This is a genomic window from Selenomonas sp. oral taxon 920 (genome assembly GCF_001717585.1).
Taxonomy (GTDB): domain Bacteria; phylum Bacillota; class Negativicutes; order Selenomonadales; family Selenomonadaceae; genus Centipeda.
In genome coordinates this window covers 1,245,687-1,303,357 of sequence record NZ_CP017042.1, presented here as the reverse complement: position 1 = coordinate 1,303,357, position 57,671 = coordinate 1,245,687, and the positions used below count along the sequence as shown (strand labels likewise).

Sequence of the window (57,671 nt, the reverse complement as noted above, 5' to 3'; positions counted from 1 at the left end):
TCCCACTGCATGGAACCGGATGAAGCATATATTGATGTGGAGGCGGTGGATGGCCTTCTGCTCGCAACGCAGCATGATATTTCGTGGCGTGAAGATCTGTTCACGGGCTGGCACCTTTACGACACCTCGATGTGTATGGAGATGCAGCGGAATGACTTTCGTGTCGTTGTTCCCAACCAGGAGGAGGACTTTTGGTGTATCCACTGTCCGCGAGAGAAGCCTCTTGCACCGGAATACAAACGATATCAGAAAATATTTCTGCATGAATATGGTGCAGAACTGCATCCAGAGGTTTGAGCAAAACAGGTGGAAAGGAGGTTTTCGTCTATGCAGGAGCAGCCGCCGAAGGCTGAACATGCGGCAGAGGAAAAGATCAACTGGTTGAAGCTCGCAACGAAATTTTCTGCCGATGGTGATTTGAAGGGGATGCGTGCCTGTGCCCAAGAGGTTGATCGCCTCATGGCGGGAGATATCGATGCGACAGCGGTCAATGCCGAGGTGGCACTCTACAGCGGGCGTATCGACGAAGCAGAGGAACTCGCAGAGAAGGTACTGCGTGTTCAGCCGCGCCATCCCCGTGCACGCATGGTTTTAGCCGGGCTTGCGGCGCTGGAGTTTCGCCTGGATGATGAGATACCATTGCTCGCTGATCTGATTGAGGAGCTGAGCTACAAGGCGAAAATCCTCGGAGAAGAGGATCCTTCTTATTCCATCTACCATCAGATGATGAAGCGCGCACGCGGATGGCTTGCCGATGCACTGTACCTTGCGGGCGAGGCAAAGGGGGCTGCCCATGAACTCCTGATGTCCAGCCGTCTTGCGGATGAGGCGGATGAGGCGGCGGAGCTCTACAGCAAGTACCTCTTTATGCGGAACTATCGCTATCTCGGGGCAAGAGACGGACGGATCAAGGCGGAGCACTATGATGCACTGATGGATGTGCGTCCTTATGCGCATGAACACGTTCAGCGTTCGCCCCAAAAGAAGCTTCGCATTGGCTATATATCGCCGGATTTTCGAGAGCATTCGGTCGCATACTTTCTAACACCTCTGCTTCGTCATTTTAATGGGGAACGGTTCATGGTGTTCTGCTATGCAATGGGCAGAAGCGATGCTGTAACAGAACGATTTCGCACGCGTCGTGTGACATGGCGCGATCTGCGCGGGCGTCCTCCGCGGACGGCAGCGCGCCTTATTGTAGAAGATAAAATTGATATTTTAGTTGACTTGTCTGGGCATTCACAGGACAATGCATTGCCGATCATGGCATATCGTCCTGCTCCTGTTCAAGTTTCCGGCATTGGATATACGAATACGACAGGTCTGCGCACCATCGACTACTTTCTCTCCGATGAAGTCTGTATTCCCAAGGGAGATACAGCAGCAGAGGCAGGGTTTACGGAACAGATTCTGCGTCTGCCGCATTCCCACCTATGCTATGCACCGGAAACAATTCGAACTATGCCAGAGGCGGGCTATGAGCCCCCGATGCGGAAGAACGGCTATGTGACGTTTGGCAGCTTCAATAACTTTGCGAAGGTCACAGACGAGATGCTGCTGCTCTGGCGTGGGATTCTGGAGTCTGTCAGAGACTCAAAACTCATCATCAAGGGGAAGATAGCCAGCATTGACTCAGGTATTCATTTCGTCAAGAAACGGCTCTCCATGCTCAGCTATGATCTTGCGCGTGTGGAGTTCCGTCCGTACAGTCCGGACTATCTGGAGCAATATCGGGATATTGATATTGTGTTGGATTCCGCGCCCTACAATGGCGGGCTGACAACCTGCGAGGCTCTTTATATGGGGGTTCCTGTCATCTCTTTGCGCGGGCGGGCACATGGTTCTCGCTTTGGTGCGTCCATCCTGACAAATGCGGGGGTGCGTGAACTCATTGCGGAAAACGACATTAACTACGTACGTCGTGCCGTTCAGCTGGCAGAGGCACCGAAGCTGCTTGAGGCATATCATATGGGGCTGCGTGCGAATATGAAACGTTCACATTTGATGGATGTACAGGGGTATATGGAGGAATTGGAGTCTGGATACCAGGAGATCTGGGAAAAGTTTTGTGCATCAAAATCCTTTGTGTGACGAGGGATGAAGAAAGAAGGAAGGGGGGGAAGAGAATGGCCTTTGCCCATCTCCACGTGCATACGGAGTATAGTCTGCTGGATGGCGCGAGTCGGATCAAGGAACTCGTCCGGCGCACGAAGGAACTTGGGATGGATTCGGTCGCCATTACCGACCACGGCGTTATGTACGGTGCCGTACGATTTTATAAGGAGGCAAAGGCCCAGGGTATTCACCCCATCATCGGCTGTGAGGTCTATCTTGCGCCGGGGATGCGGCAGGAACGTGCCGAGGTGGACGGAACACGCTATTATCATCTGATCCTTCTCGCCGAGAACGATCACGGCTACCGCAATCTGGTTCAACTAATATCCCTCGCCAATATCGAGGGATATTATTATAAGCCGCGTATTGACAAGGAATTGCTGCGTCAATATCATGAGGGTATTATTGCGCTCTCTGCCTGTGTGGCAGGGGAGATACCGCAGTCAATTCTACGGGGGAATGTGCAGTGCGCTGATGAACTCGTTCGCGAATATGTGGAGATATTCGGACGGGAACATTTTTTTCTCGAAATACAGGATCATGGATTGCCCGAGGAAAAGACAGTCAACCGTGCGCTGCGCGATCTTGCCGAAAAACATGGCATAGGGCTGGCTGCAACGAATGATGTACACTATGTCTATGCGGACGACAGTGAGTTTCATGACATTCTGCTCTGTGTGCAGACGGGCAGAACAATCAATGATCCTGACCGAATGCGTTTCTCCGGTTCCGACTACTATCTGAAATCAGAGCAGGAGATGGCGGCACTTTTTGCAGACTATCCGGGGGCCATCGAGAATACGGCGAAGATCGCTGCACGCTGTCAGGTGGACTTTACCTTTGGTGAACTGCAGCTGCCGTTCTATCCCATCCCTGCGAGCTTTGAGAGTGATGATGCCTATCTGCGCGCCCTCTGTGAGGAGCGTATCCCTATGCGCTATCCGAATGCAGCAAATGAAATTCGAGAGCGCCTTTCCTATGAGCTTGGCGTCATTCACAACATGGGATATGCCAGTTACTTTCTCATCGTGTGGGACTTTATCAACTATGCGCGCGGGCACGGTGTTGAAGTCGGTCCCGGGCGCGGTTCGGCGGCGGGCAGTATTGTTGCTTATCTCCTTGGGATCACAAACATCGACCCCCTTCAATATGCACTTCTCTTTGAGCGTTTTCTCAACCCCGAGCGCGTATCCATGCCGGATATTGATATCGACTTTGACGATATCAATCGCGGGCGGGTTATTTCGTATGTCAAGGAACGTTACGGCGAAGATCATGTCGCACAGATTGCCACGTTCGGTACGATGGGAGCAAAGGGCGCAATCCGTGATGTCGGACGCGTACTGGAAATGCCATTCAGCGAAGTATCAGCTATCACAAAGCTTGTTCCGACCGAACTGAACATCACATTGGAGCGTGCGCTCAAAGAGTCGGCGGATTTGCGGCGTGTCTATGATGAGGACGAGAATGTCCGCAGAGTGATCGACCTCGCACGAAAGATTGAAGGGCTGCCGCGCAACACATCAATCCATGCGGCGGGTGTCGTGATTGCAAAAATGCCGCTGACGAGTCAAGTACCCGTATGGGTCTCAGAGGGCACGCTTGTCACGGAGTTCGACAAGGACGATGTGGAGGCGTTGGGGCTTCTCAAAATGGACTTTTTGGGACTGCGCACGCTGACCATTATTGCGGATACGGTCAATCATGTACGTGAGGTACATGGCATTGCAGTGGATGTTGACAGCATTCCTCTTGTGGATGGAAAAACATCACAAATGCTGTGTGACGGAGATACAGGAGCAGTATTTCAGATGGAATCAGCGGGCATGACAAACCTCGTCAAGGAGCTTCAGCCGAAGGGGTTTGTCGATCTGATTCCGACAGTGGCACTCTATCGGCCGGGTCCCTTGGGCAGCGGCATGGTGACGGACTTCATCGACGGACTGCATGGCAAGAAAGATGTTGTCTATATGCATCCATTGCTGGAGCCGATTCTGAAGGAGACGTTCGGCGTCGTGCTCTATCAGGAGCAGGTCATGCAGATTGTGCAGGTGCTTGCGGGGTTCAGCCTCGGTCAGGCGGATCTCCTGCGCCGTGCGATGGGGAAGAAGAAGCACGATCTTCTGATGGCGCAGAAGGAAATTTTTCTGCAGGGGTGTGCAAAAAACGGGCTCGAAGCATCACTTGCAAATCATATCTTCGATCTTCTGACGCATTTTGCGGACTATGGATTCAACAAGTCCCACAGTGCTGCCTATGGGCTGCTCGCATGGCAGACCGCATATCTTAAAGCCCACTATCCTGTGGAGTTTATGGCGGGCGTATTGACGAGCATCATGGACAAGACGGACAAGATTCCCGTCTATATTCAGCTCTGCCGCCGAATGGGGATCAAGATTCTGCCGCCGGACATCAATTCGAGTGCGGCGACGTTCGGCATCGAAAGCGGTGCAATCCGCTTCGGTCTTGCTGCGGTCCGCAACGTCGGCGAGAATGCGATCGTGAGCATGGAGCGCGTACGATCAGAGGGCGGAAAGTTCCGCTCGCTTGTGGACTTCTGTGCGCGTGTCGACCTGCGGACGGTCAACAAGCGGGCGATTGAGAGCCTCATCAAATGCGGTGCATTTGACAGCATCGGTACGGAGCGCAATCAACTGCTTGCCGCGCTCGATGCGGCGATACAGGACGCGGCACGGCGGCAGCGGGACATCCTGAGTGGACAGGGAGGTCTTTTTGGCGAAGAAACGATGGAAGAGGTTCAGCAGATACGCGTTTCGGAGGACATTCCACCGAGCACAGTGCGTGAGCGACTGTCGTGGGAGAAGGAGGCAACGGGGTTCTACATCACGGGGCACCCGCTGGATGACTTCAGCGAAACACTCTCTTCCCTGCTCTCCATCGGTGAGATTACGCATATTGTACGTAAGGAGCGGCAGCTTGTCCGTATCGGCGGAATTCTGACGAGCACGAAGCGTTTTACAACGAAGAAGGGCGACACCATGCTCTTCGCGGAACTTGAAGATTTCAGCGGTAAGATCGAGGTGACGTTATTTCCGCGTGTGTTCTATGCGCATGTGTCTGATCTGGAGCCGGACAGTATTATTGTCGTGCAGGGCCGCGTTGATATGACGGGCGAGGAGCCGAAGCTGCTTGCGGATGAGATCTGGCGGATGAGTGAATATCGTGCATCCTTCTATCTGATTCCCCCTGCAGATGCCGATCGGCGCACATTGTGGACGGCGATGCAGGAACTCTTTGCCGCGCACAGGGGAGAGCACCCTGTTTTCGTTCAGAGTGAGGGTCGCTGGCGAAAGCTCGAGCAACACTACTGGATTGACGGATCAGCTGCGGTACGGCAGGAACTCAGGGCGCTCATGGGGGAAAGTGCCGTCAAGGTACGATAGGGGGCGAAATGGAAGAACGATTGCAGAAGATTCTCAGCCATGCAGGTGTAGCGTCGCGTCGTGCGGCAGAAGAAATGATTCGCACGGGACGGGTTACGGTGGACGGTTCTGTCATTACGGAATTGGGATGTAAATTTGACGCGGCGTGTCATGTGATTGCTGTCGATGGTGTCCGTATAGAGCCTAATGAGCAGAAATTCTACATCCTGATCAACAAGCCGCGCGGATATCTCTCGACGGCACGCGATGATCGAGGGCGTGAAACGGTACTCGATCTCCTGCCCGATTTTCCTGCGCGGCTCTACCCTGTGGGGCGGCTCGATGTCGATACGGAGGGGCTTCTGCTCATTACAAACGATGGGGCTCTGACGCAGGAGCTGCTCCATCCGCGCTACGAGATCGACAAGGTCTATCACGCAGAGGTCATCGGAACAGTCGATGCAGCGGGGCTGGCTCAGCTGCGCTCCGGGATCCTCCTTGAGGACGGGATGACAGCGCCGGCGAGAGTTCGTGTCTTGCGGTGCGAAGAGGGGCGTACCGTAGTTGAGACCATCATCCATGAGGGACGCAATCGTCAGGTGCGGCGTATGTTTGCCGCGATCGGCTGTCATGTCTGCATACTGCGGCGTGTCCGTTTCGCGGGGTTGACACTGCGGGGGCTTGCCTCAGGCGCATTTCGCCATTTGACTGCGGAGGAGATTGATGAACTGCGAAGATGTGCAGGGGTGATGGATGGTGAATCAAATCGTAATTGTGGGCGCGGGACCTGCGGGGATGATGGCGGCAGCAGCTGCGGCAGAGTGCGGCGGAGGCGTTCTGCTCCTCGAAAAGATGCCGCGTGTCGGCTGCAAGATGATGATTACGGGAAAGGGGCGCTGCAACGTCACAAGCGCCGACGAGATTCCTGACATCATCAAGAATGTTGTAGGAAACGGAAAATTCCTCAACAGCAGCCTGCGTGCCTTTGACAATGCAGATGTGATGGCGTTCTTTGAGCGGCTTGGGGTTCCTCTGAAGACCGAGCGCGGCAACCGTGTCTTTCCTCGGAGTGACCGTGCCGCCCATGTGGTGGATGCCATCGTGCGCTACCTACGCGACCAAAAGGTAGAGATTCGTACGAATACATCTGTGAGCGAACTTCTCATCGAGGACAACAAAGTGGACGGCGTTCGCCTTGTGGACAATACAAAGATTGCTGCATCTGCTGTGATTCTCGCGACGGGCGGAGCCTCCTATCCTGCGACGGGATCGACAGGAGACGGCTACGCACTTGCGCGTGCGGCGGGGCATACGATTACCCCAATCTTTCCTGCGCTTGTTCCGCTCGTGACACAGGAAGCGTGGGTCAAGGATGTGCAGGGACTGTCGCTGCGGAACGTGTGTGCAAGTCTCTATTATGCGGGGAAGAAAGAGCAGGAGTTCTTTGGAGAGATGCTCTTTACACATTTTGGCGTAACGGGACCGATCATCCTTCAACTGAGCCGGCGTGCTTCCGAGCTGCTTATGTCAGGAGTGAAGGAGCTTTCGCTTCGTCTGAATTTGAAGCCTGCGCTGATGCATGAGAAATTGCGGGAGCGTGTGGATCGGGACTTTACGGCATACGAACAGAAGCAGCTTCATAACGGTATGATTGATCTTCTGCCCAAGCGGCTGATTGAACCCGTTCTTCGTGCAGCAGAGCTTTCACCCGAGCGCGTCGTCGGACAGATTTCGTCAAAGGAGCGGGAGCGACTCGTGCGTACATTACAGGCACTCCCGCTCACGATCATAGGGACACGTCCCATCGCCGAAGCGATTGTGACGGCGGGCGGTGTCGCGACGCGTGAGATCGACCCGCGTACGATGGAATCAAAACTTGTAAAGAATCTCTATTTCGTCGGCGAACTGGTTGATGTGGACGCATATACGGGCGGATATAATCTGCAGGCGGCATTTTCGATGGGGCACGCGGCGGGGTGTTACAGCGTATGGAATATGGAGGGGTAGTGAATGCCAGAAATACAGACAGTCGAACCTACGCGGAACGGATGGAGGGGAGCGGTTGAGATTCCGGGGGACAAGTCTATCTCACACCGCAGCGTCATGTTTGCGGGGGTAGCCAATACGCCCGTGCATATTCGAAACTTTCTCCACGCGGCGGACTGTCTCTCAACAGTCGGTGTGATGCGTGCGCTCGGTGTAAATATTGAATTTCGGAACGAAAACGAACTGATTGTTACAGGGAGAGGATTTCATGGACTGACAGAACCGCTGACCGTACTGGACGCGGGAAATTCGGGGACGACGCTGCGCCTGATGATGGGGCTGCTCGCGCCGCAGCCGTTTCTCTCGGTGTTTGCGGGAGATTCCTCGCTGACACGCCGCCCGATGGGACGCGTGCGTCAGCCGCTCTCTCAGATGGGGGCACGGATCTTCGGGCGCAGCGGGAACAACAACCTTCCGCTTACAATTGTACCGACGGAGGAGAAGCTCCACGGCATTCACTACGAAAGCCCTGTCGCGAGTGCGCAGGTTAAGTCGGCAATTCTTCTTGCGGGACTATATGCGGATGCACCAACCACCGTCACGGAACCGTACGTGTCGCGCGACCATACAGAGCAGATGCTTACGGGCTTCGGCGTACATATCGAGCGCACGGGAACGAGCGTTACTGTCTTCCCCGTGGAGGATGGCGGCTACTGTGCCCCCGATATGATCACAGTGCCGGGGGATATCAGTTCGGCAGCGTATTTCCTTGTTGCAGGCAGTATCATTGAGGGAAGTCGCCTGCTGCTCAGAAATATTGGCGTCAATCCGACGCGCACCGGCATTCTGGATGTGCTTACAGAGATGGGAGCACAGATCTCTGTGCAGAATGAGCACATGAGCGGCGGTGAGCGTGTTGCCGACCTTGCCGTTGAGGCTGCATCTCTGCATGGTGTATCTTTTGGCGCAGAGATTATGCCGCGCCTCATCGACGAGATTCCGATTATCGCCGTCGCCGCGCTCTTTGCCGAGGGCGATACCGTCATCACGGGCGCAGGCGAACTGCGCGTGAAGGAGACGGATCGTCTCCATGCGATTGCAACGGAGTTCCAAAAACTTGCCCCCGGCAGCATCGAGGAGCGCGAGGATGGGCTTATCATTCATGGGAAACCAGAGATGCAAAGGGCGCAGGTGAGCAGCTGCGGCGATCATCGCATGGCAATGTCGCTCGCTGTGCTTGGTGCGTCGGCAAATGGAGTTCTCATCGAGGAGCCGGACAGCGTGAATATTTCCTACCCAACATTCTTTTCTGAAATCGAGCGGCTGAGCTAGGAGGATTTGATATGAAGTGTGTGATTGCAATTGATGGGCCCGCCGGCGCGGGCAAGAGCACTGTTGCAAAGCTTGTGGCGGAAAAACTCGGCTATACCTATATCGACACGGGGGCGATGTATCGTGCTGTCGCGTGGAAAACACTGCAACATTCCAAGGAAGCGACGGACGAAGATATCCTTCGTGCTGTGCAGGATATTGATGTACAACTTACCTGTACGGAGAGCGGTACGCGCGTCACGGTTGACAATACGGATGTGACGCGTGAGATCCGCACGCCAGAGGTCACGCATATCGTCTCTCGTGTCGCTGCGCTTGGCCCTGTCCGCGAGAAGATGGTGGAGCTGCAGCGCGCGATGGCAGCGGACGGCGCAGTCGTCATGGATGGACGCGACATAGGTACGAACGTGCTTCCGAACGCCGACGTGAAGATCTTCCTTACGGCATCCGTCGAGGAACGTGCGCGCCGTCGCTATGACGAGATGAAGGAAAAGGGGTATGCGGTGGACTTCGATGAGCTGAAACAGGAGATTGCCGCACGTGACAAACAGGACAGCGAGCGTGCGATCTCCCCACTGCGTCAGGCAGAGGATGCCGTTCTGCTCGACTCGACCTCGCTCACCATTGATGAAGTTGCTGCACGCATCATGAAACTCTCGGAATAGGCGGTTACTATGTTGTACGGATTTCTGCAAATCGTCTTTCGGATCTTTTTCTACATCGTCTTTCGCACGCGCGTCTATGGGCGCGAGAACATCCCCGCAGAAGGCGCGGTAATTCTCGCTGCGAATCATGCGAGCAACATCGACCCGCCGCTCATGGCGAGCCTCATTGAGCGTCCTGTCAGCTATATGGCGAAGATCGAGCTGTTCGAGAACCCGATCTTCGGCGCGGCAATCCGCCGCTGCCATGCATTCCCCGTGAAGCGCGGCGAGTCCGATCGTGGGGCGATCAAGGCGGCGGTCACGGTACTGAAGGAGGGTCGTGTTCTGGGGCTGTTCCCTGAGGGCACGCGCAGCAAGACAGGACAGCTGCAAAAGGCGGAGGCAGGCGTCGCCCTGATCGCCGCTATGACGGGCGCTCCGATTGTACCCGTTGCCATCCTGAACACACACCGTATCTTCGCAAACGGCGGACTGCTCCCGCAGCTGCGCATTATGTACGGCGCGCCGATGTCCTTTCAGGGTGACCGCAAGAGCAAGGAGGCACTCGACATATTTTCCGCCGAAATCATGTCCCACATCGCACAGATGAAGGATGAACTCAGCAAGATGTAGCATACAGCCGTCCAAATCTCGTTCTTTGCAGCATTAGAACTGCTGGCAGAGTGCAGGATGGACGGCTTATTTTATCGCGGGCAGGCGTATGCAGGATATTTACAGAAAAAAGGAATATTATCAATCATAGAGAGGGGGATGTTCGTTGCAGGTATCGATATTGGCGAGCGGAAGCAAGGGGAATTCGGTTTACGTAGAATTGGACAACACGCGTCTCTTGATCGACGCCGGTATCAGTGCAGCGCGGATTACGAAGGGGCTGCGTGCGCGCGGCATAGAGCCGCAGAGCCTCGACGCAGTACTCGTCACACATGAGCACATCGACCATGTGCGTGGTCTGAAGATGCTCGCGAAGCAGTATCATCTGCCGATTCTTGCAACACGGGGGACACTCGCCGGCATTGACGGCGGTGCGGCGTTTGAAGAGGACATGCAGAGTATTTCAGACGTATTCACGATCGGTGATGTGACAGTACAGCCTTTTGAGATTTCGCACGATGCGGCAGAGCCATGCGGCTTTCGCATTGAGGGGTCACACTGCTGCACGATCGCGACCGATCTTGGCGTTGTGACCGATGCAGTGCAGGAGGCGATGGAGGGGGCGGATGTTCTCGTTCTTGAGGCGAATCATGATGCGGATCTCCTGCGCCGGGGGAGCTACCCGTGGCCGCTGAAGCGGCGCATTCTCTCGAATCGCGGACACCTTGCAAACAGGGATGCGGCATGGGCTCTCACGCGTATGAAGAAACGTCCGTGCAAGGTCTATCTGGCACATCTCTCGGAGGAGAACAACAGGCCCGCACTTGCATGCGATACGGTGCATGACATCCTTGCATCGCGCGGTGTGACGCTCGATATTGAGAGCTGTCTGCCGGAGGGCGGTGCAGAAATTATCATATAAAGGAGATGTCTTTATGAATATCCGAAGCAAAAAACGGAAGGGGATTGCCCTCGCTGCAGGGGCAGTTTTGGCTTCCTTTGTCATCTTTGGTGGCTGCTCGATGGGAACGGCCGCCGATAACTCAGTCAGCGCTATGAAGCCTGCGCAGACGGTTGACGTATCAGGGCTCTCGGAGGCGCGCAACACGCCCGTTGTCCGCGCGGCAAAGGCGGTAGGGCCTGCTGTTGTCGGCATTACGAACAAGGCGGTTGCACGTGACTGGTTCAACAATCCTGTCGAGACGGAGGGGGTCGGCTCCGGCGTGATCTTTCGCAGCGACGGCTACATCGTGACAAACAATCACGTGATTGACGGGGCGAAGGAGATCATTGTCTCCCTCTCCGACGGGCGCAGCCTCAAGGGGCAGCTCATCGGAAAGGATGAGTTCACAGACCTTGCCGTTGTGAAGATAGATGAACGCAATCTGCCGACGGCAGCCTTTGGCAACTCAGATACGGTCGTGGTCGGTGAGCCGGCAATTGCGATCGGCAATCCGCTTGGGCTCGAGTTTCAGGGAAGCGTCACAGTGGGGGTCATCAGTGCGCTGAACCGCACGCTCGATGTCAGCGACAAGCGCGTGAAGCTGCTGCAGACCGATGCAGCGATCAGCCCGGGAAATTCAGGCGGTGCGCTTGTGAACGCCGACGGCGAGGTCATCGGCATCAACAGTGCGAAGGTGTCGGCGGCTGCCGTCGAGGGCATGGGCTTTTCCATTCCGATCAATACGGTACAGACCATCGTAAATGAGCTGATCGAAAAGGGCTATGTAGCGCGTCCGTACCTCGGTGTCTCCGTCTTTGACCCGACAACGGCGGCACGCTATGGCTATCAGCTGAACATCGATAAGGGCGTCTACATCTTCCGCCTCTCGCTCGATGGTCCATGCGGAAAGGCAGGCTTCCAGCGCGGCGATATCATCCTCGAGATCGATGGTGAGGAGGTCAACAGCGTCGCGGATCTGCGCGCGAAGATTGCCTCGTACAAGGTCGGCGACAAGGTGACGGTCACCTATGACCGCAACGATACGAAGCGTAAGACGGAGGTCATGCTCGAAGAAATGCCGCAGGAGGATCGGTGAAGATCACAATCGTCTGCGCAGGAAAGATAAAGGAAAAGTACCTGCGTGAGGGGATTGCGGAGTATGAAAAGCGTCTGCGTCCCTATGCCGATTTGCGTACGATTGAGATTGGTGAGGAACGCATGAAGGACAAACCTTCGGCAGCGGAAAAGGCAGAGACCATCCGCCGCGAGGGGGAGCGCCTTTTGATGCAGGTGCCCCAGGATGCATATCTCATCGTCCTCGATGTGGGCGGTGCGGAGCTGTCCTCAGAGGAACTTGCAGCAAAGATTGACCGCCTTGCTGTTGAGGGCAAGAGTCATATCACCTTTCTCATCGGCGGTCCCTTCGGGCTGTCAGATGAGGTGCGTCGGTGTGCCGATCTTCGCCTTTCCTTCTCACACTTTACGTTCCCACATCAACTGATCCGTCTCTTTCTGATGGAGCAAATCTATCGTGCATTCAAAATCAGCAAGGGAGAACCATATCATTTGTAAATTAGGAGGTTCCTAGGTTTTTGCAGGAACCTCTTTTTTGTATTTGCAGTGCATATTGTATTCATGCCCATAATCCCTATACAAAACTCTGTGCTATATGCTATACTCAGTCACGTTCCGTTGAACAGTCATCGGGCAAACAGAGGGAGGAATTATAATGTCTGAAATGAAACAGTATGTTGATGATATTCTCGATCTGGTAGCAAAGCGTGATCCGGATCAAACACATTTCAAGAATACGGTCTCCGAGGTTCTGACCTCCGTTGTTCCGCTATTGGAGAAGCATCCCGAGTACAAGGCACACAAGATTCTGGAGTCTATGATCGAGCCTGACCGCATCATCACATTCCGTGTGCCGTGGGTGGACGATAAGGGCGAGATCCAGATCAACCGTGGATTTCGTGTGCAGATGTCGAGCACACTCGGTCCCTATAAGGGGGGCCTGCGCTTCCATCCGAGCGTGACACTCGACATTCTGAAGTTCCTCGCGTTCGAGCAGGTGTTCAAGAACGCACTGACGGGTCTGCCGATCGGCGGCGGAAAGGGCGGCTCGGACTTCGACCCGCACGGACGCAGCGACAACGAAGTCATGAAGTTCTGCCAAAGCTTTATGACGGAACTCTATCGCCATATCGGGCCGAACGTGGATGTTCCGGCGGGCGATATCGGTGTCGGCGGACGCGAGATCGGTTATCTCTTCGGGCAATACAAGCGCATCCGTGACTCGTATGATGCAGGCGTCCTGACGGGCAAGCGCACGGATTACTGGGGCAGTCTTGCGCGTACGGAGGCGACGGGCTACGGGCTTCTCTACTTCGTGCAGGATATGCTTGCGGCGAAGGGCATCGACCTCGCGGGTAAGACGATCGTCGTCTCGGGCGCAGGCAACGTCGCGATCTATGCGATCGAAAAGGCGCAGGAGTTCGGGGCAAAGGTCGTGACCTGCTCCGACTCGAACGGTTACATCTACGATCCCGACGGAATCGATCTCGCGGCGGTCAAGGATATCAAGGAGATTCGGCGTGCGCGCATCAAGGAGTATGCGGCGACGCACCCGCATGCCGAGTATCATGAAGGCTGCACTGGGGTCTGGTCGGTGAAGTGTGATATCGCACTCCCGTGCGCGACGCAGGGGGAGATTGATCTGGAGTCTGCAAAGCTGCTCGTTGCGAATGGCGTGCAGGCGGTCGGTGAGGGTGCAAATATGCCGTCGACGCTCGATGCGATTGCATACTTCCAGAGCCACAAGGTGCTCTTTGCACCGGCAAAGGCAGCAAATGCGGGCGGTGTTGCAACCTCCGCACTTGAGATGTCGCAGAACTCCGAACGTCGTCAGTGGACCTTTGAGAAGGTGGACAAGCGTCTTCGCAAGATCATGTCACATATCTACCGCGATGCGAAGAAGAATGCGGAGCTCTATGCAGATCCTGACGATCTCGTCGCGGGCGCGAACATCACGGCGTTTGTAAAGGTTGCGGATGTGATGCTCGCACACGGTCTGGTGTAATCGAATATCGTTTGAACATGGGCTGCTTCGGCAGCCTTTTTTCTTTGAACATCCGTGCAGAAACGCGGGAACTGTGCTATAATAGGCGGGATTTTACAGAGGAGGAGCATATTAACTGTGGATATTTCATTGATGGAGCTATTGAAGGTCGTCATTCTGGGCATTGTGGAGGGGCTGACGGAGTGGCTGCCCGTATCGAGTACGGGGCATATGATTCTCGTCGATGAGTTCATTCGTCTCGATGTCTCGACAGCATTTATGGATATGTTCCTCGTGGTGATCCAGCTCGGTGCGATTCTCGCTGTTGTGGTGCTGAACCTTGAAAAGCTCAACCCGTTTCTAAAGAGCAAGTCGGAGGCGGAGCGGCGTGAGACCTTTGACCTTTGGGGCAAGGTCATTGTTGCCTGCCTGCCCGCTGCCGTGATCGGGCTTGCATTCAATAAATATATGGAAGAGCATTTTATGAACGCACCTGTGGTCGCTGCAATGTTGATTCTCTACGGCGTGCTCTTCATTGTGGTCGAGCGCTGGAATAAGCGGCGTACGCCGCGCGTGGAAAACCTGATAAAGCTCGACTACCGCACAGCGTTCATCATCGGCATGTTTCAGGTACTCTCGCTTGTTCCGGGTACAAGCCGCTCAGGTGCAACGATTCTCGGCGGCATCATTTTTGGCGCGAGCCGTTATGTGGCAACGGAATTTACATTTTTCCTTGCGATTCCCGTTATGTTCGGCGCATCCTTTTTGAAACTCGTGAAATTCGGATGGAACTACACGGGGACGGAGCTCATGATCCTCGGCATCGGCATGGTGACGGCGTTCGTTGTGTCGATTCTCTCGATCCAATTCCTTCTGCGCTACATCAAGCGCAACGATTTTACGGCGTTCGGCTGGTATCGCATTGCGCTTGGCATCGTCGTGCTCGCCTATCTCTTCGCGGTCGGCGATCCGACGAAGGAGTAAGATATGAAAATCATTGCAGGACTCGGTAATCCAGGAGCAGAGTATGCCGCAACGAAGCACAATGTCGGCTTTATGCTCGTGGATGCACTTGCAGTGCGACTGAATGCACCCGTATGGAAGGAAGATTTTTTCTCCTCCGTGACGGAGGTGCGGATTGGCGGAGAAAAAGTATTCCTCGTAAAGCCGCTTACCTATATGAACAACAGCGGTGAGGCACTCGGCCCCATGCTTTCCTACTATAAACTCGATACAGAAGATCTGATCGTCGTGCATGACGATATGGACATCCCGTCGGGGACGGTGCGGATTCGTAAGAAGGGCGGCTCGGGAGGACACAACGGCATCAAGTCCATTCTTGCCCATGCGGGCAGTGAGGATTTTCCGCGCGTGCGCATTGGGATTGGCCGTCCGCCCGCAGGATGGACAGTTATCAACCATGTACTTGCGCCGTTTTCGTCGGAGGATGCGCCGAAAATTCGAGAGGCAATCGACTACCTCCTCCCTGCGGTGGAGTGTATCGTGACGGATGGTGTGGACCTTGCAATGAACAAGTACAATCCGCACAAGAAGAAAGAGAAACAAAAGGGGAGTCATGAAACCCAATCAGAAGGCGGCACGTCCGCATAGACACAGCGACGAGATCACGGCGGTCTACGCCGACAAGAACGGAAATATCCGTACGGCGGAGGGGATGTGTGCGCTCGGCCGCATCGGTGCGGAGAATGTTCCGCTTCGTCCCGACGATCTCATTCCACTGCCCGAGAGTGCCGATCTCATGTTTATGCCCGAACACACTGCTGTGGGACAGACGGCAGACGGAGTGGAGAAGCGCATTGCGGGGACGGCGATCGCTGCGATCCTGCCGCAAGGCTATACGCGCACGCATCTGCCCGCCTTTGTTCGTGCCGATGGTGCCGCACCGCTGCCGCTCTATGGCTATACTGCCGTTGTTTCGCATCGTGGGGAACTATGCGTTGCCGCCGTCTACACGGATGAGAATGAAAAGTGGGATCCTGCCAACTACAACGGCAAGGAATTGAAAAAGCTTGTGCGGCGTACGATGAAGGATCTCCCGAACAACCGTATTGTGGAACAGGTGGGCAGATGCTCGCTGAACTATCACTGCCTGACGGCACAGAATCTGTTTTATAGACGTTGGGAATGCGGTGTGCCGACGTCGCCCGTGTGCAATGCGAACTGTCTTGGCTGCATCTCGCTCCAGAGTTCGGAGTGCTGTCCCTCACCGCAGGAGCGCATTACATTTTCTCCAACGGCGGAGGAGATTGCCGAGGTCGGCATCTATCATCTCTCGCTTGCTCCCGACGGCATTATCAGCTTCGGGCAGGGATGTGAGGGCGAGCCGTCGCTTGCCGCCGACCGTATCGCCGAGGGGATCCGAAAGATTCGTGACGTCACCGCGCGCGGACAGATCAATATGAATTCGAACGCGGGTTTTCCCGAGGGGATAAAGAAAATCGTGGACGCAGGGCTGGATTCGCTGCGTGTCTCCATCATCAGTGCACGCGATGAAAGTTATAACGCGTATTACCGTGCAAGCTATCCGCTGGACAATGTAAAGGAGTCGCTGCGCTATGCGCTCGATCACGGTGTCTATGTGTCGCTGAACTTGCTCCACTTCCCGGGCTTTACAGACCGCGCGGAGGAACTGGCCGCGTGGCAGGAGTTCTTTCGTGCACTGCCCGTCCAGATGATTCAGATGCGGAATTTGAACATCGATCCGACGCTCTTTCTGCGGACAATGCCGGAGATGGCAGGCGAACCCGTTGGAACAAAGGTGTTTATGGATCAGCTGCACAGAGAGTTCACGCAGCTTGTGATCGGCAGTTTCAGCCACTATGTAAATAATTGACTTCTCGTGTAAGATCGGATAGAATGTCCCTGTGTATCGTTGATACACAGGGATTTCATATTATGAAAAAGAATTTTTCTTAGCGCTGGCTCTGGAATAGAATTGTATTTCAGAGGACGAGGAGAAGGTTGTCGAGCCGTCAGCGGATGCCTTCCGGCACGCTCTGTCGAGAGTCTGTGGTCAAATCATGGGGGTGACCTCGTGGACAAAGCTGCAGATGGAGCGAAATCCCTGAGCGATTTATTTATTATCGGTCAGGAGGTATTTTTATGTGTGGAATTGTTGGTTATGTCGGAGATCGTCAAGCAGCGGAGTTCCTGCTCGACGGTCTCTCGAAGCTGGAGTACCGCGGCTATGACTCAGCGGGGATCGCTGTCTACAACGACGGTGTGATTCGTGTGGAGAAGAGCGTGGGACGTCTTGCTGCGCTGCGTGACAAGATCAAGGGGAATGTGCCAGTCGGCAGCCTCGGCATCGGTCATACACGTTGGGCGACGCACGGGCGTCCGTCGGATGTCAACTCGCATCCGCATACGGACTGTCACGGTGACTTTGCCGTCGTGCACAACGGCATCATCGAGAACTATCTCTCGCTGAAGGAAGAGCTGATCGCAAAGGGGCATGTATTCAAATCCGAGACGGATACAGAGGTTGTTGTTCACCTCTTGGAAGAGGTCTACAGCGGGGATTTCGTCGCCGCTGTACGTGCGGTTCTGGAGCGGATTGAGGGCTCGTATGCGCTCACCTTTATGAGTCGCCGCCATCCCGATCTGCTGCTGTGCACAAAGCAGGACAACCCACTCATCATCGGACTTGGAGAGGGTGAAAACTTCATTGCATCGGATATTCCTGCGATCATCTCCAAGACGCGGCGCACCTATATTTTGGGTGATGGAGAGCTTGCCATCGTGCGCAAGGATACAGTCGAGGTAACAAACCATCTCGGTGCGCCCGTGCCGAAGAAGGTATTTGAGGTCACATGGAATGCCGAGGCAGCGGAGAAGGGCGGCTATGAGCACTTCATGCTGAAGGAGATCAACGAGCAGCCAAAGGCGGTGCGCGACACAATGAGTCAGCGCATTGCGGGCGACAGAAAGGCCGTCTCTTTTGAGGAGCTTGCATGGGATGCAGACTATCTGAACTCGTTCAACAAGATATATATCGTTGCCTGCGGCACGGCATACCACGCGGGACTTGTGGGCAAGTACTACATCGAGAAGCTGGCACGCGTTCTCGTTGAGGTGGATGTCGCCTCCGAGTTCCGCTATCGTGATCCGATCGTCGATGAGCACACACTTCTGATCGTGGTGTCGCAGTCGGGTGAGACGAGCGATACGCTCGCTGCGCTCAAGGAGTCAAAACGGCGCGGGGCAAAGACCCTTGCGATTACAAATGTGGTTGGTTCCTCCGTCGCACGTGAGGCAGATCAGGTCGCCTATACGTGGGCTGGCCCCGAGATCGCCGTCGCATCGACGAAGGCGTATACAACGCAGCTTGTCCTTTTCTTTATGCTCGCGCTCTATATGGCGGAGATCAAGGGAACGATTCCTGCGGAGCGCACGGCGAAACTCGTCGCGCAGCTGCATGAGATTCCGGCGCAGATCTCGGAGATTCTGTCCGATGTCGACCCGATCAAGACCTTTGCAAAGCAGTACGGCTTTAACGAAGATGTCTTCTACATTGGGCGCGGTCTGGACTACGCCGTCTCGCTTGAGGGGGCACTGAAACTCAAAGAGATTTCCTATATCCATGCGGAAGCGTATGCCGCAGGTGAGCTGAAGCACGGTACACTCGCACTGATTGTTGAGGGGGTTCCCGTCATCGCGCTTGCAACGCAACGCAGTGTATACGAAAAGACGCTTTCCAACATCAAGGAGGTCAAGGCGCGCGATGCGGTCGTCATCGGCATCGCGGCGCAGGGCGATACGGAACTCGAGAAATACGTCGATCATGTCATGCACGTCCCGGTGGCAGATGAGTTCATCATGCCGATTCTATCCGTCATTCCGCTGCAGCTGCTCGCCTACTATGCCGCGATCACGCGCGGCTGCGATGTGGACAAGCCGCGTAATCTCGCAAAATCTGTTACGGTCGAATAAATCAAATCATATCGAGAGCAGGGCTTCCACATGGGGCTTTGCTCTTTTTCTATGAAAAGACGTGACAAAGACCGCACAGTCTGCTATAACTATGTTCATTATGATCAATGAAACTGCAAGAATTAATATCAACAATATCCTTGAACGCGCAATTGACATCGGGCAGCGTATGCTTGTGACGGGGGCGGAGGTCAGCCGCGTGGAGCGCACGATCAACTTCATCTGCCGTGCCTACGGCGTGCGCCATGTGGACGTGATGGTCATTACGACCAGCATTGTTGTGACGCTGCGTGGGGAGGACATCGGCGTGCTTACGCAGATGCGCCGTGTGCCCGGGCAAAATTTCGACTTTCAGCGGCTCAAGGCTCTGAATCAGCTTTCACGCGAGATCTGCGCCCATCCCATGACCTCGGATGAAATCAAAAAACGCATTCGGGAGATCGACACGATGGAGGTGATCTCACTCAAGGCATCCCTGTTCTACTGGGCACTGATTGCTGCGAGTTTCTCTGCGTTCTTTGGCGGGCGTTTCGATGATGCCGTCTGTGCGGGCATCGTGGGCGTGCTCCTGCGTCTTCTGCAGCATCTGCTTGCGCAGACGAAGCTGAATCCATATTTTGGTCTCGTTCTGCTCAGCTTTGTCGGGGGAATGCTCGCGAACTCGTTCATGTATTTTGGTCTGGACATTCATCCCGCCGCAATCAACATGGGCAATATCATGCCTGTCATCCCGGGGCTTGCCCTCATGAACTCGATCCGTGATATGTTCAATCAGGAGACAATATCAGGGCTCATCAAGAGTGCAGAGGCATTCATCCTTAGCCTCCTCATTGCAACGGGGTTTGCATTCAGCGCGACGGGGACACTCATCGCCTTTGAGACGACGGGATGGGTCTATCTCCTGACCTCGTTTGTCGGCGGCTTTTGCTTTCATCTGCTCTGGCACGGCCACTTCAAGGACGCTGTCATGGGGGCGGTGGTCTGCATGGGCGCGTGGGGATTCACGATGCTCTTTGTGGCAATGGGATGGAACGAGTTTGCAGGCTACTTTGCGGGGGCGGTCTTTGCAACGATTGCTGCGGAAATTTTGGCGCGCATCTACAAATCGCCCGCGACGATCTTTCTCATCATCGGTGTGATTGCGATGGTGCCGGGCGGCTCGCTCTACCGCACGATGTTCTACGCCGTCGCTGCCGACTGGGAGAAATTTGGAACGCAGGGGATCAAGACGTTCCTCTATGCCGTTTCGATTGCAGCGGGGATCGTCATCGCAACGGCGATCTGGGAGACGGTCAAGGCATGGCTGATGAACCGCAAGAAGAAAGATGGTATATCCTGCACGGAGGAATGCTGCGAAGGAAAATCGTAAACAGGGGGATTTTATGGCAATGACACGGCGCACGCGGCTCTGGCTGACGATCTTTCTCGGCGTGATGACGGCAATTGCGCCGCTCTCGACGGATATGTATCTGCCGGCATTGCCCGAGGTGCAGACGGATTTTGGTGTCTCGACATCGCTCGTCCAGCTGACACTGACGATGACGACGCTCGGCATGGCACTCGGTCAGATTCTCGCAGGGCCTCTGAGCGATCTCCACGGGCGGCGGATTCCGCTCTTCATCGGGATGCTCGTGTTCATTGGTGCGACACTCGGCTGTGTACTTGCCGAGGATATTTATCTCTTCCTTTTCTTCCGCTTCTGCGCGGGCTTTGCGGGGGCGAGCGGCATTGTCATTGCGCGTGCGATTGCGCGCGATGTCTGCGAGGGGGCGGAGCTGACACGATTTTTCGCGATTCTCATGATGGTGAACGGCTTTGCGCCGATCATCGCACCTGTCATCGGCGGGCAGATCCTGCTCTTTGCCGATTGGCGCACGACCTTTGTGCTCCTCACGGTCATCGGCGTATTTCTTGCAGGTGCGACACTCATCTATCAGGAGACACTGCCGCGTGAGCAGCGCAGTGCGAACGTGACGGATTCATTGAAAAACTTCCCGACGCTTCTGCGCGATCGTTATTTTCTCGGGCACTGTCTCCTCCAATGCTTCGTGTTCGGGGCATTCTTCTCCTATCTCTCGGGTTCCTCATTCGTTTTTCAAAATATCTATGCCGTCTCGCCGCAGGGCTACAGCATGATCTTTGCCGTGATTGGCACGGGACTGCTGCTCGCCGGGGTTCTCCCCGCACGTCTTGCGGGGCGTGTACCGGATATCATCATGTTGAAATATGCGGTGTTCGTACCGCTGATTGGGAGTACGCTGCTGCTCGCAGGATTTTATTTCTCTGCACCGCTCGCCGTCATCGTCCTCCTGCTCTTTCTTACGGTTGTTCCGTTCTCTGTGATGGGGGCAGCGAGCTTTTCGCTTGCGCTTTCGCGGCAGGGAAAGAACGCCGGCAGTGCATCGGCACTCATTGGCTGCTTTTCCATGCTGCTCGGCGCGTGCATGATGCCCGTGGTTGGGATCGCGGGTGATCATACAGCGATTCCAATGGGGATTATTATGCTGACGGGGTACGGCCTTGGGACACTGGTCTTTTATACGATGATTGCGGCGGAGCATCCAATGATGCACTGACTTTCAGCTATCTTTCACCCCATTTTCCTATAATTTCCTTAGTACACAGCGGGGAGATGATATGATGCGCGTACTTCTGGCAGAAGATGATCTGCGCCTCGGCAAGCTCATCCAATATATGCTCGAACAGAATGATATCAGTGTTGAGTGGGTGACGGACGGCAGCGATATCTATGAGTATGCGACCTATACGGAGTATGACATCCTGATTCTGGACTGGATGATGCCGGGAGAAACAGGCGTGGATGCTTGTGCGCGGCTGCGCCGCAATGGTTATGACCGCGCCATCCTCATGCTGACCGCACGGGACTCGGTGGAGGATCGCGTGACGGGGCTGGATGCGGGGGCGGACGACTATCTGGTAAAGCCGTTCGAGTTCTCGGAGCTCCTTGCACGTCTGCGCGCCCTCGGGCGGCGCGCGACGCAGCGCATTCAGCATGAGGTGGATGAGATCGGTGGATTTAAGCTGAACCGCACGGCGAATATCCTTGAGAAGAACGGCAAGGTGATTCAGCTTTCGCCGCGCGAGTTCCAGCTTTTTGACCTCCTTGCGCAGAACATTGGCATTGTTGTGCCGCGTGACATCATCCTCGATCGCATCTGGGGGCTCGAGGCGGATGTCAGCTCCAACAACATTGACTCCTATATGAAAATGCTGCGCAAGAAGCTGGATGCTGCAGGAGCGGGGGCTGCGATCAAGACCATTCGCGGGGTCGGCTACAAGCTGGAGACACCGCATTGAACGAGCAGAACGTCTTTGGGCGCAGCCGTCTGCGGCTGATGCTGCGCTATGCTCTCGTTATGGGAGGACTGGTCATTGTCCTCCTCTTTGCCATGCACAAGACGATGGAGTGGGCGATCACATCCGAACAGGCGCGTGAGCTCTTGGATACGGCGGACAGTGTCGCAGCGTCGCAGGCATATGCTGTACTGCATGCGGGCATGGATATGGATGAGAACCAACTCTATCGCAGCACAAACGATCGCCTTTTCTACTACGTCTTTGACGATCGCGGGCGTCTCGTCAGCTTTTCACGTGCCTCGTTCCGCATCGAGTCCTTTATTTTGGACATTGTCGGTGTATGGGATGCGCCTGAGAGGGAGGTGCGCGTTTTTACGCAGACAAATGCATACGGCGCACAGACGAAAGTGATGATGACGGCACAGACGGTGTTCAGTCCACCTCTGCCGCTGCAGACCGTCTATGTCGGCAAGGACGTTACCGCCATGTATAACGGTATGGAGAAGGCGACCTCGGCGCTTGCAGCACTCGGCGTACTCGCGCTCATCTGTGCTGCCGGTGTCGGCTACGTCCTCTCGGGTGGTGCGATGAAGCCTGTACGTGAGGCATATGAAAAGCAGCGGCAGTTTGCTGCGGACGCCTCGCATGAGCTGCGTACTCCGCTTGCTGTCGTGCTCGCCTCGGCCGATCTCCTGCGCAGCGATCCTTCCATTACCTCGCCGTTCTTGAAGCAGGTCATTGAAGACGTGCGCGATGAGGTGAAGAAGATGACGAAGCTTGTCAGCGACCTCCTCACTGTGGCACGCACTGACGGGCGAGCAAACCAACTCAAACCCGTGCGTATGGATTTCGTCTCTGCCGTCCAACAGACGGTTCGTATCATGCGCCCCTTTGCTGAGAAGAAGGACATCGTGATTGATGAAGTGCTGCCGAAGCGTGCGGAGATCTACGCCGATGAACAGAAAATCCGTCAGTTGATTCTGATCCTCGTCGACAACGCGGTCAAGTATACGCCTGAGCGCGGGCGTATTACGATCTGTGTGGAACAGAAGGAAAAGGGGAGCATCCAGCTCTCCGTTGCAGACACGGGAATCGGCATTGCACCGGAACATCGCGATCGCATCTTTGATCGCTTCTACCGTGTGGACAAGGTGCGCTCGCGCCGCATGGGCGGCAATGGGCTGGGGCTCGCTATTGCACGGGAGATTGTCGAGGCACACGGGGGAACAATCGCGGTGGAGAGCGAGATTGATAAAGGAACGACCTTCTATGTGCAGCTGAAGGCGAGAATAAAGCATTCGTGAGAGGACGGAAATGACAGAGATTTTTTTTGAGCTTGATCATGTCACGCATGTCTACCAAAGCAGCGAGGGAGAGGGACATGAGGCACTGCGCGGTGTCACCCTCTCGATTGCAGCCGGGGAGTTTGTGGCGGTGCTCGGGGCGAACGGCTCGGGGAAGTCGACCCTTGCACGTCATCTGAACGGACTCCTCCTCCCGACTGAGGGGCATTGCCTCGTACGTGGATTCGATACGAAGGATGAGATGCACCGCTGGGACATCCGACAGGAGGTCAGCATGGTATTCCAGAATCCGGACAATCAGCTCATCGCGGCGGTTGTGGCAGATGATGTGGCATTCGGCCCTGAGAATCTCGGCGTGCCGCCCGCAGAGATCCGTGCGCGCGTGCAGAATGCACTCGCCCTTGTCGGCATGGAGGCATATGCACAGGCAGCCCCACATCTCCTCTCAGGCGGACAGAAGCAGCGCATTGCCATTGCAGGGGCGATTGCAATGCAGACACATTGTCTCGTCCTCGATGAACCGACGGCAATGCTCGATCCGCGCGGGAGAGCAGAGGTGCTGAGTGCTGTCGAGAAACTTCATGATGAGCAGGGGATGACCATCGTCTACATCACGCATTTTATGGAAGAGGCAATTGCGGCAGATCGCATTGTACTTATGGATGCGGGGCAGATCGTCATGGACGGAACACCGCGCGAGATCTTTGCGCAGCCGGAGCAGGTACGCGCACTAGGGTTGGATCTTCCTCTTGCAGCCGATCTTGCAGAGCGTCTGCGGAACGGTGGGTGGGATCTCCCGCAGGATATTGTAACGGATGAGGAGCTGCTGCATTGTCTATCGAGATAGAATCACTGTCCTACACCTACATGGAAAAAACGCCGCTCTCCCACACGGCTCTGCACGGTGTCACGCTGACGATTGCATCGGGCTCGTTTACGGCGATCGCGGGGGAAACGGGCGCCGGAAAGTCAACGCTCATGCAGCTGATCGGTGGACTCCTGATACCGACGGCAGGGCAGATTCTCGTGGACGGTGTCAGCCTCCACGGCAAAACGAAAAAGGAAAAGGAGGCGGCGCGGACGGCACGCTTCCGCATCGGCATGGTCTTTCAATATCCAGAACATCAGCTCTTCGAGGAGTCGGTGTATGAAGACATTGCCTTCGGTCCGCGCAATCAAGGATTGACGGATGCGGAAGTCGAGGCGCGTGTGCGCGAGGCGATGGAGCTCGTCCGCCTGCCTGAGAGCTACCGTGATCGTTCGCCATTTGCACTCTCGGGCGGAGAGCGCAGACGTGCGGCGATTGCAGGCGTGCTTGCGCTGGCACCGCGTTACCTCGTTCTCGATGAGCCGGCAGCGGGGCTCGACCCGCGCGGACGCGAGACGCTCCTATCCATGCTTACAATGCTTCACCGCGAGCGCGGCGTCAGTATTGTCCTCGTATCGCACAGTATGGAGGACATTCTGCGCGTCGCAGATCATATGGTGATCCTCGCGGGCGGACAGGTCATTGGAGAGGGCGCGCCGCACGTGCTGTTTCAGCGTGACGATCTTCTTGTGCGTGCTTCTCTTGCCGCACCGCATCTTCTGCGCCTTGGACAGAAGCTTACCGCGGCGGGCTACCTTGTAGGAAACTGCACAACGGTGGAGGATATGGCAGCAAAGATTTTAGAGGCAAGATAACGTCACAAAAAAACCGGACAGGATCGTCCGGTTTTTTTGTGACGTTATCTTGTGCGCATACGCGGCGGTGCAGATACACCCGAGGGGACAATCCCTGCCGCCCGATCCTTCTCACGCTCTTCCTCGAGGTAGTAAGTCGGATCGACACCGAGTTCATGGATGAAGTGGTAGAGATCGTTGCCCGTTGGAACGACCTGTATGGAGGAAGCGCCGTCCTTCTCCTCGGAGAGGTCGATCAGACTCCGTTCACTCAGCAGTTTGCCGTTGACATCAGCAAAGAGAATGATGATTGGCGTCGTTGTGCGGCCAAACTTGCTTTCCTTTACAACAGCGAAGCCAAACGTAGTCTTGAGCACAGCCCCCTCCGGATAGATGGCAACGTTGTTGAAGAAGAGGTCGAGCAGCTTCGGGTCGAACTGTCCCTTGTTGATATTATGCATGATGTTGTAGGCAATGTTCGGCATATACGCCTTCTTGTAGGGCCGCTCACTCGTCAATGCATCGTAGACATCGGCAATCGCCGCGATCTTCGCAAAGCGGTGCATCTCCTCGCCCTTAAGGCCGCGGGGATAGCCCGTGCCATCGATGTGCTCGTGATGTTGTCCCGCGATCGCCGCCAATATGCTCGATTTCGGGAGACCGTGCATCTTTAGGATGCGCCGCGCACCATCGGCAGGGTGCTTCTTCATGATGTCGAACTCGCTGTTGCTCAGACTTCGGTTTTTCGTGAGGATGTCCGTGTGCACGTCGATCTTACCGAGGTCGTGCAGGAGTCCGCCGAGCGTGATGAGGGACAGATCCTCCTTTGGCAGGTGACAGAGCATTCCCATCATTGCTGAGAGGACGGCGACGTTCACGCTGTGTGCAAAGGTATATGCATCGTGCGTACGAATGTCCGTGAGCTGAACAAGGTTTTCATGATTTTCAAAGAGATTGAAAACGATCGAATCGGTCACCTTTTGCAGCGCTGGTATATCGAGAGTTCCGTTTTCCTCAATGGACTGAAATGTATTGTAGACGGCATTGATTGCATTGACGCGCGTCTTCTCCTCAATCACGTCCGGTGGTGGTGGGAGCTTGTGGCGCGGATCCATGGAGGTTACTGTAACTGACTGGATGCCGAGCTGCTGCATGCGTCGAATATAGTCAATCGTAACCGGCTGCCCCTTGACGAGATAGCTTCCCCCCGCGGTATTGAACAGACTTTGCCCAAGTACCATGCCATCTTTTAGTTTCGAGACAGGAAGTCGTAGCATTTTTTCCCCCTTATCCGTTCGGTGTGTATCGCCGTATTCTGCCCGTGAGAGCAGTTCCCTAAGTGCGGTTGGATACAGAATCTACCTACGTATATAAGTGTTTTTAGTTTACATGAAATACCGTGTTTTGTAAAGAGTTATAGAGATATGTGCCGTTCCAACGGGCTTTGTATTTGCATGGAACTTTTGTTTTTGTTATACTGGGTACAATTTATCGGGAGAGGACGATATACGGATTGATACGGGAACAAGCATCACAGGCGAAGCAGGATCGTACATTTATCAAATATGCAGGGGCTGTATTTGCCTTTTCCTTTCTGCTTGTCTGTGCCATTTACTATGCGGGCAGCTATTTTATGTCCGGATCGCTGCGGACAGGGAATACATTTGCCAATTTGCCGGAGAACGATCTGGGTTATGTGCTCATTATGGGAGTGGATCGGAGGGAGGGGGATGTCGGACGCAGTGATACACTGATGCTGGCTGCCGTCGATGAGGAGCACGGGCGTGCTGCGCTGCTCTCGATACCGCGGGATACGCGTGTCAAGGTCGGCAGCTACGGCTATGACAAGATCAATCACGCCTATGCATTCGGCGGGCACGAGATGACGCTCGCCTCGGTCAGCCAACTCGTTGGTGTTCCTGTGACGCATTACATCATGATCGATACGTCGGCATTCGAGCGAATCGTAGATGCAGTCGGCGGCGTGGACATCGACGTGGAGAAACGGATGCACTATGAGGATCCGTGGGACGATAACGGCGGCCTCGTGATTGATCTCGCCCCCGGAGAGCAGCATATGGACGGTGCACATGCAATCCAATATGTGCGTTATCGCGACGGAGAGGGGGATATCGGCCGCATTGGACGCCAGCAACGCTTTATGCGTGCTCTTCTCGCGCAGTTCCTGTCTCCGCAGGTGCTTCCGCGTCTTGCCGCCGTGGTGGATGAGGTGCAGGCTGCCGTTGAGACAGATCTGACGACGCGGCAACTGCTGACACTCGCAAAACGGCTGAAGGATATCGAAGCAGCCGGCATGGATATGCAGATGGTTGCGGGAGCTCCGGCATATCTCGGGGACGTGAGCTATTGGATTCCAGATATCGTGGAGACACGCAAGGAACTGTTTGCAGGTGTGGGAAGGGATCTTCCTGCGCCGATGCAGGAGGCGGCAGAGCAGGATGCTGCCGTCTATCGAGCAGATACACCGGAGCGTCTGCGCGTGATGACGGAGACGGATGAGCGCGAACTGCTTCCCTCCGCCGAGAAACTCCTCGCTGAAGGGGAATCTGCCATCGAAGTGCAACGCGCGGAGCGTGGCATTGCGGAGAAGAATCCCGAAAAAAAGACGGGAGAGAAGAAAACGGAAGAAATTAAAGGCAGCCGTGCGGACAGGGCGGAGGACATCTCTGTCATGATTATCAACGCCAGTGGAATCGACGGTGCAGGTGCTGAGATCGCTGATACGCTGCGGGCAAAGGGGTTCCATATATCCAGTGTGGAGACGGGCAATGCCTCGGATCGACCAAAGACTGCCGTCATGACGGCAGATTCCCATGTCAAGCTGTTCTATGGGATGCCCTTTCCCTGTGTCATCATGCCTGTTGAGGGGACAGGAGAGCGGCAGGCGATTGTGATCATTGGGCGTGACTACCGTGCGCATGCCGTGCACGAGGATGGAGAAGAGTGACATGGGGAGTCTGAAAGTAATTGGATTAGAGAAGGCGTACGGCATACGTACGCTGTTTTCCAATGTAAACTTTGAAGTGCAGCGCGGGGACAAGGTAGGGCTCGTCGGTGCAAACGGCGCAGGCAAGACGACACTCATGCGGATTCTTCTCGGACATGAGGAGAATGACGGCGGTCAGATTGTGATGGATCGTGCCGATACGATCGGTTATGTTGAGCAGCAGGCAGATTTTTCCAACGATACATTGTACGAGGAACTGCGCAGTGCATTTTCAGATCTCATTGCGCTCCGCGCAGAGAAGGAGCGGATGGAGCGTGATATTGCAGCAGGGGCTGCCGGTGTGGAGGAACTCGCCGCATACGGAAATCTCGTGACGCGATTCGAAGCGATGGACGGATACGATTTCGAGAGCCGTATTCGCCGCGTTGCGTTCGGACTTGGCTTCTCCGAGGCAGAGCTCCAAAAGGATGTCCGGCATTTTTCGGGCGGACAGACCACGCGCATATGTCTCGCAAAGGCACTGCTGCGTGAGCCGGACTTCCTCTTTTTGGATGAGCCGACAAATCATCTCGATATCGGCATGATTGAGTGGCTCGAAAGATTTCTGCAGTCCTATCGCGGCGGCGTACTCCTGATATCGCACGACCGCTATTTCCTCGACCGCGTTGCGACGCGCATTTTGGAGCTCGATCACGCAGAGATTACGGCATACACGGGAAACTACACGCACTATATGCGGGTGAAGAATGATCGGCGTGCGGCACTGCAGAGTGCATATGAAAAGCAGCAGGCACAGATTAAGAAAACCGAGGAGTATATCAGCCGATACAAGGCGGGTATCAAGGCAAAGCAGGCACGCGGACGGCAGAGTCAGCTGAATCGGCTCGAACGAATTGTGCTGCCGCCGGAGGCGGCGCGCTTCAAATACTTCGCGTTTACCAAGCCGATGGAGTGTGCACAGCGCGTGGCGGAACTCGAGGATATTGCGTTCGCCTATCCGGGTGGTCAGCGTGTGCTTGACCGCATCTCCCTCCTTATCCGCAAGGGGGACGGCGTGGCACTGATCGGGGAGAACGGTGTCGGCAAGACGACCCTGCTGCAAATTCTCGTTGGGGAGCTCGAAGCGACGGGGCGTCTGAAAATCGGCAGCCGTGTCAAGATCGGCTATTTCTCCCAACAGCATGAGGGCCTGGATCCGAACAAGACGATACTGGATGAGATCTGCTATACGTTCGGTTTGGATGAGGAGACGGCACGCGGGTATCTTGGCGCGTTCCTCTTCCACGGTGACGATGTTCTGCGGCTCATCGGTGCACTCTCGGGCGGTGAGCAGGCGCGTGTGGCATTCCTCAAACTCATGCTGACGGATGCGAACTTTCTCGTACTGGACGAGCCGACGAACCATCTTGACATCCCTGCACGCGAGGCGGTGGAAGAGGCGTTGATGGCATTCCCCGGCACGTTTATCGCCGTGTCGCATGACCGCTATTTTCTCGACAAGACGGCAAACTGCACTCTTGAGCTAAAGGATGGCAGGATCACGGAGTACCTCGGTAACTACAGCTACTATCTGATGAAGAAGGAAGCCGAGGGAGAGGCGGCGGCAGCGGACGTGCCGTGCGCGGAAAAGAAGGCGCAGAATGCGCCTCCCGCACAGGAGAAAAAAGACCGCGTGGAAGTACCTGCTGCGCCGAAGTCTACCGTACACAGTGCCATCCCTGCCGCCCGCCGGCAGGAGATGATCGAGCGCACAGAGGCGGAAATCGCAATGGCAGAGGCGGAGCTGAAGGGGCTTGAGTACGAGATGAACCGCCCAGAGACACAGGCGGATCCGGAGCGTAGTCATGCGATTGCAGAGGCGTATGCAGCGAAGGAAATCGAGATCATGCAGCGTTATGAGAAGTGGCAGCAGCTGACGGAGGCGTGAGATGGAACTCCAACAAAACCTTGGGTTTCACACCGAGGAAGAAGAGCTGACAGGCGTTGTCGATCATGTCATCTTCTCTGCGGGCGACGGTGCATTCGCTGTCTTTCGCCTGCGTATGGAGCACGCGGGAAAATGCACGGCGACAACGAAGGGGGTCGCTCCATTGGTCGGGCAGGAGGTTCGTTTGACTGGGAGCTGGGTCACGCATCCGCGTTTTGGGCGGCAGTTTCAGGCGGCGCGTATGCGCGTCAGTGCTCCCACGAGTGCGGGCGGCATTGAGCGTTTTCTCGCATCGGGCACCATTGACGGGATTGGTCCCGCGATGGCGCGGCGCATCGTCGAGAAGTTCGGCGCGGAGGCACTTCTCATCATCGAGCGTGCGCCGAGCCGCCTCAAAGAAATTTCGGGCATCGGCCCGAAGACTGTGGAGAAGATAACCGCCTCCTATATGCGCCAGTCCGAGCTGCGCGACATCATGCTCTGGCTTGAGGAGCACGGTGTGAGCGGCACCTACGCGGCGCGTATTTTCAAGGCATACGGATCGCTTGCGGTCGAGGTGATGGAGAAAGCTCCCTATCGTCTCGCGCAGGAGATTGACGGGATCGGCTTCATCACAGCGGATACCATCGCCATTGCCGCAGGATGGGAAAAAAACTCCTTTCCGCGCATTGCCGCAGGACTTTCCTATGAGCTCACACAAATCTCCTCGGGCGGACACTGCTGCATTCCCGAATCCATGCTTGCGGAGCAGGCAGCAAAGCGTCTTGGCGTCACGCGCAGTGAGGTCATGGAGGTGCTCAGTCGTGAGGTGAAGATGAGCCGTCTCTATGCAGTGGACGAGATGGGGGAGCGTCTCATCTACGCACCGCAGCTCTACAAGGCGGAGGCGGAGACGGCGCGGTTGCTGCGGATGCTGCAGAGAAAGGCGGATCACATTCACATTCACGATACCACTGCCCTCGTTACGGCGTGGGAGGCGGAGCATCGTGTCAGTCTCGCTGCAACGCAGCGTGAGGCGGTCATTGCCGCGCTCGAACACGGCGTTCTCGTTCTGACGGGAGGCCCGGGTACGGGCAAGACGACTGTCGTGCGCAGCATGATCGACATCCTCGGGGCACAGGGGCTTGAGATCCTGCTTGCCGCCCCGACGGGACGCGCGGCAAAGCGTCTCGCGGAGGCGACAGGCTATCCCGCTGCGACTGTGCACCGTATGCTCGAAGCACAGGGCAGGGAGGACGGTGAGATGCGCTTTGCACGCGACGCAGAGACGCAGCTCGAGGCGGATGTCATCATTGTGGACGAGGTTTCCATGATGGACATCGTGCTCATGCAGCATCTCCTCACCGCCGTCCTCCCGGGGGCTCATCTCATCCTCGTCGGCGATGTGGATCAGCTCCCTGCCGTCGGTCCGGGATCTGTGCTCAAGGACATCCTGCGCTCGGGCGTCATTCCGAGCGTCCGTCTGACCGAGATCTTCCGTCAGAACAATACGGGCACGATCGTCCTCAATGCACACGCCATCAACTCCGGTCGTGTGCCCTCCTTCACGGAGGCGGATTTTTCATTCGTTACAGCAGTATCGAGCGAGGATGCTGCCGCGCAGATTGTTTCCATTTCCACACAGCTCATTCGCACAGGCACTGATCTCATGGATCTGCAGGTGCTCTCGCCCATGCGGCGCGAGGCATGCGGTGTGGATCTGCTCAACCGCAGCTTGCAGGCGGCACTGAATCCGCCTGCGGCAGACAAGGCGGAGGCAGTCGGATTTCGCCTCGGCGACAAAGTCATGCAGACACGCAACGACTATATGAAGAATGTGTTCAACGGCGACATCGGACACATTGTCCAAATCGATTCGGAGCACCTCGTTGTCGCATTTGCAGAGGATGTGGAGATTCCCTATACGCGGGACGAGTTCGGTGCACTCACCCTTGCCTATGCGATGAGTGTGCATAAAAGTCAAGGCAGTGAGTACGACATCATCATCCTACCGCTCGTGCGTGCCCATCACATTATGCTGCAGCGCAATCTCCTCTACACTGCCGTTACGCGTGCGAAGAAGGGAGTCATCCTCATCGGCGACCGCACGGCACTCTTTTCCGCCGTGAGCAACGATCGCACGCGCCGCCGCTATACACTGCTCGCAGAGCGGCTGGCGGAGAAAATCTAATCTTGCGTTGCTGTGCAAGCGGTTGATTTTTGCGGCTGAAAACAGTATAATGAGGAGAAATAAAGGAAGCATGGTATCTATGCTTCCTACATATCACCTTTTAAGAGGTCCTGTGAGGCCTTAAGGGAGTTTTCAATGAAACACACGACACCATCCGTCTATCCAATTTTAGAATGCAAAGCTTTCTTATGCCTTTCTTTTGGCATTGGAAAGCTTTTTTAGTGCGTGAAAGGGGATGCACATGAGTCAGGAGTTATCACTCAAGGGACGGGATGTTCTTGCGCTCGAAGATTTTTCGGCGGAGGAGATTCGTCTCGTTCTGAACACGGCACGCGAGATGAAGAACATTGTCGGCCGCGACATCAAGAAGGTGCCGGCACTCAGGGGAAAGGCGATCGTCACGCTGTTCTACGAGCCGAGCACGCGCACTCGTACGTCATTTGAGCTCGCAGGAAAGTACCTCGGCGCAGATGTCGTGAACATCACGGCAAGTGCGTCCAGTGTCGTGAAGGGGGAGAGCCTGCGCGACACGCTCTATACGATTGAGGCGATGGGTACGGACGCGATCGTCATGCGCCACAAGGCGGAGGGAGCTGCCGCATACGCTGCTGACGCTGTTTCTCCCGTGATTATCAATGCGGGCGACGGCGCACATGCACATCCCTCGCAGGGGCTTCTCAATCTCTATACCATCGAGGAGAACAAGGGGAAGCTTGCGGGACTGAAGGTCGCCATTCTCGGAGACGTGCTGCACAGCCGCGTCGCTCGCTCGGATATACAGGGCATGCGCAAGATGGGCATGGACGTGCATATCGCGGGGCCGCGTCCTCTCCTGCCTCGTTTTCTCCATGAGGAGGAAGGCATCACCATCCACGACCGCATCGAGGATGCGGTGGAGGGGGCAGATGTGATCGAGGTGCTGCGCATTCAGCTCGAACGTATGAAGGGCGGGCTGTTTCCGTCGACGCGCGAGTATGCGCGCATCTACGGGCTGAACGAGGAGCGTCTGGCACTTGCGAACAACGCACTCGTGCTTCATCCGGGTCCCATGAACAAGGGCTGGGAAATCTCGGAATCCGTCGCATACGGCGTACAGTCACGGATTCAGGAGGAAGTGAAAAACGGGGTTGCCATCCGCATGGCACTCTTCACATTGGTGCTGATGGGAGGGAAAGCCTGATGAGCGCATTGATTTTGAAGGGCGGTCGGGTGATTGACCCCGCCGCACAGCGAGATGAAATCTGTGATGTCCTCATTGAGAACGGTGTCATCCGTCAGGTAGGAAAAGATCTGAATGCAGACGGTGCCGAGATCTATGATGCCTCCGGAAAAATTGTCACTCCGGGGTTCATCGATATGCATACGCATCTCCGTGAGCCGGGGCAGGAGGCGAAGGAGGACTTTGCCTCCGGTTCGCGCGCAGGTGCAGCGGGTGGCTATACGACGATTGCAACGATGCCGAACACGCGTCCCGTGGTGGATGATGCGGCGCTTGTCACGAGCCTCATCAAACGCGCGGAGGACGTTGCCGTCATTCACATCCGCATCATCGGCGCGGTGACGAAGAATCAGGAGGGCAAGGAGCTCGCCGAGCTCGGTGACATGGTCGAAGCAGGTGCGGTTGCGTTCTCGGACGACGGTCATTATGATCCGTCGGCAAAGGTACTGCTCAGTGCCTACGACTACCTCATTCCGTTCGACAAGGCGATCATCAATCACGAGGAAGACACCTCCCTCGTTGAGGACGGTGCGATGAACGAGGGACATCGCAGTGCGATGCTCGGTATCAAGGGGCGTCCGATCGTGGCGGAGGACATTGCGGTTGCACGCGACATTATGCTCGCGGAGTACGCGGGCGCACATGTGCACGTCGCGCACATCAGCTCTGGGCGTGCCGTGCAGCTTGTCCGTGAGGCAAAGGTGCGCGGTGTGCGTGCGACAACGGAGGTCACACCGCATCATCTGACACTGACGGACGAATGTGTCGACCCACGCGACAGCTCGACAAAGGTAAATCCGCCGCTGCGCACGGCAAGGGATGTCGAGGCGATGGTTGCAGGGCTGCTCGACGGAACAATCGAGATGATCGTCACCGACCACTCGCCGCACGCACCCGAGGAGAAGGATCGTGAGTATATCTACGCCCCGAGTGGCTTCCCGGGACTTGAGACGGCACTCGGCGTGCTGATGACTGACCTCGTTCACACGGGCAAAGTCCCGCTCGCGACTCTGATCGAGCGAATGTCCTACGGTCCTGCGCGCGTGTTCAAGCTGAATGCGGGCACACTCGGTGAGGGTGCACCCGCCGATATCACGGTGATCGACCCCGAACTGCAATGGACGGTTGATGTGAACAAGTTCTATACGCGGGGCAGACATTCCCCGTTCAACGGACGGCAGCTCAAGGGGAAAGCGGTGCTTACCGTGGTCGATGGCAAAATTGTTATGAAGGATGGGGTCATAGTAGTATGAAAGGGAAACTGATACTGGAGGACGGTTCGGTCTACACGGGCGAATTGCTTCACAGTGATACAAAAGCTGTGGGTGAGGTCGTATTTACCACGACGATGACGGGATATCAGGAGAGCCTGACCGATCCGTCCTTCTGCGGGCAGATTCTCACGATGACGTATCCGCTGATCGGGAACTACGGTGCGGCGGCGAAGTTCATGCAGTCACGCAAGTCCTTTGTGCACGGCTTTGTCATCGGTGAACTCTGTGACGCACCGAACAACTGGCAATCTGAGGAGAGCTTGACGGACTTTCTGACCGAGCACGAGATTCCGTGCCTTTACAATGTGGACACACGCGCAATCACGCGTCACATCCGCTCTGCGGGTGCGATGAAGGGCGTAATCGTTCCCGCAGATCTAGCGGAGCGCGAGATCGCAGCATTGCAGACGGAGGAACTTCCGCGCAACGTCGTGGAGATCGTTACGACCCCCGAGATCTACACCCTTGAGACGGAAACGCCTGATGCACCGCATATCGTGGCAATGGATTTTGGTGTGAAGCGCAGTATTCTGCACAACATCAATCGGATCGGGGCAAAAGTCACAGTCGTGCCTGCGCAGACCAGTGCAGAAGAGGTGCTTGCACTGAACCCTGACGGAGTGTTCCTCTCGAACGGTCCCGGCGACCCGACGGATGTGCCGGAGATTGTCGAGGAAGTCCGTAAGCTCGCGGGAAAGAAGCCGATCTTCGGCATCTGCCTCGGACATCAGCTGCTCGCGCTTGCGTTTGGTGCGAAGACGTACAAGATGAAGTTCGGACATCGCGGCGGCAATCAGCCCGTTAAGAATCTCAAGATGGGCAAGGTGCACATCTCTGCACAGAACCACGGCTATGCCGTCGACCCTGCCTCGCTTTCGGGCACACCACTTGTTGTTACACATACAAATGTCAATGACGATACGATTGAGGGACTGCGTCATACGTCGCTGCCGATCTTCTCCGTGCAGTATCATCCGGAAGCTGCGCCGGGACCGGACGACAATATGTATCTCTTTGATGAGTTCTGGAATTTGATGAAGGGAGAGTGACGTATGCCGCGCAAGGAAAATTTGAAGAAGGTCATGGTCATCGGCTCCGGCCCTATCATCATCGGACAGGCTGCGGAGTTTGACTATGCGGGCTCGCAGGCGTGCCGCGCACTGCGAGAAGATGGTCTCGAGGTTGTGCTCGTCAACAGCAACCCCGCAACCATTATGACGGATACACACATCGCCGACCGTGTCTACATCGAGCCGCTGACGCCGGAATTTCTTGAGGAGATTATCGCCAAGGAGAAGCCCGATGGTCTCTTGGCAACGCTTGGCGGGCAGGCAGGACTAAACCTCGCCGTGCAGCTTGCCGAGAAGGGAGTTCTCGCACAGCACGGCGTGGAACTGCTCGGAACTTCGCTGGAAGCAATCGAGAAGGCGGAGGATCGTGAGCGATTCAAAGAGACGATGGAGAAACTCGGCGAACCAATTCCAGAGAGCACGATTGTCGAAGATGTTCATTCAGCTGTCGAATTTGCAAATACCATCGGATATCCTGTCATCGTACGTCCTGCGTATACAATGGGCGGTACAGGCGGTGGTATTGCCGAGAATGAGGAAGAGCTCATTGCAACCGTTATCAAGGGGCTTAACTACTCGATGATTGGGCAGGTACTCATCGAGCGCAGCGTTGCCGGATGGAAGGAAATCGAGTTTGAGGTCATCCGTGACGGCAATGACAACTGCATCACCGTTTGCAGCATGGAGAATTTTGATCCCGTCGGTGTTCATACAGGTGACAGTATTGTTGTTGCTCCTGCACAAACACTGACGGATCACGAGTATCAAATGCTCCGCAGCGCGAGCCTTCGCATCATTCGTGAGCTCGGCATTGAAGGGGGCTGCAACGCCCAGTATGCGCTCGATACGAAGAGCAATAAATACTATGTCATTGAGGTCAATCCCCGTGTCAGCCGCTCCTCGGCACTCGCGTCCAAGGCGACGGGCTATCCGATTGCAAAGGTATCCTCGAAAATTGCGATTGGCTACACGCTGGATGAGATTGTCAACTCGGTTACAAAGAAGACAAAGGCGTGCTTCGAGCCGACGATTGACTACTGCGTTGTGAAGTTCCCACGCTGGCCATTCGATAAATTCATCTACGCTGACCATACACTCGGCACACAGATGAAGGCAACAGGCGAGGTTATGTCGATTGACCGCAGCTTTGAAGGAGCAATTCTCAAAGCGGTGCGCTCACTTGAGATTGGGGTCAACCGTCTTCACATCGACCGCTTTGTCGAGTGGGACGATGAGCGTGTGGAAAAGCAGCTTGCCCTCGTCAATGACGAGCGCATCTTTGTCATTGCCGAAGCCCTGCGGCGCGGGAAGCTGACGGTCGATGCCATCTCGGACATCACGAAGGTGGACAAATGGTTTATCCACAAGCTCAAGCATATCACGGATGTGGAGAATCAGCTTGCCTCTGCTCCGCTCACACCGAAGCTGCTCGCAGCGGCAAAATGGGTCGGGCTTGCCGATGTCTCCATTGCCGAGCTGACGAAGAAGACACGCGATGAGATCCGTACGATGCGCCGTACGCACAACATTCTTCCGTGCTACAAGATGGTGGACACCTGTGCCGCCGAGTTCGAGGCGATGACGCCGTACTATTATTCCACGTTTCGTGGAACGGAGGACGAGGTCACGGTCTCTCATCGGAAAAAGGTGATCGTGCTCGGCTCCGGCCCCATCCGCATCGGGCAGGGGGTCGAGTTCGACTACTGCTCGGTGCACTCCGTCTGGGCCCTGCGCGAGATGGGCATTGAGGCGATTATCATCAACAACAACCCCGAGACGGTCAGCACGGACTTTGACATCTCCGACCGTCTTTATTTCGAGCCGCTGACGGTGGAGGATGTGCTCAACATCGTCGACAAGGAGAAGCCGGACGGTGTCATTGTCCAGTTCGGCGGACAGACCGCAATCAATCTCGCGGCGGAACTTGAACGTGCAGGACTTCGTGTCTACGGCACGTCCGTCAATGACATTGACCGCTCCGAGGATCGTGAGCGATTCGACGAGGTGCTGACGCAGACGGGGATTTCGCGCCCCGAGGGGATCAGCGTGACAAATCTCGAGGATGCTGTCGCAGGTGCGACGCGCATCGGCTACCCTGTCATGGTGCGTCCCTCTTACGTCCTTGGCGGGCGCGCGATGGAGATTGTCTATAACGAGGAAGAACTGCGCGACTATATGAGCCGTGCGGTCAAGGTCACGCCCGATCATCCCGTCCTTGTCGACCGCTATATGCAGGGAACCGAGGTCGAGGTCGATGCCATTTCCGATGGTGTGGATGTCGTCATCCCCGGAATTATGGAGCACATCGAGCGTGCCGGCGTCCACTCGGGCGACAGCATCGCAGTCTATCCGCCGCAGACGCTGCCCGCACGCGTGATCTACACCATTATCGACTATACAAAACGGCTTGCCGTCGCGCTCCATGTCAAGGGGCTGCTCAACATCCAGTTTGTTGTCGCACGCGATGAGGTCTTTATCATCGAGGTCAACCCGCGCTCGAGCCGTACCGTGCCGTTCCTGTCCAAGATCACGAACGTCAACATGGTCGGTCTCGCGACACAGGTCGCAATGGGGGCGACCCTAAAGGAACTCGGCTTCCATTCGGGGCTGATTCCGCCGCGTCCCTATGTTGCGGTCAAGGCTCCCGTTTTCTCGTTCGCAAAGATGACGGATGTCGACATTTCTCTTGGACCTGAGATGAAGTCAACGGGCGAGGTCATGGGCGTGGACTACCACTATGCACGGGCACTTTACAAGGCAATTGTCGGCTCTGGTCTCAACATCCCAACGAGGGGCTGCCTCCTCTTTACAGTAGCGAACAAGGACAAGGAGGAGCTTAAACAGCTCGCCAAGGCATTCTCCGAATTCAACTTCGATATTGTGGCGACGGAGGGAACGGCAAAGGCGATTGCCTCGCTCGGAATTGATGTGGAGGTGGTCGGCAAGGTGCATGAGCGCAGCTCGGACATCATTGAGATGATTAAGAGCGGCAGGATCAACATGGTCATCAATACACTGACACAGGGCAAGCACTCCGCCCGTGACGGCTTCAAGATCCGCCGCGCCACGGTGGAGCACGGCATTGCCTGTCTCACCTCACTTGATACGGCATGGGAGGTGCTGCGCGTGCTTGAGTTTATGCGCAATCGCCGTCTGGTCTATACACTCGCGATTCAGGATTATGTCGGCGGAGGGGATGATCTTGCCTAAGGTAATCGAGGAGGCACGGATTCTTTCCCACGAAGCACCGATTGCGGGTGTCGATATACTGACGCTCGCCGCTCCGCAAATTGCACAAACGGCCCTGCCGGGGCAGTTCGTGCAGATCTCCGTACCGGCGGACGGCGGATTTCTGCGCCGTCCGCTCGGCATTGCGGAGGTTTCGCGCACGGATGAGTGGATTCGCCTCATCTACCGTCAGGTGGGGCGTGGTACGGAGACTCTTGCAGGAGCGGCGGCGGGGTCAGATGTCTCCGTCCTCGGGCCTCTGGGACGCGGCTTCGATACCGCGCTGGACCACCCGCTCCTCGTCGGCGGAGGCATGGGACTCACCCCACTCCTATTTTTTGCGGCAGAGCATCCAAATGTCTCCGTTCTGATGGGGGGGCGCACAAAGGAAGAAGTTTTCTGGGCGGACATTTATCGCCCCCATGTGCGTGAATGCTTCATCACGACGGACGATGGTTCATATGGCACGCAGGGCTTTGTGACAACGCTCCTGCCGGAATTATTGAAAGGCGGAACGTATGACGGCGTTGCGGTCTGCGGACCTCCCGTTATGATGGAGCGCGTCGCCGGGATTGCGAGCGAATACGGGATTCCCTGCGAGGTTTCGCTTGAAAAGCGCATGGCATGCGGACTTGGCGCGTGCCTGTCATGCGCTGTGGACACGAAAAGCGGCCGACGTAAGGTCTGCAAGGACGGCCCTGTTTTCCCGGCGGGGGAGGTGTACTATGCCTCCTAGTACAGTAAACTATCCGTATGATGATCTCCTGCGCACGAATATCGCCGGCATTGAGATGAGAACCCCAGTCCTAACGGCATCGGGGACGTTCGGCTTCGGCGAGGAGTTTGCGGATTTTGTCGACCTCGCGCGTCTCGGCGGCGTCATGGTGAAGGGAACGACACTCACTCCACGGCGTGGGAACGAGGGCGTACGCATCGCAGAGACACCACAGGGGATGCTCAACTGCATCGGGCTCGAAAATCCCGGCGTGGAGCACTTCCTGACGGAAATCCTGCCGCGCATCCGACCGTACGGCATGAATGTCATCGTCAACATATCGGGAAGCTCCGTCGAGGACTATGCGGAAATTGCACGACGGCTCAATGTCGACGGCGTTGCCGCGCTCGAGATTAACATCTCCTGCCCGAACGTCAGGGAGGGCGGCATCGTCTTTGGCACAGACCCGCGTGCGGCGGCAGACGTCGTACGTGCGGTGGTGTCGGCGTCCGAAAAGCCCGTCATTGCAAAGCTCTCGCCTAATGTCACGAGCATTACGGAGATGGCACTTGCCGTCGAGGAGGCGGGGGCAGATGCAATCTCGCTCATCAACACGCTCATCGGAATGCAGATCGACATCCATTGCCGCCGTCCCGTCCTTGGCAACCGCACGGGAGGGCTCTCGGGTCCTGCTGTGAAGCCGGTTGCCGTGCGCATGGTTTGGGACGTGGCACACGTTGTTCACGTTCCCGTCATCGGGATGGGCGGGATTTCCTCGTGGGAGGATGCGGTTGAATTCTTCCTTGCGGGTGCATCTGCGATTGCGGTCGGCACGGCGAACTTCGTCGATCCCTCCGTTACCATGAAGATCTGTGACGGATTGGGACGCTATTTGCATGAGAATAAGCTTTGCAGCATCGAGGAGATTATTGCGAAGGCGTGGGAAAACAATTAAAATTTATAAAAGAATTTCTCATAAAAGGGATTTCCTGTTCGTAGGTATTCCGTTCACCCCATGTGGCACAAGGCCTTGGGTGGATTTTGACACCTGTGCCCCATATGTGGTATAATCTTCGCGTTGGTATGAGAAACCGAGACAATCGCGTCCATTCTATTTTGACTGGGCGAGGAAAGTCCGAGCTCCACAGGGCAGTGTGCTGGATAACGTCCAGCGAGGGTGACCTCAGGGACAGTGCCATAGAAATTTAAACCGCCGATCTGATCGGTAAGGGTGGAAAGGTGCGGTAAGAGCGCACCAGCGGCCGGGTGACCGGTCGGCTTGGGTAAACCCCACATGGAGCAAGACCAAATAGGGAAGGGCTAAGGCGGCCCGTCGACCTTCCGGGTAGTGTCGCTCGAGGCGTCTGGCAACAGGCGTCCCAGATAAATGATTGTCGCCGTCACAATGACGGAACAGAACTCGGCTTATTGGTTTCTCACAGCCAATGTTTTCGAAGCATTTTGATATACCGGCGGAATCCTCCGGTATCGTTGGAAGGAAGTGTTTGCTTGCGAAAGAAAATCAAGATTCTTGCATTATCCGCAATGCTTCTCTGCTCCGCAGCTGTTGCGAGTGCAGAGTCGTTCCAGCTAGGTGACCAGGGAACGGATGTGGCTGAGATCCAAGGACAGCTCTCCAGCTTTGGTTATGACGTTGTTGCAGACGGCGATTTTGGCCCTGCGACGGCGGAGGCAGTGAAGGAATTCCAGGCGGCGCAGGGGCTCGCAGTCGATGGGATGGTAGGTCCATCGACGTATCAGGCACTTCTTGGAAAATCGATGCCGCAGGTCAGCCGCGGTTCCAACTACATTGTACGCCGCGTCATCTCTGACTCGATGCAGTACATCGGGGTTCCGTACTCCTTCGGCGGTACGACACCGTCTGGCTTTGACTGCTCGGGATTTGTGCGCTATGTCTTTGCCAATGCGGGCATCTATCTCCCGCGTACGGCTGATGCACAGTACGATGTCGGCTATCCAGTCTCCTCCTCGGAGATGGTACCGGGCGATCTTGTGTTCTTCTCTACGTATGAATACGGACCGTCGCATGTGGGCATCTATCTCGGCGACGGCAATTTTATCAATGCCTCGTCCAGTCGTGGCGTCGCAATTGACAACCTGTACGGCGGCTACTGGGGTGCGTGCTATATTGGAGCGCGTCGCATTATGTGATATGCAAAATCTGGGAGGGGCATAGCCCCTCTTTTTTTATAGGAGTGTGTCATGTCCGATCTGTTCCTTTGCCTTCTCATTTTTCTCATGCTATACTATGTATTCGGTGATAAATTGTTTCCGCGATAACGATCTATATAATTAAGAAGCAAATGATTGCTTCGGGTTGCAATCTTATATGAATTTATGTAATATGGGGAGCGTATCGCCATGGATGATCAATGGTATTTAGCGGCGCTCTTGCAGTGTCGCCATATCGGCAGTGTTCGTATGCGCCGTCTTTGTGCTGCCGTTCCACGGGCACAGGAGATCTGGTCGATGTCTGCAGGAGCGCTTCGAGCCACGGGGATTCTTTCTGATGCGCTTGTAGAGGAGCTTGTACGGCATATTGCTGCACATCCCGATTTGCCCGAACGAATTGAGGCGGACTGCGCGCGGCAGGATGTCGCCGTTGTCACGATCGATGAAGCACTTTACCCGATTGTGCTGCGTGAAATCTTTGACCCACCGCTCGTTCTCTATTACCGTGGCATGCTCGTTTCGGATGCACGCCGGATCGGGATCGTCGGTGCACGTAAATTTACCGCCTATGGAGAAGCCGCAGCGATGGAGTTTGCCGAACGGCTGGCGGCGACAGGTGTCACCGTCGTCAGTGGAGCGGCGCGTGGTATTGATACACGTGCACACCGCGGAGCGCTGCGCAGCGGCAGGACGGTCGCGGTACTCGGCTGCGGTGTGGACATTGCCTACCCGCCCGAGAACCGCCGATTGCTCGTGCAGATCATCGAGACCGGCGGTGCCGTCATTTCGGAGTATGCCCCGGGAACACAGCCGCTGCCCGCATTTTTCCCTGCACGCAACCGCATCATCAGCGGACTCTCTGAGGGGACGTTGGTCGTTGAGGCGGCACGGCGCAGCGGTTCACTGATTACGGCAGAGATGTCGCTGAGTGAGGGACGGGATGTCTATGCGATTCCCGGCAGCATATACTCACCGCAGAGCAGCGGCTGCCATAATTTGATTCGCATGGGAGCGCGCTTGGTGGAGTCCCCGCAGGAAATCTTGGAGGAAATGCGTCTCGCCGAGCCTCCACGCCGTCCTGTACACGAACAGCTGACACCGGAAGAAACTCGTATTTATCAGGTATTGTCCTTTGACCATGCGCTCAGCATGGATGAGATCGTGGACAGTGTGCCGGAGCATATTACGGCAAATATCCCGCTGCTCCTGCTTCAAATGCAGCTCAAGGGAATTATTACAGAAAATGAAATGCACGCCTATCGCCGTGCTGAAAGGAACTGATGGATTGGCTACGCTGACATCTGCACCGAAAACGAAAACCTCTAAAGCGAAGAGCTCCAAAAATGCCAAAACCTCGGAAAAGAAATCATCACCTAAAATTCTTGTCATCGTTGAGTCTCCTGCAAAGGCAAAGACTATTGAGCGCCATCTTGGGAATAACTACATTGTAAGAGCTTCGATGGGGCATCTGCGCGACTTGCCGAAGAGTCAGTTCGGCATTGATGTCGAAAATGAATTTTCTCCAAAATACATCAATGTACGCGGCAAGGGCGATCTGATCCGTGCACTCAAAAAGGATGCCAAGAACGTGGATAAGATCTATCTCGCAAGCGATCCAGATCGTGAGGGAGAGGCGATTGCATGGCATCTCGCGTTCATCCTAGGCATTGATCCGGAAAAGGATTGCCGGATCGTCTTTCATGAGATCACGAAGCCCGCAATTGAGGAGGCGGTACAGCATCCGCGTCCCATTTATATGGAGCAGGTCGACGCACAGCAGGCGCGTCGTATGCTGGATCGCATTGTGGGGTACAAGTTGTCGCCGCTGCTCTGGCGAAAGGTGCGCAAGGGGCTGTCTGCTGGACGTGTACAGTCGGTGACGGTGCGCCTCATCTGCGATCGAGAGCGTGAGATCGACGCATTCCAGTCCGAGGAGTACTGGACAGTTGAGGCAAAGCTGAAAAAGGGAAAGAACACCTTTACGGCGGATGTCACACATGCCCACGGAAAGAAAATTGCACTGCACAGTGAGGCACAGACAAAGATACTGACCGATGATCTCGTACGGCAAAACTTTACGGTCAAGGAGGTAAGGCGCAGCGAACGACGCAAGAAGGCAGCGCCGCCTTTTACGACCAGCTCGCTTCAGCAGGATGCCGCCCGCAAGCTTGGCTTTACCTCCGGCCGCACAATGATGATTGCCCAGCAGCTCTACGAGGGGGTTGTACTGGGACGGCACGGTGCAACCGGTCTCATCACCTACATGAGAACGGACTCTACGCGCATTTCGAATCTTGCCGTCGATGAGGCGAGAAGCTATCTTAGTGAGGAGTACGGCAAAGAATATATCCCGCCGCGTCCGAATATCTATGCAATGGGAAAGAAAGCACAGGACGCACACGAGGCAATTCGACCGACGAGCATTCTGCGGATACCTGCGGAGTTGGAATCCTATCTGAACCGCGATCAGCTGCGCCTTTATACGCTCATCTGGCAGCGCTTTGCGGCGAGTCAGATGGCGGCCGCTGTCTATGACACGATTGCTGCACAGATTGCAGCGGGAGACTATCAGCTGCGCGCACACGGGTCAAAGCTGAGGTTCAAGGGCTATACCGCCGTCTATGTCGGCGCAGAGATTTCGAAGAAGGAGAAGGACACACTTCTGCCGGAACTCGAGACGGGTGACACACTTGCACTCGCTGAGCTGAAGCCGGAGCAGCATTTTACGGAGCCGCCGCCGCGCTACAACGACGCGTCGATTGTAAAGACACTGGAGGAGATGGGAATTGGCCGTCCGAGCACCTATGCGCCCATCATCGAGACGATACAGAAGCGTGGCTATGTCGAGCGCCGAGAAAAGCAGTTTCGTCCGACTGAACTCGGCTTCATCGTCACGGATCTTCTGGAGGAATACTTCAAGGACATTGTGGATGTAAAATTTACGGCAAATCTGGAAGGGGAACTTGACGAGGTCGCAGACGGCACGCTCGATAAGAACGATCTGCTCCGAAAATTCTATGATCCGTTCGAGGAGACACTGAAAAAGGCAGAGGATGTGATCGGTGAAGTGGAGGTGCCCGACGAGGTCACAGACATCCCATGCGATAAATGTGGACGCATGATGGTCGTCAAGCAGGGGCGTTTCGGAAAATTCCTCGCGTGCCCCGGTTTTCCGGACTGCCGAAACGCAAAGCCTCTTCTGCGTGACACGGGGGTTGCCTGTCCGAAATGCGGCGGCAAGATCGTCGAACGCAAGAGTCGGCGCGGGCGTGCATTCTTTGGCTGCGATCGCTATCCGGACTGTGACTATACAACATGGGATGAGCCGCAGAAGGAAAACTGCAAGGTATGCGGCTCCTTCATGCAGAAACATCGCTACCGCACGGGGCGCAGCATCCTCTACTGCAGCAACGAGGCCTGCAGTTCGCGTATTGGCAGTCCCATTGAAAAGGAGCTTGCACGGCAGAAGGAGCGTGCTCAGGCGAAAGAGTCCGGCGCGGAAAATACAGTGGAGAAGGGGAGATCGGTGAAGAAAACAACGCGCCGCAAGGGAACGCGTGCATGAAGAAGGTCATCGTTATTGGTGCGGGTCTTGCCGGAAGTGAAGCGGCATGGCAGGCGGCGGAACACGGCGCGCAGGTGACGCTTTTTGAAATGCGCCCCCTGCGCAGCACTCCCGCACATAAGACAGACGGCTTCGCCGAACTTGTGTGCAGCAATTCCCTGCGCGGTGCAGGCCTTGAAAATGCTGTAGGCGTACTCAAAGAGGAGATGCGCCGCATGCGCTCACTCATCATGCAGGCAGCCGACGCAACTGCTGTTCCTGCGGGCGGTGCTCTCGCTGTTGACCGTACCAAATTCAGCGACTATGTTACGGCGCGTATCAAGCAGCATTCGAATATCACGGTACAGCATGAAGAAATTACACAGATTCCCTCCACGGATGAGGCGATCGTCATCATCGCCTCGGGCCCGCTGACGGATGGAGCGCTCTCTGCTGAGATTGCCGCATTGCTTGGCAATGACTCCTTCTATTTCTACGATGCCGCCGCTCCTCTTGTAACTGCTTCAAGCATTGACATGATGCACGCATATCGTGCCTCTCGTTATGGGAAGGGGGATGCGGCATACATCAACTGTCCAATGAACGAGGAACAGTATGAGGCGTTTTATGCGGCACTCACCACGGCAGAGACGGCACAGGCACATGATTTTGAAAAGGAGATATTCTTCGAAGGCTGTATGCCCGTCGAGGTCATGGCGGCACGCGGCAAGGATACCCTTCTCTACGGTCCGCTCAAACCTGTCGGACTCGAACATCCGGAGACGGGCGTGCGCCCTTATGCCGTCGTTCAGCTGCGGCAAGACAATGCGGAGGGAACAATCTATAATATGGTCGGTTTCCAGACGCGGCTCAAATGGCCGGAGCAGCAGCGCGTGTTTCGGATGATTCCGGGGCTAACGAATGCAGAGTTCCTCCGCTATGGCGTAATGCACCGCAACAGCTTCATCAATGCACCGCGTCATCTGCGCTCGACCTTTCAGCTGCGCATCAATGAACGCCTCTTCTTTGCAGGGCAGATGACGGGGGTGGAGGGCTATGTTGAGTCTGCCGCATCCGGCCTGATGGCAGGCGTGAATGCGGCACGCCTTGCGGGCAATGGAGAACCGCTTGTCTTTCCATCCAAGACCTGTCATGGGGCACTCGCGCACTACATCACCTCCTGCGATCCGATGCATTTTCAGCCGATGAATATCAACTTCGGACTGCTTCCGCCGCTTGCGCATTTGCCTCGTCGTACGCGAAAGCCGGAGAAGAAGCGCTTACTCGCACAACGGGCCTTAGAAGAGTTGGATTGTTTTGGTCGAAGCATATGAAAGGACAATACAACGTATGACATTTCATGCAACTACCATTGTCGCTGTCAAAAAAGGAAATAAGGTTGCAATTGCGGGAGACGGGCAGGTAACCTTTGGCGAGCGTGCCATTATGAAAGCGAATGCACGCAAGGTCAGGCGCCTCTATCACGGAAAAATTCTCGCGGGATTTGCGGGATCGGTTGCAGATGCATTTACCTTGTTTGAGAAATTCGAGGTCAAGCTCGAATCCTACAGCGGAAACCTCCAGCGTGCAGCTGTCGAACTTGCGAAGGATTGGCGCACGGACAAGGTGCTCCGTAAGCTTGAGGCGCTCCTGCTCGTCGCAGATAAGGACGGCATTCTCATGATCTCAGGCAACGGCGAGGTCATTGAGCCGGACGGAGACTGCACCGCCATCGGCTCGGGCGGTTTCTTTGCACTCGCCGCAGCGCGTGCCCTCACTGCACACAGCACGATGGATGCGCCGGAAATCGCAAGGGAGTCGCTGTCGATTGCGGCGGACATCTGCGTCTATACGAATCATAATATTACGGTGGAGGTACTGGAATCATGAGTCAGATCGGAGTCAACGAACAGACGCCTCGTGAGATCGTTGCCGAGCTCGACAAATACATTGTAGGTCAGCGCGAGGCAAAGCGTTCCGTCGCAATCGCACTCCGCAACCGTTGGCGCAGCCGTCAGTTGGATGACGAGATGCGCGAGGATGTCGTACCAAAGAATATCTTGATGATCGGTTCAACTGGTGTCGGCAAGACTGAGATTGCACGCCGTCTTGCGCGTCTTGTCCGTGCCCCGTTCCTCAAAGTCGAGGCGACAAAGTTCACGGAGGTCGGTTATGTCGGACGAGACGTGGAGTCCATCGTACGTGATCTTGTCGAGACCTCCGTGCGCATGGTGCGTCAGCAGAAGATCGATGAGGTACAGGAAAAGGCGAAGGAGAATGCAGAGGAACGTCTGATTGATGTGTTTGTCCCTCCTGCAAAGAAAACATCCAATCCCCTCAGCAGTATTTTCTCCTCGAATACAGAGGAAAAGCAGGAGACTGAAGACCCACCGAAGTATCAGGCGGGGCGCGAGTGGGTACGAAAACGCCTGCACAAGGGGGAGCTCGAAAACGATGTGATCGAGATCGAAGTCGAGGAGTCTGCGCGCCCTGCGGGCAATATGTTTGCGGGATCGTCTCTCGAGGGAATGAGCGACAATCTCCAATCCATGATCGGAAAACTTGTACCGAAGCATCATAAGAAGCGTAAAGTTACGGTCGATCAGGCACGCAAGATCTTTACGGCAGAGGAGGCGGACAAGCTCGTCGATATGGATGTGGTTGCAGAGGAGGCAGTGTATACTGCCGAGTACAGCGGCATTGTATTCCTCGATGAGATTGACAAGGTAGCGGTCAGCAATGGGCGCAGTGCAGGCGCAGACATATCGCGTGAGGGCGTTCAGCGCGACATCCTGCCGATTGTCGAGGGCTCTACTGTTATGACGAAATACGGGCCGGTCAAGACAGATCACATCCTCTTCATTGCAGCAGGTGCATTCCATACAGCGAAGCCCTCCGATCTTATTCCCGAGCTGCAGGGCCGTTTCCCAATCCGTGTTGAACTCAAATCGCTCGTCAAGGAAGACTTTGAGCGTATCCTTACAGAGCCAAAGAATGCACTTATCAAGCAGTACAGCGCACTCCTCGGCGTGGAGGGAATCACCCTCCGCTTTGCGGACGATTCCATTGGGCGTCTCGCTGAACTTGCAGAGACCGTCAACGAGCAGACGGAGGACATCGGGGCGCGTCGTCTCTACACACTTCTTGAAAAACTTCTCGAAGAGCTCTCTTTTGATGCGCCGGATCTCGAGGAAAAGGATATCGTCATTGATCGTACTTATGTGGATCGCTGTCTCGCGGATATTGCGGGAGACCACGATGTCTCGCGCTTTATTCTGTAAAAAGCATAAAAAAGGCTGTTGTACGAAGTGTAGTGACCCCCAAAAGTTAGTTTTCCTAAGTCTAACTTTTGGGGGTCAGGTCATTTCTAGCTTCATGCAACAGCCCTGTCGTATTTACATACCTATTCTTTTGCACGCACATTTGTCTAGCCCCATTTTTCTTGTGTAAATCGAAAAGCAATAAAATATAAAGATTGACGTGATAGAGAAATCGAGTGAATTGCTACGCGCGAAAATTTTGGTATTGCAATAGAATCCCTTTGAATAGATTCCTCGATGTTTTTCTATTGCCTAAGTTTCACTTTTATGCGATAATTCATTGTGAGAGAATTTGCGGAGGTGAGCGGTACAATGGATGAACAGGGCGGTCTCTTTGAACGTACTGCATATCAGCCGCTCGCAGAGCGTGTTCGCCCGCATTCACTCGAAGACTTTGTCGGGCAGGAGCATCTCCTCGGTAAGGGCAAGGTGCTGCGCCGCTTGATCGAGAGTGACCATATCACCTCGATGATTTTCTGGGGACCGCCTGGAGTCGGCAAGACAACGCTTGCACAGATCATCGCCGCACGGACACAGGCGAGATTTATCAATTTCTCTGCGGTGACGAGCGGGATCAAGGACATCCGAACGGTCATGCACGAGGCGGAATGCCGCCGCATATACGGCGAGCGGATCATTGTCTTTGTCGATGAAATTCACCGATTCAACAAGGCACAGCAGGATGCCTTTCTGCCGTTTGTCGAAAAGGGGAGTATTGTGTTGATTGGGGCAACGACGGAGAATCCGTCCTTTGAGATCAACAGTGCTCTTCTGTCACGATGCCGTGTCTTTGTGCTTCAGGGATTGAACGCGGAGGACATTAAATGTCTGCTTCAGCATGCTCTTGCTTCGGAACGAGGGCTCCGCGATATGCACGTCCACATCTCCGACGAGGCGCTGACGGCTCTTGCCGCCTTTGCAAACGGGGATGCACGGAGTGCACTCTCCACGCTCGAAATGCTCGTTCTGAATGCGGAGGAACGCGCAGGTGAGATCTATGTGACGGAGGAAGATCTGGCGCAGTGCATCTCACGCAAATCGCTGCTCTACGATAAGAGCGGGGAGGAGCACTTCAATCTCATCTCCGCTCTCCATAAGTCCATGCGCAATTCTGATCCCGATGCGGCGGTCTACTGGCTTGCCCGCATGCTCGAGGCGGGCGAGGATCCCCTCTACGTTGCGCGGCGCGTGACACGCTTTGCGGCGGAAGATGTGGGGCTTGCCGACCCGCGGGCACTCGAACTCGCAGTTGCGGCCTATCAAGCATGCCACTACATTGGCTTTCCGGAGTGCAACGTCCATCTGACTGAGGCTGTAGTCTACCTATCTCTTGCGCCTAAATCGAATGCGATGGAAACTGCATACCTCGCCGCAGCAGCAGACGCCCGCATGATGCTCGCAGAACCGGTGCCGCTCGTCATTCGGAATGCCCCGACGAAACTCATGAAGGATCTCGACTACGGGAAGGGCTACCAATACGCACATGACGCGGAGGATCATATTACGAATATGCAGTGCATGCCGGACAATCTCGTCGGTAAAACATATTATCATCCGACCGAACAGGGGATGGAAGGACGCTTTCGGGAACGACTGGACTGGATTAAGGAATGGAAGAAAAACCATCCCTCGGAAACAATTTAGATAAATAAATAAAAATAACTAAAAATATCAGATAAATAATAAAGAATAGTACATCTGACGAATATTTTTCGTCACAAAGAGAAAGGAAGGAACTCCGGCATTGGATGGGAAGCTGAAATTATACGGGTTTAATAACCTCACTAAGGCGTTGAGCTTCAATATCTATGATATTTGCTATGCGAAATCGGCACGTGAACAGAGGGATTATATTAAGTACATTGATGAACAATACAATTCCGATCGACTCACGAAGATTCTCTCGCAGGTGACGGATATGATTGGCGCACGGATTCTCAACATTGCCAAGCAGGACTACGATCCGCAGGGAGCAAGCGTTACCATGCTGATCGCGGAGGAGGCGGCGGTTGTATCCGGCAGCAAGACCCCCGTATATGCAAAAGAGCCGATGCCGGAGACCATCCTCGCACATCTTGACAAGAGTCATGTGACTGTGCACACCTATCCGGAGTACCATCCTGATACAAGCATTGCAACCTTCCGCGTAGATATTGACGTGGCGACCTGTGGTGAGATCACGCCGCTGCAGACCCTTGACTACCTCATCAGTCAGTTTGACTCGGATATTATCACGATGGATTACCGCGTACGAGGGTTTACGCGCGATTTACAGGGGCGCAAGCTCTTTGTAGACAGCAAGATGACATCCATTCAGGAGTTTATCAAACAGGAAACGCTTGACGAGTACGATGCTGTAGACATCAACCTCTATCAGGCAAGTCTCTTCCATACGCGTATGCTGATCAAGGAACCGCAGCTGCAAAATTATCTCTTCAACACGGATGTCGATGAGATTCCGCCAAAGACACGGCTTCTCATCAGCACGAGTCTGCGCCGTGAGATGATCGAGATCTTCAGCGGAAGGAATGTGTATTAGCGTATCTGCTAATCACGACAGTATTTTGAGGGAGTGGTTCTATGCCCATGTTCAAAAAATCCCTCCTCATTCTGCTTGTTCTTGCCCTTTCTGCCCTCGGCGGCACAATGTACGGTTACTACACGGAGCAGAGCACAATCTCTCTCGACGCTGGAACAAACGACCTTGCCGAAACGAAGCGCGTCATTACCGTATATGTGACGGGGGAGGTAAAGAAGCCAGGGCTCGTCACTCTGACGGAGGGGCAGCGCGTTGCCGATGCTGTGAATGCCGTAGGCGGTGTGATCGAAACAGCAGACGTTGACCGCATCAATATGGCAGCATTCCTAGAGGATGGGATGCAGGTTCGTGTACCGGAGCGCGTGGGAGGATTTTCCGAAGGCTCAAAACCAGCGGTATCCGGGAAAAATGCAGAGGGGCTGATCAATCTCAATACAGCGAGTGAAAAGGAACTTCAGGAACTGCCAGGTATCGGGCCTGCCATGTCCGCCCGCATCATCGAATATCGTGAGGCAAATGGCGATTTCCAAAATATTGAGGACATCAAAAAGGTGCGCGGCATTGGCAATGCCAAATTTGAAAAACTGAAAGATAAGGTGACCATATGAAAACGGGGCAGTATCAGCTCTCATTTCTCAGCGGTCTCCTTTTTTCGTTTGCGCTAGGTTGTACATGCAGTGTGTGGATGCACATCTCGTTTACGGAGTCTCTCCCATATTTGATTTTATTCCTGCTTCTATTTCTCCTTGCCTCCGGCATTCTGCTTCTGAAACACAATGAGAGAACATGGATTCCTTTTGTAGGGCTTTTTTTCATGTTGGGAATGCTTCGTTTTGCCGCAGCATATGAAATTCCCGTGCAGGATATTTCACGTTCGGTGGGAGAGCACGTTCGTGTTGTGGGAACGATTGCAGATGCACCGAGAATCCGAACGGATGTAGATGGCACACGGCATATCCGTTATACAGTGCATGCGCGTGAATTAATACAGGGGCATGAGGAACGCACGGCGCGTGGGAAATTCTATGTCTATACGAAGTATAAAGACATGGAGGAGAATTCTGTCGGAAAGATCGGCGATATGCTTACGGCAGAGGGGAAAATACGCCGCCCGCAGAGCTATCAAAACCCGGGACAGCTGGATACGCGATTTCTGCTGCGTGCAGATGGGATTACGGCAGCACTCTTTGCAAAAAAAGATGACATCCACATCGAAAAAAATACAGAGATATCTCTTGTACAAGCATTTATGGATTGGGCTGCAAATGTGCGCGCACATTATTTTGAGGGGATGGCAGAAGTCATGCCGCGCAGTGATGCTGCAGCTATCTTTGCCATGCTCTTCGGCGGCTACGAGGGGATACGCCCAGAGCTTCTTGAGGCGTTTACGATTACAGGAATTGTACATATTCTCTCGGTTTCCGGCTCTCACATCAGTCTCCTGGCAGCGGTCATTGCATGGGTTGCCCTCTTTCTGCACTTGCCGCGTTGGCTGTCGGCCACGGCGGTCATTTTTGCGATTGTTGTCTATGTCATCCTCGCGGGGCTCGTAGCCCCTGCTATACGCTCAGGCATCATGGGGGGCGTTGCCTTTCTGGGGCTGATTCTTGGGCGAGAGCGAGATGCCCAATATTTGCTCGTACTGACAGGGCTTCTGATGCTGCTCGTCTCGCCGCTCCTCCTCTTCCATATCAGTTTTCAGCTCTCCTTTCTTGCAACGGCGGGGCTTCTCTTTCTGGCCCCCATTCTGCGTGAATGGATGGAGCGCCTGCCGCGTGTCATTGCAGCGAGTTTCTCTATTACCATGGGGGCACAGCTGGCAACATTGCCGGTTCTTGCATGGCATTTCAATCAGATTTCACTCTCGTCCCTGCTCTCCAATCTCCTTGTTGTACCTCTCGTCGATCTCATTATCATCCTAGGTCTTGCAGGCGGCATTGCGGCGTTTCTTGTTCCCGTGTTCGGGAACATTATCTTTTCCGTTGACAGTCTCCTGCTTGGAGTCACATTTGAGATGACACGTGCGATGGCAGCGCTCCCGCTCTCTCAGATCTGGCTGCCCTCCCTTGGAATTTTATCAGGACTTTTCTACTATATTGTTCTTTCTATTCTGTTTTTGCCGAAAGTATATCGCAAAAAAGTAGGAATATTTATTTATCGTTTTCGCTTTAATATCATAATTATTTCTTCTTTTTTATTTATTGCTCTATTTTCTTGGCAGGTGCTGCGCACAGATGAAATGGAGGTGCATTTTATTGATGTCGGGCAGGGGGATGCAGCCCTCGTTGTAACGCCGCACGGCCATGCCATGCTCTTTGATACGGGGGGAACGCGGGACGGAGACTTCGATGTTGGGGCACGCGTCGATTTGCCGTATCTGCGCCACTATGGAATTCACGAAGTGGACTATATCTTTCTCTCACATGCTCACGAGGATCACGCGGCGGGTGCGGGTGCGATCCTCTCACATATGCCTGTCAAGCATGTCTATACCGCCGATGAGGGAACTGCCGCCTACGCGAGAAGCATGCGGCTCGGTGACGGCAGCCCTCTACTGAGGAAAATGAGCAGAGCGGAGGCAGGACAGTCCATTATACTGGACGGGGTGACAGTGGATATTCTCTATGCGCCCTCCTATGACAGCGTGGATCATACAACGGGAAATGAGGTCTCAAACGTCTATCGCGTACGTTATGGAAATGCCAGCTTTCTCTTTACGGGAGATCTTGTGAAGGAACACGAGGAAAAAATACTTTCCCAAAAAACGGAGCTCCATACGACTGTGCTCAAGGTTCCGCATCACGGTTCGGATACATCCAGCTGTGAGGCCTTCGCGCGAGAAATAAGACCGCTCTACGCCGTTTACTGTGTGGGCGCGGATAACACCTTTGGGCATCCGCGCCCCGCCGTTGTCGAACGATACGAGCGGATCGGCGCAAAAACTCTGCGAACGGATATAGATGGTGCCATTGTATTTCGTACGGACGGGGAACACCTGTCGGTCAGCACCTTTGCCGAGGGGAAATTTTTATGGAACTGATTGTACTCCGCAAGCTGGATGTGCGGATATTTCGTGAGATGGAGCGCCGTCTAGAACTTGTGTCGGAGCAGCTGATCTATGTCGGGGATGCCTTTGGTCTGGATATCGATGGAGCATCGGCAGCAGGCCTGTTCCATCTGGTTCAATCATCGTCAGCGCCAAGTGGCTGAGGGCGCTGTGTGTCGTCCCAGCGCCGAAGTATATTCCAAAGAAGAACTTCGTGCCGAACCACGATATATACGAAAAAATAAATACTTGCTTTTTGCAAAAAAAATTGATAGAATACATATCGTTGTCGGGATGTGGCACAGTTTGGTAGCGCGCATCGTTCGGGACGATGAGGCCGCAGGTTCGAATCCTGTCATCCCGACCATTTATTCGACGCATAAAGACCAGCCGATGGGCGGGTCTTTTTCTGTTTTTGAACGATTGTGAGGAATTCTATGATATCTGAAGAAAAGCGCTGTGCAGAGGATTTGATTGCATTCATAGAACGAACGACATCACCTTATCATGCGGCTGGGCGGGAGCATGACATACTGTGCGGCTATCGTACGTTCGAGGATGGAATCCGAGCGGGTCAGGATTACTATGTATCTCTCTTCAACACGGGAGCTGTTATCGTTTCGATTGGAAAAAATCCGCGTGGCGCACTTCGTATGGCGTGTGCTCATACAGACTTTCCTTGTTTGCGCGTGAAGCCCAATCCTGTGCTCACAGAACATGGGTACGGGAAGCTGAACGCCGAGGTCTATGGCGGGATGATCCGGAACACGTGGATGGATCGCCCGCTGTCGCTTGCGGGAGCAGTTGCTCTGCGCAGTGATGATGTGCTTGCCCCAAAGCTCTGTCTCGTGGATTTTCAACGTCCGCTCATGATTGTCCCAAATCTCGCCATTCACATGAACCGCAAGGTGAATGAAGGAGTCGAACTGAAACCGCAGAAGGATCTCTTGCCGCTCTTTTTCCAAAGCGATGGCGGTGATACTGATGATACGAAGAAATTGCTCATGCTGCTCTCTGAGGAACTGAATGTTCGGGCGGAGGACATCCTCTCTTACGATTTGAACGCCTATCCATGTGAGCGTGGATGCCTGCTGGGCTGCGGTGATGTTTTCCTCTCAGCGCCGCGCCTCGATAATCTCTCGTCGGTAAAGGCATGCCTTGACGCAATTCATAACTGGGATGGTGACGACGGCATCCGCGTGGTCGCGCTCTTTGACAATGAGGAGGTTGGAAGCCGTACAAAGCAGGGAGCGGGTTCGACGGCGCTCTCCCTGATACTTGAGCGCGTTTATTCTGCGCTCGGCTTTGATCGAGAGGAATACCTTGCGAAGGTTCTTGATGGTTTCTGTCTTTCGGTGGATGTCGCTCATGCCCTGCATCCGAATTCGCCAGAAAAGGCAGACCCGACAAATCAGCCCGTCCTCGGCGGCGGTACTGTCCTGAAGGTTGCCGCGAATCAATCCTACGCCGGTGATCCGGAATCCTTTGCCGTCATTGCAGGGCTTTGTGAGGAGAAGGGCATTCCCTATCAGGTCTTTACAAATCATTCGGATGCTGCGGGTGGGGCAACGCTCGGATCCATCCTCTCCACACAGATTCCCATGCGTACAATGGATATTGGTGTGCCTCTTTTGGGAATGCACTCTGCGCGTGAGACAATGGGAACATGTGACCAGTTTTCACTGACGCAGCTGCTTACGTCTTTTTTCTCCGTCTGAGAGACATTCACGCAGAAGCATGCTATAATAATGCAATTGGACAGAAAGAGGGGATTTCTTGCGCGCTGTTGTCACACGAGTCAGAGAAGCATCCGTTCAGATCGAAGGACGACTACACGGTCAAATACAGACAGGCTATCTTATATTGCTTGGGATTGCTCCCGCGGACACGACAGAAGATGCTGTACATATGGCAGAGAAAATTATCCATCTGCGCGTCTTCTCGGATGATGCCGGCAAGATGAACCGTGCGCTTGCCGAGGTGGGGGGCGAAGTCCTTGTGATCTCACAGTTTACGCTCTTTGCCGACCTCAAAAAGAGGAGACCGGGGGTTTCGAAAGCCGCTAAGCCGGAGCACGCCATTCCTCTGTATGAGGAATTTATGGCACAGCTCGAAATGCGTCATGTACACGTTGAGCGAGGGGAATTTGGGGCAGATATGCAGGTCTTTTCCGTCAATGACGGCCCCGTGACTCTGATCTTTGATACGACCGAGGTATAGGATGAATATGGATTTACTCAGAAAATATGCCGCTCTCGTGATTCGTGTGGGCGTCAACCTGCAGAAGAATCAGCCGCTCGTTATCCATGCGCCAATCACCTGCGCAGACTTTGTGCATGCGCTTGCATCGGAGGCATATGATGCCGGCGCCTATGACGTTGCTGTCAATTGGAATGACGAGGAGTTTGCACACATTCGCTTTCAAAAGGCCCATGCGGAACGATTTCGCGAGTTCCCTGCATGGCGTAAGCTCTTCTATGACGATCACGCGGAACAGGGGGCCGCATTTATCTCGATTGCAGCCTCGGATCCCGATCTCTATTCGGACATCGATCTGAAGCGTCTCACGGAGGCAAGCCAGACAGCTGGAAAAGCCCTCATGGACTATCGTGCACGCTTGATGAGCAACAAGAATACATGGTGTGTTGTTTCCGTACCTACAAATGCATGGGCTCGCAAAGTGTTTCCGGATTATACGGAAAGGGAGGCCGTGGAGCACCTCTGGGCGCAGATTCTGAGCGCGGTTCGCGTTACCGCCGAGGGGGACCCGATCGCAGCATGGCAGAGGCATATTGCACGCCTGCAGAAGATTACGGAAGTTCTCAATGTGCACGCGTTTTCGGAACTGCACTATCAAAATGGATTGGGCACGGATCTTCGCATCGAACTGCCAAAGGGACATATCTGGATGGGCGGTGCGGAGATATCGGCGGCGGGAACGGTATTTGCTGCAAATCTCCCGACGGAGGAGGTATATACCCTGCCGAAGCGAGACGGCGTGAACGGTACGGTTGTCGCCTCGAAGCCTCTCCATTACAACGGCAATCTGATCAGCGGATTCACACTTCGCTTTGATGCGGGAAAGGTTGTGGAGTACAAGGCAAAGCAGGGGGAGGAGCATTTGAGGGAACTGCTCCATATGGATGAG

45 protein-coding genes, 1 tRNA gene, 1 other RNA gene and 1 pseudogene (2 of these 48 cut by a window edge) are annotated in these 57,671 nt (G+C 55.0%); 47 read left to right on the top strand and 1 reads right to left on the bottom strand.

Annotated features, from left to right (window positions below; genetic code table 11):
* The 22 genes and pseudogenes from BCS37_RS06065 to BCS37_RS05960 all read left to right on the top strand — a co-directional run.
* A protein-coding gene (locus BCS37_RS06065; RefSeq protein ID WP_083205812.1) for a glycosyltransferase family protein crosses the window boundary here: on the top strand, window positions 1–297 show its 3' portion. It extends 390 nt beyond the left edge of the window; 297 of the gene's 687 nt are visible here — the last part of the coding sequence; its start codon lies beyond the left edge, outside the window; the stop codon is at window positions 295–297.
* Between the two features lie 30 nt (window positions 298–327).
* Window positions 328–2,091 carry an O-linked N-acetylglucosamine transferase, SPINDLY family protein gene (locus BCS37_RS06060; protein ID WP_069180621.1) on the top strand — a complete coding sequence of 588 codons (1,764 nt, stop codon included), beginning with the start codon at window positions 328–330 and terminating at the stop codon, window positions 2,089–2,091.
* Between the two features lie 35 nt (window positions 2,092–2,126).
* Window positions 2,127–5,519 (top strand): DNA polymerase III subunit alpha, encoded by a 3,393-nt coding sequence (locus BCS37_RS06055; RefSeq protein ID WP_069180620.1) that lies wholly within the window; start codon window positions 2,127–2,129, stop codon window positions 5,517–5,519.
* Between the two features lie 8 nt (window positions 5,520–5,527).
* A pseudogene (locus tag BCS37_RS06050) lies at window positions 5,528–6,148 on the top strand (pseudouridine synthase); the annotation flags it as partial.
* A gap of 103 nt (window positions 6,149–6,251) precedes the next feature.
* Window positions 6,252–7,505: an NAD(P)/FAD-dependent oxidoreductase gene (locus tag BCS37_RS06045; RefSeq protein ID WP_442983856.1), complete on the top strand. Its 1,254-nt coding sequence runs from the start codon at window positions 6,252–6,254 to the stop codon at window positions 7,503–7,505.
* 3 nt (window positions 7,506–7,508) lie between these two features.
* A complete protein-coding gene (aroA, locus tag BCS37_RS06040; RefSeq protein ID WP_069180619.1) occupies window positions 7,509–8,816 on the top strand; it encodes a 3-phosphoshikimate 1-carboxyvinyltransferase in 1,308 nt (435 codons plus the stop codon).
* An 11-nt stretch (window positions 8,817–8,827) separates the two neighbouring features.
* Window positions 8,828–9,481: a (d)CMP kinase gene (gene cmk / locus BCS37_RS06035; RefSeq protein ID WP_069180618.1), complete on the top strand. Its 654-nt coding sequence runs from the start codon at window positions 8,828–8,830 to the stop codon at window positions 9,479–9,481.
* A 9-nt stretch (window positions 9,482–9,490) separates the two neighbouring features.
* Window positions 9,491–10,093 (top strand): lysophospholipid acyltransferase family protein, encoded by a 603-nt coding sequence (locus BCS37_RS06030; protein WP_069180617.1) that lies wholly within the window; start codon window positions 9,491–9,493, stop codon window positions 10,091–10,093.
* A gap of 145 nt (window positions 10,094–10,238) precedes the next feature.
* Window positions 10,239–10,994: an MBL fold metallo-hydrolase gene (locus tag BCS37_RS06025; RefSeq protein ID WP_069180616.1), complete on the top strand. Its 756-nt coding sequence runs from the start codon at window positions 10,239–10,241 to the stop codon at window positions 10,992–10,994.
* A 13-nt stretch (window positions 10,995–11,007) separates the two neighbouring features.
* A complete protein-coding gene (locus BCS37_RS06020; RefSeq protein WP_069180615.1) occupies window positions 11,008–12,111 on the top strand; it encodes a S1C family serine protease in 1,104 nt (367 codons plus the stop codon).
* A complete protein-coding gene (gene rlmH / locus BCS37_RS06015) occupies window positions 12,108–12,587 on the top strand; it encodes a 23S rRNA (pseudouridine(1915)-N(3))-methyltransferase RlmH (RefSeq protein WP_069180614.1) in 480 nt (159 codons plus the stop codon). Before BCS37_RS06020 ends, rlmH begins: the two co-directional genes overlap by 4 nt.
* A gap of 157 nt (window positions 12,588–12,744) precedes the next feature.
* Window positions 12,745–14,094, top strand: a complete 1,350-nt coding sequence (gdhA, locus tag BCS37_RS06010; RefSeq protein ID WP_069180613.1) for an NADP-specific glutamate dehydrogenase — start codon at window positions 12,745–12,747, stop codon at window positions 14,092–14,094.
* Between the two features lie 132 nt (window positions 14,095–14,226).
* Window positions 14,227–15,057 (top strand): undecaprenyl-diphosphate phosphatase, encoded by an 831-nt coding sequence (locus BCS37_RS06005; protein ID WP_069180612.1) that lies wholly within the window; start codon window positions 14,227–14,229, stop codon window positions 15,055–15,057.
* 3 nt (window positions 15,058–15,060) lie between these two features.
* Complete coding sequence (gene pth, locus BCS37_RS06000) at window positions 15,061–15,684, top strand: aminoacyl-tRNA hydrolase (RefSeq protein ID WP_069180611.1); 624 nt, start codon at window positions 15,061–15,063, stop codon at window positions 15,682–15,684.
* Complete coding sequence (locus BCS37_RS05995) at window positions 15,650–16,927, top strand: radical SAM protein (RefSeq protein WP_069180610.1); 1,278 nt, start codon at window positions 15,650–15,652, stop codon at window positions 16,925–16,927. The genes pth and BCS37_RS05995 overlap by 35 nt, the downstream gene beginning before the upstream one ends.
* Before the next feature lie 269 nt (window positions 16,928–17,196).
* Window positions 17,197–19,026, top strand: coding sequence for a glutamine--fructose-6-phosphate transaminase (isomerizing) (gene glmS, locus BCS37_RS05990; RefSeq protein WP_069180609.1), 1,830 nt, complete (start codon window positions 17,197–17,199; stop codon window positions 19,024–19,026).
* Between the two features lie 91 nt (window positions 19,027–19,117).
* A complete protein-coding gene (locus BCS37_RS05985; protein WP_069180608.1) occupies window positions 19,118–20,395 on the top strand; it encodes a threonine/serine ThrE exporter family protein in 1,278 nt (425 codons plus the stop codon).
* A 13-nt stretch (window positions 20,396–20,408) separates the two neighbouring features.
* On the top strand, window positions 20,409–21,602 hold the full coding sequence (locus BCS37_RS05980; RefSeq protein WP_069180607.1) for a multidrug effflux MFS transporter: 1,194 nt from the start codon (window positions 20,409–20,411) through the stop codon (window positions 21,600–21,602).
* 64 nt (window positions 21,603–21,666) lie between these two features.
* Complete coding sequence (locus tag BCS37_RS05975; RefSeq protein ID WP_069180606.1) at window positions 21,667–22,344, top strand: response regulator transcription factor; 678 nt, start codon at window positions 21,667–21,669, stop codon at window positions 22,342–22,344.
* Window positions 22,341–23,648 (top strand): sensor histidine kinase, encoded by a 1,308-nt coding sequence (locus BCS37_RS05970; RefSeq protein ID WP_069180605.1) that lies wholly within the window; start codon window positions 22,341–22,343, stop codon window positions 23,646–23,648. The genes BCS37_RS05975 and BCS37_RS05970 overlap by 4 nt, the downstream gene beginning before the upstream one ends.
* A 10-nt stretch (window positions 23,649–23,658) precedes the next feature.
* Window positions 23,659–24,495 (top strand): energy-coupling factor transporter ATPase, encoded by an 837-nt coding sequence (locus tag BCS37_RS05965; protein ID WP_069180604.1) that lies wholly within the window; start codon window positions 23,659–23,661, stop codon window positions 24,493–24,495.
* A complete protein-coding gene (locus BCS37_RS05960) occupies window positions 24,480–25,331 on the top strand; it encodes an energy-coupling factor transporter ATPase (protein WP_069180603.1) in 852 nt (283 codons plus the stop codon). The genes BCS37_RS05965 and BCS37_RS05960 overlap by 16 nt, the downstream gene beginning before the upstream one ends.
* Window positions 25,332–25,375: 44 nt before the next feature.
* On the opposite strand, the gene BCS37_RS05955 is transcribed toward BCS37_RS05960, so the two are convergent.
* Window positions 25,376–26,587: an HD-GYP domain-containing protein gene (locus BCS37_RS05955; protein ID WP_069180602.1), complete on the bottom strand. Its 1,212-nt coding sequence runs from the start codon at window positions 26,585–26,587 to the stop codon at window positions 25,376–25,378.
* Between the two features lie 227 nt (window positions 26,588–26,814).
* On the opposite strand from BCS37_RS05955, the gene BCS37_RS05950 reads away from it, so the two are divergent.
* The 25 genes from BCS37_RS05950 to BCS37_RS05830 form a co-directional block, all read left to right on the top strand.
* Window positions 26,815–28,278, top strand: coding sequence for an LCP family protein (locus BCS37_RS05950; protein WP_069181561.1), 1,464 nt, complete (start codon window positions 26,815–26,817; stop codon window positions 28,276–28,278).
* Window position 28,279: 1 nt separating this feature from the next.
* A complete protein-coding gene (locus tag BCS37_RS05945) occupies window positions 28,280–30,205 on the top strand; it encodes an ABC-F family ATP-binding cassette domain-containing protein (RefSeq protein WP_069180601.1) in 1,926 nt (641 codons plus the stop codon).
* A 1-nt stretch (window position 30,206) separates the two neighbouring features.
* A complete protein-coding gene (gene recD2, locus BCS37_RS05940) occupies window positions 30,207–32,375 on the top strand; it encodes an SF1B family DNA helicase RecD2 (protein ID WP_069180600.1) in 2,169 nt (722 codons plus the stop codon).
* Window positions 32,376–32,610: 235 nt separating this feature from the next.
* Window positions 32,611–33,555: an aspartate carbamoyltransferase catalytic subunit gene (locus BCS37_RS05935; RefSeq protein ID WP_069180599.1), complete on the top strand. Its 945-nt coding sequence runs from the start codon at window positions 32,611–32,613 to the stop codon at window positions 33,553–33,555.
* A complete protein-coding gene (locus BCS37_RS05930; RefSeq protein WP_069180598.1) occupies window positions 33,555–34,847 on the top strand; it encodes a dihydroorotase in 1,293 nt (430 codons plus the stop codon). Before BCS37_RS05935 ends, BCS37_RS05930 begins: the two co-directional genes overlap by 1 nt.
* Window positions 34,844–35,917 (top strand): glutamine-hydrolyzing carbamoyl-phosphate synthase small subunit, encoded by a 1,074-nt coding sequence (carA, locus tag BCS37_RS05925; RefSeq protein ID WP_069180597.1) that lies wholly within the window; start codon window positions 34,844–34,846, stop codon window positions 35,915–35,917. The genes BCS37_RS05930 and carA overlap by 4 nt, the downstream gene beginning before the upstream one ends.
* A 3-nt stretch (window positions 35,918–35,920) precedes the next feature.
* Window positions 35,921–39,148 carry a carbamoyl-phosphate synthase large subunit gene (gene carB, locus BCS37_RS05920; protein WP_069180596.1) on the top strand — a complete coding sequence of 1,076 codons (3,228 nt, stop codon included), beginning with the start codon at window positions 35,921–35,923 and terminating at the stop codon, window positions 39,146–39,148.
* Complete coding sequence (locus tag BCS37_RS05915) at window positions 39,120–39,902, top strand: dihydroorotate dehydrogenase electron transfer subunit (RefSeq protein ID WP_069180595.1); 783 nt, start codon at window positions 39,120–39,122, stop codon at window positions 39,900–39,902. The genes carB and BCS37_RS05915 overlap by 29 nt, the downstream gene beginning before the upstream one ends.
* On the top strand, window positions 39,892–40,836 hold the full coding sequence (locus BCS37_RS05910) for a dihydroorotate dehydrogenase (RefSeq protein WP_069180594.1): 945 nt from the start codon (window positions 39,892–39,894) through the stop codon (window positions 40,834–40,836). The genes BCS37_RS05915 and BCS37_RS05910 overlap by 11 nt, the downstream gene beginning before the upstream one ends.
* A gap of 129 nt (window positions 40,837–40,965) precedes the next feature.
* Window positions 40,966–41,324: RNase P RNA component class A (gene rnpB, locus BCS37_RS05905), an RNA gene on the top strand.
* A 66-nt stretch (window positions 41,325–41,390) separates the two neighbouring features.
* The gene (locus BCS37_RS05900; protein ID WP_069180593.1) at window positions 41,391–42,053 is read left to right on the top strand and encodes a C40 family peptidase; all 663 of its coding nucleotides are present in this window, start codon (window positions 41,391–41,393) and stop codon (window positions 42,051–42,053) included.
* Between the two features lie 210 nt (window positions 42,054–42,263).
* Window positions 42,264–43,355 (top strand): DNA-processing protein DprA, encoded by a 1,092-nt coding sequence (gene dprA / locus BCS37_RS05895; protein WP_069180592.1) that lies wholly within the window; start codon window positions 42,264–42,266, stop codon window positions 43,353–43,355.
* The gene (gene topA / locus BCS37_RS05890; RefSeq protein WP_173862594.1) at window positions 43,318–45,639 is read left to right on the top strand and encodes a type I DNA topoisomerase; all 2,322 of its coding nucleotides are present in this window, start codon (window positions 43,318–43,320) and stop codon (window positions 45,637–45,639) included. The genes dprA and topA overlap by 38 nt, the downstream gene beginning before the upstream one ends.
* Entirely contained in the window at window positions 45,636–46,952 is a 1,317-nt protein-coding gene (gene trmFO, locus BCS37_RS05885) for a methylenetetrahydrofolate--tRNA-(uracil(54)-C(5))-methyltransferase (FADH(2)-oxidizing) TrmFO (RefSeq protein ID WP_069180590.1), read from the top strand. Before topA ends, trmFO begins: the two co-directional genes overlap by 4 nt.
* 16 nt (window positions 46,953–46,968) lie before the next feature.
* Window positions 46,969–47,508: an ATP-dependent protease subunit HslV gene (gene hslV, locus BCS37_RS05880; RefSeq protein ID WP_069180589.1), complete on the top strand. Its 540-nt coding sequence runs from the start codon at window positions 46,969–46,971 to the stop codon at window positions 47,506–47,508.
* Window positions 47,505–48,899 (top strand): ATP-dependent protease ATPase subunit HslU, encoded by a 1,395-nt coding sequence (hslU, locus tag BCS37_RS05875; protein WP_069180588.1) that lies wholly within the window; start codon window positions 47,505–47,507, stop codon window positions 48,897–48,899. The genes hslV and hslU overlap by 4 nt, the downstream gene beginning before the upstream one ends.
* 351 nt (window positions 48,900–49,250) lie before the next feature.
* Window positions 49,251–50,582 (top strand): replication-associated recombination protein A, encoded by a 1,332-nt coding sequence (locus BCS37_RS05870; protein WP_069180587.1) that lies wholly within the window; start codon window positions 49,251–49,253, stop codon window positions 50,580–50,582.
* Window positions 50,583–50,682: 100 nt separating this feature from the next.
* A complete protein-coding gene (gene speD, locus BCS37_RS05865) occupies window positions 50,683–51,477 on the top strand; it encodes an adenosylmethionine decarboxylase (protein WP_069180586.1) in 795 nt (264 codons plus the stop codon).
* 41 nt (window positions 51,478–51,518) lie between these two features.
* Window positions 51,519–52,085 carry a helix-hairpin-helix domain-containing protein gene (locus BCS37_RS05860; protein ID WP_069180585.1) on the top strand — a complete coding sequence of 189 codons (567 nt, stop codon included), beginning with the start codon at window positions 51,519–51,521 and terminating at the stop codon, window positions 52,083–52,085.
* On the top strand, window positions 52,082–54,517 hold the full coding sequence (locus BCS37_RS05855) for a DNA internalization-related competence protein ComEC/Rec2 (protein WP_069180584.1): 2,436 nt from the start codon (window positions 52,082–52,084) through the stop codon (window positions 54,515–54,517). The genes BCS37_RS05860 and BCS37_RS05855 overlap by 4 nt, the downstream gene beginning before the upstream one ends.
* Window positions 54,508–54,687: a hypothetical protein gene (locus BCS37_RS05850; RefSeq protein ID WP_069180583.1), complete on the top strand. Its 180-nt coding sequence runs from the start codon at window positions 54,508–54,510 to the stop codon at window positions 54,685–54,687. The genes BCS37_RS05855 and BCS37_RS05850 overlap by 10 nt, the downstream gene beginning before the upstream one ends.
* A gap of 126 nt (window positions 54,688–54,813) precedes the next feature.
* A tRNA-Pro gene (locus BCS37_RS05845) sits at window positions 54,814–54,890 on the top strand.
* A gap of 70 nt (window positions 54,891–54,960) precedes the next feature.
* The gene (locus BCS37_RS05840; RefSeq protein ID WP_069180582.1) at window positions 54,961–56,241 is read left to right on the top strand and encodes a M18 family aminopeptidase; all 1,281 of its coding nucleotides are present in this window, start codon (window positions 54,961–54,963) and stop codon (window positions 56,239–56,241) included.
* A 58-nt stretch (window positions 56,242–56,299) separates the two neighbouring features.
* Window positions 56,300–56,743: a D-aminoacyl-tRNA deacylase gene (gene dtd / locus BCS37_RS05835; RefSeq protein WP_069180581.1), complete on the top strand. Its 444-nt coding sequence runs from the start codon at window positions 56,300–56,302 to the stop codon at window positions 56,741–56,743.
* Between the two features lies 1 nt (window position 56,744).
* Window positions 56,745–57,671, top strand: partial view of an aminopeptidase gene (locus BCS37_RS05830; protein WP_069180580.1) — the 5' portion only. The gene runs 306 nt beyond the window's last position; the window shows 927 of its 1,233 coding nt (coding positions 1–927); the start codon lies at window positions 56,745–56,747; the stop codon falls past the right edge of the window.

Bases quoted from the DNA above. Each gene is read 5' to 3' on its own strand.
- BCS37_RS06060 (WP_069180621.1), top strand. From the start codon at position 328: ATGCAGGAGCAGCCGCCGAAGGCTGAACATGCGGCAGAGGAAAAGATC.
- BCS37_RS06055 (WP_069180620.1), top strand. From the start codon at position 2,127: ATGGCCTTTGCCCATCTCCACGTGCATACGGAGTATAGTCTGCTGGAT.
- BCS37_RS06045 (WP_442983856.1), top strand. From the start codon at position 6,252: ATGGTGAATCAAATCGTAATTGTGGGCGCGGGACCTGCGGGGATGATG.
- aroA (WP_069180619.1), top strand. From the start codon at position 7,509: ATGCCAGAAATACAGACAGTCGAACCTACGCGGAACGGATGGAGGGGA.
- cmk (WP_069180618.1), top strand. From the start codon at position 8,828: ATGAAGTGTGTGATTGCAATTGATGGGCCCGCCGGCGCGGGCAAGAGC.
- BCS37_RS06030 (WP_069180617.1), top strand. From the start codon at position 9,491: ATGTTGTACGGATTTCTGCAAATCGTCTTTCGGATCTTTTTCTACATC.
- BCS37_RS06020 (WP_069180615.1), top strand. From the start codon at position 11,008: ATGAATATCCGAAGCAAAAAACGGAAGGGGATTGCCCTCGCTGCAGGG.
- gdhA (WP_069180613.1), top strand. From the start codon at position 12,745: ATGTCTGAAATGAAACAGTATGTTGATGATATTCTCGATCTGGTAGCA.
- BCS37_RS06005 (WP_069180612.1), top strand. From the start codon at position 14,227: ATGGAGCTATTGAAGGTCGTCATTCTGGGCATTGTGGAGGGGCTGACG.
- pth (WP_069180611.1), top strand. From the start codon at position 15,061: ATGAAAATCATTGCAGGACTCGGTAATCCAGGAGCAGAGTATGCCGCA.
- BCS37_RS05995 (WP_069180610.1), top strand. From the start codon at position 15,650: ATGAAACCCAATCAGAAGGCGGCACGTCCGCATAGACACAGCGACGAG.
- glmS (WP_069180609.1), top strand. From the start codon at position 17,197: ATGTGTGGAATTGTTGGTTATGTCGGAGATCGTCAAGCAGCGGAGTTC.
- BCS37_RS05985 (WP_069180608.1), top strand. From the start codon at position 19,118: ATGTTCATTATGATCAATGAAACTGCAAGAATTAATATCAACAATATC.
- BCS37_RS05980 (WP_069180607.1), top strand. From the start codon at position 20,409: ATGGCAATGACACGGCGCACGCGGCTCTGGCTGACGATCTTTCTCGGC.
- BCS37_RS05975 (WP_069180606.1), top strand. From the start codon at position 21,667: ATGCGCGTACTTCTGGCAGAAGATGATCTGCGCCTCGGCAAGCTCATC.
- BCS37_RS05965 (WP_069180604.1), top strand. From the start codon at position 23,659: ATGACAGAGATTTTTTTTGAGCTTGATCATGTCACGCATGTCTACCAA.
- BCS37_RS05955 (WP_069180602.1), bottom strand. From the start codon at position 26,587: ATGCTACGACTTCCTGTCTCGAAACTAAAAGATGGCATGGTACTTGGG.
- BCS37_RS05945 (WP_069180601.1), top strand. From the start codon at position 28,280: ATGGGGAGTCTGAAAGTAATTGGATTAGAGAAGGCGTACGGCATACGT.
- recD2 (WP_069180600.1), top strand. From the start codon at position 30,207: ATGGAACTCCAACAAAACCTTGGGTTTCACACCGAGGAAGAAGAGCTG.
- BCS37_RS05935 (WP_069180599.1), top strand. From the start codon at position 32,611: ATGCACATGAGTCAGGAGTTATCACTCAAGGGACGGGATGTTCTTGCG.
- BCS37_RS05930 (WP_069180598.1), top strand. From the start codon at position 33,555: ATGAGCGCATTGATTTTGAAGGGCGGTCGGGTGATTGACCCCGCCGCA.
- carA (WP_069180597.1), top strand. From the start codon at position 34,844: ATGAAAGGGAAACTGATACTGGAGGACGGTTCGGTCTACACGGGCGAA.
- carB (WP_069180596.1), top strand. From the start codon at position 35,921: ATGCCGCGCAAGGAAAATTTGAAGAAGGTCATGGTCATCGGCTCCGGC.
- BCS37_RS05915 (WP_069180595.1), top strand. From the start codon at position 39,120: ATGTCGGCGGAGGGGATGATCTTGCCTAAGGTAATCGAGGAGGCACGG.
- BCS37_RS05910 (WP_069180594.1), top strand. From the start codon at position 39,892: ATGCCTCCTAGTACAGTAAACTATCCGTATGATGATCTCCTGCGCACG.
- dprA (WP_069180592.1), top strand. From the start codon at position 42,264: ATGGATGATCAATGGTATTTAGCGGCGCTCTTGCAGTGTCGCCATATC.
- topA (WP_173862594.1), top strand. From the start codon at position 43,318: ATGAAATGCACGCCTATCGCCGTGCTGAAAGGAACTGATGGATTGGCT.
- trmFO (WP_069180590.1), top strand. From the start codon at position 45,636: ATGAAGAAGGTCATCGTTATTGGTGCGGGTCTTGCCGGAAGTGAAGCG.
- hslV (WP_069180589.1), top strand. From the start codon at position 46,969: ATGACATTTCATGCAACTACCATTGTCGCTGTCAAAAAAGGAAATAAG.
- hslU (WP_069180588.1), top strand. From the start codon at position 47,505: ATGAGTCAGATCGGAGTCAACGAACAGACGCCTCGTGAGATCGTTGCC.
- BCS37_RS05870 (WP_069180587.1), top strand. From the start codon at position 49,251: ATGGATGAACAGGGCGGTCTCTTTGAACGTACTGCATATCAGCCGCTC.
- BCS37_RS05860 (WP_069180585.1), top strand. From the start codon at position 51,519: ATGCCCATGTTCAAAAAATCCCTCCTCATTCTGCTTGTTCTTGCCCTT.
- BCS37_RS05855 (WP_069180584.1), top strand. From the start codon at position 52,082: ATGAAAACGGGGCAGTATCAGCTCTCATTTCTCAGCGGTCTCCTTTTT.
- BCS37_RS05850 (WP_069180583.1), top strand. From the start codon at position 54,508: ATGGAACTGATTGTACTCCGCAAGCTGGATGTGCGGATATTTCGTGAG.
- BCS37_RS05840 (WP_069180582.1), top strand. From the start codon at position 54,961: ATGATATCTGAAGAAAAGCGCTGTGCAGAGGATTTGATTGCATTCATA.